We start from the raw sequence: 55,219 nt of genomic DNA, 5'->3' as shown, positions 1-55,219 counted from the left end.
TTGGCAAGCCGCTGTTCCTGCATCAGCGCGACGCGCATGAGGATTTCCTCGCCTTGCTGCGCCGCTATCGCGACCGGGTACCGGCGGCGGTGGTGCACTGCTTCACCGACACCGGTGCGGCGCTGCGCGATTACCTGGCGCTGGACTGCCATATCGGCATCACCGGCTGGATCTGCGACGAACGCCGCGGCACTCATCTGCGCGAGCTGGTGAAGGAAATTCCCGCCGACCGCCTGATGATCGAGACGGATGCGCCGTATCTATTGCCGCGCACGGTCAAGCCGCAGCCCAGCCATCGGCGCAACGAGCCGATGTACCTGCGGCATATCTGCTATGAGATCGCGCGGGATCGTGGGGAGCCGGTGGAGGTCACCGCGGCGAACAGCACGGCGACGGCCGAGAAATTCTTCGGCCTGTAGAAAATGCTGGCGTAGGTTGGGGTGAGCCGAAGGCGAACCCCAACCTACGCCGGACATCTCGCGGTTATGCGCTCGCCGCATCCAGCTGCGCGATCTCCGTCGCGCTCAACTGCAGCCGCGCCGCGCCGATCAAGTCATTGAGCTGCTCCGCACTCGTCGCACTGGCGATCGGCGCCGTGATGCTCGGCCGCGCCATCAGCCAGGCCAGCGCCACCTGCGAAGGCGTGGCGCGGTGCGTTTTCGCCACATCGTCCAGCGCCGCCAGCACACCCATGCCGCGCGGATTGAGGAACTTCCGCACCGCCGCCGCGCGCGCCGCGCTCTTGCCCAGGTCCGTCTCGCTGCGGTACTTGCCGCTCAGGAAGCCGCTGGCCAGCGCGTAGTAATTGATCACGCCGACCTGCTCCTTCGTCACCAGCGGCTCCAGGTACTTCTCGTAGTCGCCGCGCACCATCAGGTTGTATTCCGGCTGCAGGCTCTCGTAGCGGGGCAGGTTGTGACGGGCGGAGACGTCCAGCGCCTCGGCGAAACGGTCCGCGCCGTAGTTGGACGCGCCGATCACCCGCACCTTGCCCTGCTCGATCAGCCGCGCGAATGCGCCGAGGGTCTCGTGCAGCGGCACGCTCGCATCGTCTTCGTGCGCCTGGTACAGGTCGATATGATCGGTCTGCAGGCGCTTGAGCGAGCCCTCCACCGCCTGCTGGATGTTCAGCGGCGCCAGGCCCTTGTGCTCCACCCACTTGGCTACCTTGGTGGCGATCAGCACGCGGTCGCGCTTGCCGCTTTGTTTCAACCACTTGCCGATGATGGTTTCCGACTCGCCGCCGCGGTTGCCCGGTGCCCAGGCGGAGTACACGTCGGCGGTATCGATCAGGTTGAAGCCGGCGTCGACGAACTGGTCCAGCAGCTCGAACGAGCGCTTTTCGTCGACGCTCCAGCCGAACACATTGCCGCCGAAGGCCAGCGGGGCGATGGACAGGTCAGAACGGCCGAGGCGGCGGTGTTGCATGGCGGCGTTTCCTTGGCTTGGGATGGGGAAGCGCCGGCGTTGCCGGCGACTTGTCCAGGAAACGTGCCGCTACCTGCGCGCCAATTCAAGTCGACGCCTCAGGTCGGACTGCACGCCCCGCCGCCGCACGGGGGGATCCGCGAGGCTTCCAGACGCGCCGGGCGCGCCGCTTCCTGCTTGTGCAGCGAACGTCGCTCCGGCTTGCTCCCAAGCTCGGGCTCGGCGGCCAGGCGCCGCGCCAGCGTCACGTCGGCGACGTGGCCGTGCAGGAACAGCAGGTCGGTCCAGATCGAGCGCATGAGAGGCCTCCCGGGTGCGCCGCCATCTAGCGGCCCGCTCAAGATAGACAGCCGCCATGGCCCGACAAAGCGATATATTCGCAAGCCAGCCTTGAGGGATATTCAAGATGCCTCGAATCTCGCTCGACCTTCTGCAGCAGTTCGTCAGCGCCGCGCGGCTGGGCAATCTGTCGCGTGCCGCGGAGCAGGCCAACCTCACCGTCAGCGCGCTCAGCCACCAGATCCGCCAGCTGGAACAGCGCCTGGAGCGGCGCCTGTTCGATCGCGGCCCGCGCGGCGTGCAACTGACCGCCGAAGGCCGCCGCCTGCTGGAAGCGGTGGGGCATCACTTCGAAGGCCTCGACCGGGCGATGACCACGTATCGCTGCCGCCGCGAGGAAGCGCTCACGCTCAGCGCCAGCCCCGGCGTGATGAGCAGCTGGCTGGTGCCGCGCCTGGCGCGGCTGGTGGCGGCGCACCCGGAGCTGGAGCTCAACCTGCAATCGAGCGCGCTGCTGGTGGATTTCGAGCGCGATGCGGTCGACGCCGCGGTGCGCTACGGCCGCGGCGTATGGGACGGCGTCGAGAGCGAGCATCTGTTCGGCGAATGGATCGCGCCGGTCGCTTCCACTGCCCTGCTGGAACGCATGCGCGGCACCGATCCGGACGACCTTGGCGCCTGGCCCCTGCTGGGCGATCCGGGCAATCGCTGGCGCGACTGGTTCGAACAGTTCGGCGGCACGCCGCCGCGCCGCTACGTGGCGCAGTTCGACACCACCGACGCCTTGCAGCGCGGCGCGCTGGAAGGCATGGGCGTGGCGCTGGGCCGCATGGTCACCGCGCGGCCGCTGGTCGAAGCCGGCCTGCTGCACGTGCTGGGCGAGCGCTACATGCCGATCACCGAGGCGTATTACCTGGTCTATCCGCCGCGCTCGCTGGAGCACGAGGGCCTGCGCATCTTCCGCGACTGGATCCGCTGCGAAGCCGAGGCTTATGCGCGCGGCCTGGCCGACGCCGCCGGCCGGCGCGCCGTCGCCGGATGAAGCCGCGCCGCAGCTTGCCTTAGAATGCACGCGCCGGCCGCTAGGGGCCGGCGTTTTTTTTGAGCGTCCCCGCACCCCCGGATTCAAGGATTTCCCATGCCCAGCACCGCCATCCTCGTCGACGGCGCGTTCTTTCTTGCGCGCTACCGCAAAGTGTGGGGCGAGCGCGACGCCAATGACGCACGCACCGTGGCCAAGACCGTGTTCGGCATGGCGCTGGAGCACCTCAAGGCGCTGGACCGTCCGCGCGAGGCGCTGTACCGCATCTTCTTCTACGACTGCCCGCCGCTGGAAAAGAGCTTCGTGCGCCCGATCAGCGGCGACAGCTACGACTTCTCGCGCACCGGCGCGGCCGCGTTCCGCCGCGACCTGCACGACCAGTTGCGCCGCCAGCGCAAGATGGCGCTGCGCCTGGGCCGGCTGGCCGAGCGCGGCGAGTGGAAGCTCAAGCACCAGGCCTACCAGCAGCTGCGCGACGGCGCCCTGCACTGGGACGAGCTGGGCGACGAGCATTTCGAGCCGGATATGCGCCAGACCCAGGTCGACATGAAGATCGGCATCGACATCGCCGCACTCACCTACAAGAAGCTGGTGGACCAGATCGTGCTGGTCGCGGGCGACGCCGACTTCATCCCGGCCGCCAAGCTGGCGCGCTACGAGGGCATCGACTTCATCCTCGACCCGATGTGGCAGGGCATCGCGCCGGACCTGCACGAGCACATCGACGGGCTGCAGTCGGTATGCCCGCGGCCGTTCTGAATCGGCCGCTTTTGAAACCCGCCTAGCTACACATCGCACTCACTGTCCATCGACCAAACGTATACATGGCCGGCACGAAAACGCGTGCTAGCCTCCAACAGGCACCATACGGAAACGCCCCCATGCCGACGATCCGCCATTTCGCTCCCGTGCTCGCCGTCGCCCTGCTCGCGGCCTGCACCGGCAATTCCATGCCCGCCGCCGCCCTGGACGCGCAGCAGGACCAGCCGGCCGGCGGCCTGGTGCCGCCCACCAGCGCCAACGACTTCACCGCATCCCAGCTGGACAACGTGCTGGCCGGCAGCTGGCGCTCGGAGAAGAACCGGGCACGCGATATCTACCGCCATCCCAAGGGCACGCTGCAGTTCTTCGGCGTCCGCCCGGACCTGAAGGTGATCGAGATCACCCCCGGCGGCGGCTGGTACACCGAGATCCTCGCACCGCTGCTGAAGGACAACGGCAGCTACACCGCCGCGGTGAAGAAATCCGGCAACGAAGCCGGCGACGGCGGCCTGCGCGCGAAGTTTGCGGCCGACCCGGAGCACTACGGCAAGGCGCAGATCGTCGAGTACGACCCCAAGGCGCCGTCGTTCGGCCCGGCCGGCCAGACAGACATGGTGCTGACCTTCCGCAACGTGCATAACTGGGTGGAGGACAACAGCGCCCCGGCCATGTTCAAGGCCTTCTATACGGCGCTGCGCCCCGGCGGCGTGCTCGGCGTGGTCGATCATCGGGCCGCCGATGGCGCCAAGCTGGAAGACATCAAGGAAAGCGGTTACCTGCCCACCGCTTTCGTGATCAAGCTGGCCACCGACGCCGGCTTCAGGCTCGAAGCGCAGAGCGAGGTCAACGCCAACCCGAAGGACACCAAGGACTATCCCAAGGGCGTGTGGACGCTGCCGCCGACGCTCACGCTCGGCGAACAGGACAAGGCCAGGTACCTGGCGATCGGCGAGTCCGACCGCATGACGCTGCGCTTCGTCAAACCGGACGCCCCGGCGCAGACCGCCGCGCATTGAGCGCGGCGCATGCTGCTGGCGCTCAACAAGCCGTTCAATGTGCTGTGCCAGTTCAGTCCCGAGGGGGACAAGCGGACGCTGGCCGAGTTCGTGCGCCAGAAAGAGGTGTATCCGGCGGGGCGGCTCGACTACGACAGCGAAGGCTTGTTGCTGCTCACCGATGACGGCAGGCTTGCGCACCAGCTGACCGATCCGCGACACAAGCAGCCGAAGACGTACCTGGTGCAGGTGGATGGGGCGATCACCGACGAGGCAGTGGCACAGCTGCGGCGAGGCGTGGCACTCAACGATGGGCCGACCTTGCCGGCCGGTGTCGAGCATGCGGTCGAGCCGCAGTGGCTGTGGCCGCGCGACCCGCCGGTGCGCTTCCGCAAGAACATCCCGACCAGCTGGATCACGGTGACCCTGCGCGAAGGGCGCAACCGGCAGGTGCGGCGGATGACCGCAGCGGCGGGGTTTCCGACGTTGCGGTTGATACGGGTGAGTGTGGGGGGTTATGCGCTGGATGGGTTGGCGCCGGGGGAGACGCGAGTCATTGCGTAGGCTGGGGTGAGCCGCAGGCGAACCCCAACCTGCGCGGGCCTAAGGTGTCGACTCTTCCTCATCCGGCGCCGTAACGGTATAGCCGCGGGCTTTCAACTTCGCCAGCAACCCCTTCGGCGACAACACCTCCTCCATCGGCAACAACGCAAAGGTCTGCGCATTCGCGCCCACCGCGCGATCCACCGCCGCCATCCAGGTCGCCTCGACCTTCCCCGGCACGTCCTTCAAGCCGAGCTTCTCCGCAAACCCCGCACCGGTGATCGCCTCGATGCAGGCCTCGCGCTGATCGTTCATCGGCAAGCCGCGCAGGGCCTCGATGTCGCCGACCGCCCAGGCATTCGCTCGTGCGGTGACGTTGCCCAATCCGTGCTCCACCGTGTCCAGCGTCTGGCTGAAGCACTGCTGGTCCTCCATCGAGGAGGTCTTGAAGATCTTCAGCGCCGCGCGCGGCTCCTCGATCACCATCTCGTAGCGCGTCGCGCTGACCTTCACACCATGCTTCCTGGCCAGCTCGCGGACCATGTCCTTGACGCCGCCGGAGGCATTGAGGCCGCTGCGCTTGACCGCCTTCTCGTACAGCTCGACCGCTGCGAAGATCGGGCGCCAGCTTTCGATGCTGCGATCGTTGCCGATGTACTTCTGCTTGAGCACCATCCAGCGTGCGTACTGGTCCGCCGGCACTGCCTGCTGCAGGGTGACGCCATCCGGGTTCTTGCGCGCGCCGATCAGCGAAGGCAGCAGGAATAGTTTTCCGAAAAAGCTCGCCTTCGGCTTGATCGATACCGAGGGGGAAGACAGCACTTCTTGCGAGGCGGCGATCACGCCTTCCACCTCGTCGGTCTTCCATTGCATGTGTTCCGGCAGCGGCGACAAGGTGCCGAGCACGTACATCACGTGATCGCCCTTGCTCACCTTCCACAGGCCGGGTCCGGGCACCACCCCGCTGACCACCACCGATTCCAGGTTGGTCACCGAGGCGGCAGGCGCCGGTGCGGGCGGTGCTTCCTGTGCGAAGGCGGGGGCGGCGGCGCACAGCGCCAGGCAAAGGGCAAGCGAGACCAGGCGCATACGTTCGAAGCTCCGGGGGAGGGGCGGGCGGCCTTCCAGGCCGGGACCGGGGACGGTGGTCGGACTCCGGCGTGGCGCGAAAGTTTCCACGAAATTTTACGCGTTCTATACGCCCCGCCCGCGATTCGCTACCCCTTTCTTATACCCGGGTTCCGACAATGCGCACCGTTGCATTGCCGGTACTTCGTTCGCCATGGACGCTCTCTATCTGCTGTTCTCGTTCGTGCTGTTCGCCGTCACGATCGGCTTCCTGCTGATCTGCGATCGGCTCGGTCGACGCCCCTGACCGCCGCGGTTTCCGCGGCTCCTCCCGACGCGCCTTAGCGGGATTTTCCCCATGACTTTCTTCTACGCCGTGGCCGCCGTGATCGCGGTAGCCCTGCTCGGCTACCTGTGCGTGGCCCTGCTCAAGCCGGAGTGGTTCGAATGACCACCAATGACTTTATCCAGGTCGCCGTTTTCCTGGTCGTGCTGTTGCTGCTGATCAAGCCGGTCGGCAGCTACATGGCCCAGGTCTTCGCCGACGCGCCCAACCGGGTGACGCGCTTCGGCGCGCCGGTCGAGCGCCTGCTGTATCGCCTCTGCGGCATCCGCGCCGACGAGGACATGGGCTGGCGCCGCTACGCCATCGCCATGCTGGTGTTCAACATGCTCGGCCTGCTGGCCGTGTATCTGCTGCAGCGCGTGCAGCAGTGGCTGCCGCTCAATCCGCAGCATTTCGGCGCGGTGACGCCGGACTCGGCGATCAACACCGCGATCAGCTTCGCCAGCAACACCAACTGGCAGGGCTACGGCGGCGAAAGCACGATGAGCTACCTGACCCAGATGCTGGGCCTGGCGGTGCAGAACTTTCTCTCGGCGGCCACCGGCATCGCGGTGCTGGTGGCGGTGGTGCGCGGCTTCTCGCGGCGCAGCTCGCTGTCGATCGGCAACTTCTGGGTCGACCTGACGCGCAGCACGCTGTACATCCTGCTGCCGTTCTCGCTGATCCTCAGCCTGCTGCTGGTCTCGCAGGGCGTGGTGCAGAACCTCAAGCCCTATGTCGACGTGCCGCTGACCCAGCACATCACCCAGGTCGAGCAGCTGAAAGACGCCGACGGCAATCCGCTGAAGGATGCCAAGGGCAATCCGCTGACCAAGGAGTCGCCGGCGACGGTGCAGACCCTGCCGATGGGCCCGGCCGCCTCGCAGATCGCGATCAAGCAACTGGGCACCAACGGCGGCGGCTTCTTCAATGCCAACTCGGCGCACCCGTACGAGAACCCGACGCCGTTTGCCAACTTCCTGGAGATGCTGGCGATCTTCCTGATCCCCGGCGGCCTCTGCTACAGCTTCGGCGTGCTGGTCGGCGACCGCCGCCAGGGCTGGGCGATCCTCGCCACCATGCTGTTGATCTTCGTGCCGCTGGCGATCGGCGCGGTCGCCGCCGAGCAGGCCGGCAACCCGGCGCTGCACGGCTTAGGCGTCGACCAGCAGGCCAGCGCACTGCAGTCCGGCGGCAATATGGAAGGCAAGGAAACCCGCTTCGGCATCGCCGCCAGCGGCCTGTTCACCGCCATCACCACGGCCGCCTCCTGCGGCGCGGTGAACAACGCGCACGACTCGCTCACCCCGCTGGGCGGCCTGGTGCCGATGTGGCTGATGCAGCTGGGCGAGGTGATCTTCGGCGGCGTCGGCTCAGGCCTGTACGGCATGCTCGCCTTCGCGGTGGTGGCGGTGTTCATCGCCGGCCTGATGGTGGGCCGCACGCCGGAATACCTGGGCAAGAAGATCGAAGCGCACGAGATGAAGATGGCCAGCCTGGCCGTGCTGATTCCCTGCGCGCTGGTGGTGGTGGGCACGGCGGTCGCGGTGATGGCGCCGGCCGGCGTGGCGGGCGTGGCCAACCCGGGCGCGCATGGCTTCAGCGAGATCCTGTACGCGGTGACCTCCGCCTCGAACAACAACGGCAGCGCGTTCGGCGGTCTCTCCGCCAACACCCCGTTCTGGAACGTGCTGACCGGCCTGTGCATGTTCATCGCCCGCTTCCCGCTGGCCATCGCGATGCTGGCCATGGCCGGCTCGCTGGCCGCCAAGCGCCACGTGCCGCCCTCGGCGGGCACCCTGCCCACGCATACGCCGCTGTTCGTCACGCTGCTGGCCTGCGTGGTGATCGTGGTGGGCGCACTGACCTTCCTGCCCGCGCTCGCGCTCGGCCCGATCGCCGAATTCCTGATCTCGGCCCACTGAATTCCAGGGACTTTCGTTCCATGACCTCGCATACGCACGCGGTACGCAGCTTCGACCGCAACCTGATCCTCAAGGCCATCGCGGACTCGTTCCGCAAACTGTCGCCGCGCCAGCAGTTCCGCAACCCGGTGATGTTCGTGGTGTTCGTGTGCAGCGTGCTGACCACCCTGTTGTGGGGCCAGGCGCTGTCCGGGCACGGCGAGGCGCCGACCGGCTTCATCTTCTGGGTGACGGTGTGGCTGTGGTTCACCCTGCTGTTCGCCAACTTCGCCGAGGCGCTGGCCGAAGGCCGCGGCAAGGCGCAGGCCGCCGCGCTGCGCGGCACGCGCAAGGACGTGATCGCCAAGAAGCTGGCCGCGCCGCAGCGCGACGCGGCGGTGAGCTTCGTCCCCTCCAGCGAGCTGCGCACCGGCGACCACGTGCTGGTCGACGCCGGCGAGCAGCTGCCCGGCGACGGCGAAGTGGTCGTCGGCGCCGCCAGCGTCGACGAGAGCGCGATCACCGGCGAATCCGCGCCGGTGATCCGCGAATCCGGCGGCGACCGCAGCGCGGTCACCGGCGGTACCCGCGTGCTGTCGGACTGGCTGGTGGTGCGCATCACCGCCAACCCGGGCGAGAGCTTCCTGGACCGCATGATCGCGATGGTGGAAGGCGCCGCGCGGCGCAAGACGCCGAACGAGATCGCGCTGACCATCATGCTGGCCAAGTTCACCCTGATCTTCCTGCTGGCCTGCGCCACCCTGCTGCCGTATTCGATCTACAGCGTGCAGGCCAGCGGCCACGGCAACCCGATCACGCTCACCGTGCTGATCGCCCTGCTGGTATGCCTGATCCCGACCACCATCGGCGCCCTGCTCTCGGCCATCGGCATCGCCGGCATGGACCGCATGATCCGCGCCAACGTGATCGCCACCTCCGGCCGCGCGGTGGAAGCGGCCGGCGACGTCGACGTGCTGCTGCTGGACAAGACCGGCACCATCACCCTGGGCAACCGCCAGGCGGTGGCCTTCATGCCGGCGCCGGGCGTGGAGGAAGCGATCCTGGCCGACGCCGCGCAGCTCGCCTCGCTGGCCGACGAAACGCCGGAGGGCCGCAGCGTGGTGGTGCTGGCCAAGGAGCGCTTCGGCCTGCGCGAGCGTCACATCGAAGATACGCACGCGGTGTTCGTACCGTTCACCGCGCAGACCCGCATGAGCGGTGTCGACGTCGGCGAGCGCCGCATCCGCAAGGGTGCGCTCGATGCGGTCGAGCGCTATCTCGACGCCGCCGGCAGCCACCTGCCGCCGCTGGTCAAGCGCATGGCGGAAGACGTCGCGCGCCGCGGCGCCACCCCGCTGATCGTGGTCGAGGGCAGCACCGCGCTCGGCGTGATCGAGCTGAAGGACATCGTCAAGGGCGGCATCCGCGAGCGCTTCGCCGAAATGCGCCGGATGGGCATCAAGACCATCATGATCACCGGCGACAATCCGCTCACCGCCGCCGCCATCGCGGCCGAAGCCGGCGTCGATGACTTCCTCGCCGAGGCCACGCCGGAAGCGAAGCTGAAGCTGATCCGCAAGATCCAGGCCGAGAACCGCCTGGTGGCGATGTGCGGCGACGGCACCAACGATGCGCCGGCGCTGGCCCAGGCCGACGTGGCGGTGGCGATGAACACCGGCACGCAGGCGGCGAAAGAAGCCGGCAACATGGTCGACCTCGATTCCAACCCGACCAAGCTGATCGAGGTGGTGGAGATCGGCAAGCAGATGCTGATCACGCGCGGCGCGCTGACCACGTTCTCGATCGCCAACGACATCGCCAAGTATTTCGCGATTATCCCGGCCGCGTTCGCCACCACCTACCCCGCGCTCAATGCGCTGAACGTGATGAAGCTGGCCACGCCGCAGAGCGCGATCCTGTCGGCGGTGATCTTCAACGCGCTGATCATCGTGTTCCTGATTCCGCTGGCGCTGAAGGGCGTGAAGTATCGCGCGCTGGGCGCGGGCGCGCTGCTGCGCCGCAACCTGCTGGTGTACGGGCTGGGCGGTATCGCGGTGCCGTTCCTGGGCATCAAGCTGATCGACCTGATTCTGGTGCTGCTCGGCCTGGCCTGAGCACACCGCCTCCGAGGTGACATCCATGCAGACCCTGAAACTCTCCGTGTCTCTTCCCGATACCGATCACGATGGCGTCGAACTGCGCTTGTCGGCCGATGACGCCGCCTGCGATGTGGTGATCGCCCTGCCGGCCCGCACACGCGTGCGCGGCAGCGACGAGGCCGCAACACCCGAACAGAACGATTACGTGCTCGGCGGCTACGCCGGCATCTGAGCTCCAACTCTCTCTCCAACCAAGACAAGGCGGTCCTCGCGGACCGGTTCTCACAGGACTTTATGCAACACAAGAAGGCACTCGCGTTCGCGGTTCTGCTCGCGCTGGCACCGGCTGGCGAAGCCATGGCCGACCAGGCCGTCGCCTCGGACCTGGGGCCCGCGCCGGGCGCTCCCGTCGTCTCCAGCGAGGACTGCTCCGCCGGCTTCTTCAGCCGCCTGGCCGCGGCCTATCGCGAAGACGCGCAGCCGGCCGACCCGAATGCGCCGGCGCCGGCGCGCCGCGCAATGGCATCGCCGTTCGACGCGCCGCCGTTTCCCTCGGCCGAATGGCAGCTTGGCGGCGTGGCGTATCCGATCGGCGTGCCCAACCTCAACAGCCAGTATCCACTGGAAAAGGCTTTGTCCTGCACCAAGCTCGGCCACTGGATGAAAGACAACCGCCTCGAGGTGTACGGCTGGATCAACCCGTCGGTCAACATCAGCTCGTCCAGCCACACCAACTATCCGTTGTCGTATGCCACGCGTCCGAACCGGGTGGAGTTCAACCAGTTCCTGTTCCGCATCGAGCGCGTGCCGGACACCGTGCAGACCGACCATGTCGACTGGGGCGTGCACCTGGACCTGCTGTACGGCTACGACTACCACTACACGACCATGAAGGGCGTCTTCAGCAACCAGCTGCTGAACAACCCGCGCGCCGACCAGCCGCTGCCAGGCAAGACCTACGGCGTCGATCCGATGCTGTTCTACGTGGACGTGTATTTCCCGTCGGTGGCGCAGGGCATGAACGTGCGCGTCGGCCGTTACCTGTCGCTGCCGGATATCGAGGCGCAGTTCTCGCCGAACAACTACCTGCTGACCCATTCCATCCTGTACACGGTCGACCCCTATACGCAGATGGGCGTGATGACCACCACCAAGCTCAGCGATCAGTGGACGGTGCAGGTGGGTGTCAATGGCGGCAATGACGTAGCGGTGTGGAACCACTCCGCGCGTCCCTCGCTGCAGGCCTGCGTGCGCTGGGTATCGGCCGACAACAACGACATGCTCTACCCCTGCATCAACAACTGGAACAAGTCGGACTACAACTACAACAACATCCAGATGTACGTGACCACCTGGGGCCATCGCTTCAGCAAGGACGTGCACATGTTGACCGAGGCCTACCGCATCTATGGCCGCAATATTCCCGGCTACGGCCAGGACGGCATTCCCGGCGTGCCGGGCTCGGCCACCACGCCCGGCCAGGCCGGCGCGTACGGCATCGTCAACTATCTCAACTTCGAGCTCGACCCGAAGAACATGCTCTCGTTCCGCAACGAGTACTACCGCGACCTGCAAGGCCAGCGCACCGGCTTCGCCACGCGCTATTCCAGCCATACGCTGGGACTGACGCACTGGGTGTCGCAGGACCTGGAGCTGCGCCCGGAAATCCGCTACGAGCGCTCGTACGACCAGCCCATCTACGACCGCGGCCGCCGCAACTACCAGATGACCGCGTTGATGGACGCGATCCTGCACTACTGAGGCAAAGCGCATGAAACGGCTGATACTCAATTCCCTCGCCATGCTGGTGCTGATGACGGCGATCCTGGGCCTGCTGTATCCGCTGGCCACGACGGGGCTTGCCCAGCTGCTGTTCCCGGCGCAGGCCAACGGCAGCCTGGTGAGCCGGGACGGCAAGGCGGTCGGCTCCCGCCTGATCGGCCAGTCCTTCACCGAGCCGAAGTACTTCTGGGGACGGCCGTCGGCGACCGCGCCGATGGCCAACAACGGCGCCTCGTCGACGCCGTCCAACCAGGGGCCGACCAATCCGGCGCTGACCGACGCGGCCAGGCAGCGCATCGACGCGCTGCGTGCGGCCGATCCCGGCAATGCCGCGCCGGTGCCGGTGGAGCTGGTGACGGCGTCGGGCAGCGGCCTGGACCCGGAAATCAGCCCGGCCGCGGCGCAGTACCAGCTGGCGCGCGTGGCCAAGGCGCGCGGGCTGGAGCCGGCCAAGGTGCAGCAGCTGGTGGCGCGCTTCACCAGCGGGCGGCAGTTCGGCGTGCTGGGCGAGCCGCGAGTCAATGTGCTGCAGCTCAACCTGGCGCTGGACGCGTTGGCGAAGCAGTAACCACGCGAGGAATGAGCCCCTCTCCCTCCGGGAGAGGGGTGGGGGTGAGGGTACGGGCGGAGTGGTGAGTTGCACTCCGCCCGTACCCTCATCCGGCTGCCGCCACCTTCTCCCGGAGGGAGAAGGATTCCTGCTCGTAAGTCGTCATTAACTGCGTGCGTAAAGCTTTTCCCGCTCCACCCGCATTACATTACGCACCATCCAGCAGGGATCACTGCCTCCATGTCCGACCTCTCCCGCGACCTGCGCGCCGACGCGCTGCTCGACAGCGTGCAGGAGGAGCGTCACCGCCGCCTGAAGATCTTCCTCGGTGCCGCGCCTGGCGTAGGCAAGACCTTCGCCATGCTGTCCGCCGCGCGCGAGCTGAAGCGCCAGGGCGTGGACGTGGTGATCGGGCTGGTGGAAACGCATGGCCGCGCCGAGACCGAGGCGCTGGTCGACGGCCTGGAAGTGCTGCCGCGCCGCCAGGTCGAATATCGCGGCCGCGACTTCACCGAGTTCGACCTGGACGCCGCGCTGGCGCGCAAGCCGGCGGTGCTCCTGGTCGACGAACTGGCCCATCGCAACCTGCCCGGCGGGCGGCACGAGCGGCGCTGGCAGGACATCGCCGAGCTGCTCGATGCCGGCATCGAGGTGTACAGCGCGCTCAATGTGCAGCACCTGGAAAGCCTCAACGACCAGGTGCGGCGCATCACCAACGTCACCGTGCGCGAGACCGTGCCGGACGCCTTCCTCGACCGCGCGCGCGACATCGTGCTGGTCGACCTGCCGCCGCGCGAGCTGATCCAGCGCCTGAAGCAGGGCAAGGTCTACGTGCCGGAGACGGCGGCGGCCGCATTGGACGCGTTCTTCTCGCCGACCAACCTCGCCGCGCTGCGCGAGCTGGCGGTGGATACCGTCGCCGGCCACGTCGACAGCGACCTGCGCGGCCACATGCTGGCGCGCGGCGGCGCCATGCCGGTGCGGCGGCGCGTGCTGGCCGCGATCGACGGGCATGGGCAGAGCGAATACCTGGTGCGCGTGGCGCGCCGCATCGCCGAGCGCCGCGGCGCGCCGTGGAGCGTGGCCTTCGTCGATACCGGCGCCGGTCTGGACGACAAGCGCCGCGAGCAGCTGGATGCGGCGATGCGCCTGGCGCGCCGCCTGGGCGGCGACGCCATCGTGCTGCGCGGCCACGCCGTCGCCGACGAGATCCTTGCCCATGCCGATCGCGAAGGCGTCGGCCAGATCCTGCTCGGCCGCACGCGCGAGCGCCCGCTGGTGCGCATGCTCGGCCGCTCGCTGACCCAGCAGTTGCTGCGCCGCGGCGCGCACCTGGAACTGACCATCATCGCCACGCCGACGGAACGTGCGCAGTCGCGCCTGCGGCTGCGCATGCCGGGCGGACGCGGGCGGCGCGGCGAATATCTCTACGCCACCCTCGCCGCGCTGGTGGCCTTCGTGCTGGCCTTCATCGCCGACCGCTACCTGTCGGTCGCCAACCTGGCGCTGATCTTCCTCACCGCCGTGCTGGTCGTGGCGGTGCGCACGCGCATGGCGGTGGCGGTATATACGGCGACGCTGTGCTTCGTCGGCTACAACTTCTTCTTCGCGCCGCCGCGCTACACCTTGATGATCGCCAACGTCGACGACGTGCTGGCGGTGTGCCTGTTCTTCGTCGCCGCGCTGGTATGCAGCCGGCTGGCCACGCGGCTGTCCAGCCAGGTGGAGTCGATGCGCGCGGCGCACGCGCAGGCGCGCGCCCTGCTGGCGCTGGGCCAGCGCCTCACCGCCAGCACCGACGCCAGCGGCATCCGCGACGTCGGCGCCGCCGCGCTGGCGCGCGCGCTGCGCTGCGATGCGGCGATCCTGATGCGCGATCCGGGCCGCGTGTTGCAGGTGGCGTCGGTGTCGCCGCGCGATTTCCGCCTGGCCGCGCAGGACCTCGGCGCCGCCGACTGGAGCGAGAAGCACGCCGAGCCGGCGGGACGCTATACCGACACGCTCAACGCCGCGCCATGCTGGGTACTGCCGCTGGGCAGCGAGAGCCGGCCGCTGGGTGTCGCCGCGATGCGTTTCGCGCCGGAGCAGCGCGATCTCTCGCCGGACCAGCGCAGCCTGGCCATGGCCATGGTGCAGGACATCGGCCAGGCGCTGGAGCGCGCACGCCTCGCCGACGAGCTGGAAGGCGCGCGCGTGCAGGGCGAGACCGAGCGGCTGCGCAATGCCCTGCTCTCCTCCGTCTCGCACGATCTGCGCTCGCCGCTGGCCTCGATGATCGGTTCTGCCGGCACGCTGTCCAGCTACGGCGAGCAGCTGCCGTCGCAGGAACGCCAGGAACTGCTCGACGCCATCCTCGGCGAGGGCCAGCGCCTGGACCGCTATATCCAGAACCTGCTGGACATGACGCGGCTGGGCCACGGCACGCTCAAGCTCAACCGCGACTGGACCGACGTGGCGGAGATCGTCGCCGCCGCGGTGACGCGGCTGCACAAGCTGTTCCCCGAGCTGAAGGTGGACACCATGCTGCCGACCGGCACCCTGCTGCTGTACGTGCACCCGGCACTGATCGAGCAGGCCCTGTTCAATATCCTGGAGAACGCCGCGCGCTTCTCGCCGCCGGGCGAGGCGGTGCGCGTGCTGGTGCGCACCGAGGGCGACCGGCTGGTGCTCGACGTGGTCGATCGCGGCCCCGGCATTCCCGAGGACGAGCGCGCGCGTATCTTCGACATGTTCTATTCGGTCTCCCGCGGCGACCGCGCGCCGCAGGGCACCGGCCTGGGCCTGGCGATCTGCCGCGGCATGATCGGTGCGCACGGCGGTTCGGTGGAGGCCTTGCCCGGCGACGGCGGCGGCACCACCATTCGCATCACCCTGCCGCTGCCGACGCCACCTTGATGACCGCCGCCGCACCCTGCGTGCTCGTGATCGACGACGAGGCGCAGATCCGCAAATTCCTCGACATCGGCCTCCGCGCCGAAGGCTACGAGGTGGTGCTTGCCGCCAACGCCGAGGAAGGCCTGGCCAAGGCGGCCACGCGCTCGCCCGACCTGGTGATCCTGGACATCGGCCTGCCCGACCGCGAAGGGCACGAGGTGCTGAAGGAACTGCGGCAGTGGACCCAGGTGCCGGTACTGATGCTGTCCGTGCGCGATGCCGAGAGCGAAAAGGTGCGCGCGCTCGATGCGGGCGCCAACGACTACGTGACGAAGCCGTTCGGCATCCAGGAGCTGATGGCACGCCTGCGCGCGCTGTTGCGCAACCGTCCGGGCGAACCGGAGCCCGCGGCGCAACGCTACGACGACGGCCGCCTGGCCATCGACCTGGCGCGGCGCGAAGTGCATCTGGACGGCGAGGCGCTCCCGCTCACGCGAAAAGAATACGCGGTGCTCGCCATGCTGCTGCGGCATGCCGGCCGCGTGGTCACGCAGCAGCAATTGCTGCGTGAGATCTGGGGACCGACCCACGTGCAGGACACGCACTACCTGCGCATCGTGCTGGGCAAGCTGCGCCAGAAGCTCGGCGACGACCCCGCCGAGCCGCGCTGGCTGAAGACCGAACCCGGCGTCGGCTACCGCTTCCTCGCCGGCTGACGCGCCGGCTCATCGCGGTTGCGAATCGTCGCGGCCGATCGCGGCCGATCGCGGCGATCCTTCGCGATGCCACATCGTTTCGACACGCTCGCCGCACGGCGCGGTTGCGCTATCGGACGCCTGGACACCGCAGCCGAAGCAACAGGCGATGGAGCATCGAGCGGTCGGGCACAAGAATCATTCATACCCCGCCGTCGACCCGCAACGTCCATCGCGACCGCGGGCCGAGAGGAACCATGCAGCCATCCGTTCCACGCAAGCCTTAGCGCTCGCCCGATCCATCGTCACTCATTCGCCGCAAGCACGACGCGCCTTCGACTTCGCGCATGGTCGGGGATGGCTGGCGCGTCGCCAGAGGAGACACGCCATGAGCATGTTCTGCACGGCCACTTCGTGCGCCGGACCGAAGCCGATCCACTGCGCGCGTCGGCTGACTACCGCCGACATCTTCGATCCACGTAACGACAGCGATTCGCCGACCTGGCCTGGTCATTCGCTTCGACGCGGGCCTGGCGTTCGGCCGAACCCCCCGTGCACCACGCAGCCGCTACACGTTCTTCGCCCGCAACGGGCGCGCAACGTCCGCCATTTTTCCCGTAAGGACGCGTATCCGGCTACGAAGATTCGCCTCATGCGCATTAGGAAATTTGCGCAGCAACTATTAGGACAATTCTCAAATAGCTCGCCTTTAGCGGCAGCGTGAAATGCGCCTGATACGCTCCAGCTACGAACGCGCACCAAGCAAACCTCCATAAGGAGATTCGCACTCCAGATCATTCGTACCTTGCAAGTGATTGGGAGTTCGAACTGCCGAAGAAGCCTGGCGGGATGCATCGCATGGCAGCGATCCGATGCACGCAGAGAGCGCGACCGGCCTTCCCGCACGCTTCGATGGATTTTTGTGCGCGCAAGCCAGGCATGCGGCACGACTGCATGCTCCGAAAAGTCCGCTGCGTGGCGGGGCCGCTCCCGCGCCATGCGCGTGGCGCCCCGAGGCTGATACCCAGCGTTCGACGGGACTTCTCAGCCAGGCCTCTGCCGTCGCTGCTCCGTCCGGGGCGGCAAGCGCATGAACGAACCTCTCGCAGCGCCACATCGACGTAGCAAAGGGGAACATCCGTATGTATACCGAGCTGAAAACCGCCCTCGTCAAGCGAAGCCATCGGGATGACCTCATCCGTTCGCTCGAGACCCTGCTCGATCTTTCGCTGGTCCACGTCGACATCCAGGGCACCGATGCGGACGAACAGCAGTCACCGTCGCGGCAGTATTGCGGCATGTTCCACCTGGCCGGCGCGCACGCCTGCCAGGTGCATGGCTCGTCGATCGGCGCACCGGTCCGGCTGGAGCCGGGCGATCTGTTGATTGCCTCGTTCGACGGCAATGGCGACCTGAAGGCGATCGACCTGCAGATCAACGGCCCCAGCCTGATCCGCGGCCGCCTGTATTTCACCGGCGGCTGGCACCGGCAGTTCCACGAAGTGTTGCCGCCATGGTTCGTGATCCGGCCCGGCGATGCCGGCGATGTCTACCGGCGCTTGTCGAACGCGATGATCGAAGTCTCGCATTCCAACATCACCGGCCGCGGCGTGATCCTCAACAAGCTGGCCGAGATCCTCTTCACCATTGCCATCTGCCACTACGCCAAGCGCTCGGATGCCAACCTCGGCCTGTTCACCGCGTTCTCGGACCGGCGCATTTCCAAGGTGCTCAACGCCATTCACGAGGACCCGAGCCGCGGCTGGAACGTGCAGACCATGGCCGCGCTCGCCTGCATGTCGCGTTCGTCGTTCACCCAGCGCTTCACCCAGCTGATGAAGATGCCGCCGGGCCAGTACATCACCTACTGGCGCATGCACCTGGCCGAACGGCTGCTGCAGGATCCGCGGCTATCGGTGGCGGACGTGGCCGAGCAGGTCGGCTATGCCAGCAAGGCGGCGTTCTATCGCCTGTTCAAGCGTATCCAGGGCATGTGTCCCGGCGAGATGCGCGCGATCCGGGCCACCACGGCGCCGAACCAGGAACGACTATGAAGCGAACACGCAGGCGGGACAGGGTGCGACACTGTGCACCCCACCCGCCGGAGTCCCGCCATGCACCGCCCGCGCAGCAGCACCGCCTTCCTGTTCGACCTCGACGGCACCCTGGTCGACAGCGTCTACCAGCATGTGCTGGCGTGGAAGGAAGCGCTCGACGCCGAGGGCGTGGAACTGTCGGTATGGCGCATCCATCGCAAGATCGGCATGAGCGGCGGCCTGTTCACCAATATCCTGTTGCGCGAAACAGGGCTGGAGATCACCGAGGAGCGCCTGGCGCGGCTGCACCAGCGCCACGTCGAGGCCTTCAACCGCCAGCACAGCCAGGGCCTGGTGCGGCCGCTGCCCGGCGCGCGCGAGCTGCTGGCCTATCTCACCGAGCAGGGTTATCCCTGGGCCATCGCCACCAGCGGGCGCATGGCCACCGCCGCGCACAACATCGAGGCGCTCGGCGTCGATCCGTCCAAGGTGCCGGTGATCACGCGCGACCAGGTGCGCCATGCCAAGCCGGATCCGGACCTGTTCCTTGCCGCGGCGGAAAAGCTCGGCGTGGACATCGAGCAGTCGCTGGTGATCGGCGACAGCATCTGGGACATGCTCGCCGCGCAGCGCGCCCGCGCGCTCGGCGTCGGCCTGCTCTCGGGCGGCTATGGCGAGGACGAGCTGGCGCGCTCCGGCGCCTTTCGCGTGTACGACGATCCGGCAGACCTGCTCAAGCACATCGACGAAGTGGCGGCGCGGCAGTGAGCGCAGAACATCCCGCCATGACGGCTGCGAACGAACTGGACGAAGTGCGCGCGGCGCTGCGCCGGCGCGAACCGATCTTCCACCAGGAGGAGTTCGGCCATGCGCGCGCGGACTTCGAGCGCATGACCGCTGCCGGCTTCCGCGAAGTCGGCGCCTCGGGCCGGCGCTACAGCCGCGACTACGTGCTTGCGATGCTGGAGGAACGCCATCGCAACGGCTGGCTGGACGAGCCGCTGCAGCTGGAGGATTTCCACTGCGCGCCGATCGACGGGCGGGCTTATCTGGTCACCTACACCTTGCACCAGGGCGAGCGCGTCACGCGCCGCGCGACGATCTGGCGGCGCGACGGCGAGGACTGGAAGATCCTTTACCACCAGGGCACGGTGGCGCTCGAAGGCGACTGAACAGCCAGGCGTGTCAGGCGCGATTCACCGCCATGGCGGCGACGGGGGTTAGGCTTGGCTCTCTGAGTTAACGGGGTAGATGTCATGCGTCGACTCGCTTTCCTGCCGCTGGCCGTGCTGCTGGCCGCCTGTTCCGCGCCGCAGGCGCCGCAGAACGACAAGCCGCCCAAGCCCCAGGCATCCGCCTCCGCGGCCGCACCGGTCAACGCCATGCTCGGCTCGCACGAGTGGTATCAGTGGGTGGACCGGCGCCTGGCCATCAACGACGGCGACGGACACGGCCCGGATGGCGGTTCCGACGAATGGAACGACGCCGTGCAGCGCAAGCTGGGGCAGGAGGCGCCGCAGGCGCAGCCCGGTTCGCCGGAATGGCAGCAGGCTGTCGATGCGCTGCTGCGCACGCGGGCGCAGTGAGATACCCGCAAACCCATTACGACGCGCCACGGGATTTCGTCATCCCGGCGCAGGCCGGGATGACGAGCTGTCAGCGCAGGCGCCGCATCCGTATCCAGGTGAAGTGCTGCTCCGCGCCACCCGGCGTGCGATGCGTTTCGCGCGTGCTTTCCAGCAATTCGTAGTCCGCGCCGAACACGGCGTGCAGCTCGGCAGCGCGATAGCGCGCCACCGGCAGGCCGCTGCAACGCTCCGGGCCATCTTCGGCGAAGGTCGCCACGACCACCTGCGTGCCCGCCTGCGATGCGCGCCGCAGCGCGTCGAGATAGCGCCGGCGTTCGCCCGCGTCGACAAGGAAATGGAAGACCGCGCGGTCGTGCCATAGCGCGTATCTTTTCGTCGGCGCGAAGGCGAGCACGTCGCCGGCGATCCAGTCGACCTGGCCGGCGGCGTCGCCCAGGCGCTCGCGCGAGGTGGCCAGCGCACCGTCCGACAGATCCAGCACGGCCAGGTCCGCATGGCCTTCGCGCAGCAGATGGTCGACCAGCGACGAGGCGCCGCCGCCGACGTCGATGAGCGGCGCACCCTTGGGCACGCCGGCATGCCCGATCAGCGCAAGCGACATCGTCGGCCGGGCCTGGTACCAGCTCACCGTATCGACGCTCCTGCTCCGATACACCTCGTCCCAACGTGATTCGCGATTGCTCATGGCGCCCCCGCATCCCTGACGGTGTTCGATCAACCCGGCGCGAGCAGCGCGTCGAGATCTTCCTCGTCGAAGCTCAGCCGCTCGCGCGTGCCGCCGCCTTCCAGCACCGCCTCGGCCAGTTCGGCCTTGCGCGCCTTCAGCTCCTCGATGCGTTCTTCGACCGTGCCGGAAGTGATCAGGCGGAACACGAACACCGGCTTGTCCTGGCCGATGCGGTGCGCGCGGTCGCTGGCCTGCGCCTCGGCCGCCGGGTTCCACCACGGGTCGTAGTGGATCACGGTGTCGGCGGCGGTGAGGTTGAGGCCCACGCCGCCGGCCTTGAGCGAGAGCAGGAACAGCGGCACGTCGCCCTCCTGGAACTGCCGCACCGGCTCGGCGCGGTCGCGCGTCTCGCCGGTGAGCACCACGTAGGGCACGCGGTGGCGGTCCAGCTCATGCGCGATCAGCCGCAGCATTTCGGTGAACTGCGAGAACAGCAGCACCTTGCGCCCTTCGGCCAGCAGCGCCGGCAGCATGTCCATCAGCAGGTCGAACTTGGCCGAGTCGCGCACGCCGCGCGCGGCTTCCAGTTTCACCAGGCGCGGATCGCAGCACACCTGGCGCAGCTTGAGCAGCGCATCGAGCACCACGATGCCGCTGTGCTGGATGCCGCGCTGCGCGATCACCTCGCGCAGTTCCTCCGCCAGCGACAGGCGCAGGCTTTCGTACAGCTCGCGCTGGCGGCCTTCCAGCACCACGCGGCGGGTGATCTCGGTCTTCGGCGGCAGCTCCGAGGCCACCTGCGACTTGGTCCGGCGCAGGATGAACGGCGCCAGGCGGCGGTTGAGGCGATCCTGGCACTCGGTGTCGTGCTGCTTCTCGATCGGCACGCGGTAGTGGCGGCGGAACGCGCCTTCGTCGCCGAGCAGGCCGGGCACCGCCAGGTCCACCTGCGACCACAGCTCGCCCAGGTGATTTTCCAGCGGCGTGCCGGTCAGGCAGATACAGCGCGGCGCGCGCAGGCTGAGCACGGCGCGGCGCGCCTGCGTGCGCGGGTTCTTCACCTGCTGCGCTTCGTCCAGCACGATCAGCTCGAACGGCTGCTTGCGCAGCGCCACCACGTCACGCGGCAGCAGCGCATAGCTGGTCAGCACGATGTCCTGCGCGCCCAGCTGCGCGAACTCGCCGCCGCGCTGTGGGCCGTGCAGCGCCAGTACTTTCAGCGCGGGTGCGAAGCGCGCGATCTCGGCCTGCCAGTTCGGGATCAGGCTGGTCGGCACCACGATCAGCGCCGGCTGGGTCAGCGCGCCGCGTTCTTTCAGCGCGAGCAGGTGGGTGACCAGCTGCAGAGTCTTGCCCAGGCCCATGTCGTCGGCCAGCACGCCGCCGACGCCGGCCTCGGCCAATGCGTTGAGCCAGCGCAGGCCTTCGCGCTGGTAGGGGCGCAGTTCCACCGTGAGGCCTTCCGGCACCGCGTCGCTGGCGCGCTCGGCGGCGTCGCGCAGGCGTGCGGTGAAGCCGCGCAGCTGTTCGGGCGCTTCCAGCGCGGCGCCGGACGGCAGCGCCTCGACGATTTCCTCCAGGCGGCCGGCCTGCACGCGCGGCAGGTGCAGCTTCTTGCGCGGCTTTTCCAGGTATTCGGCCAGCGGCGCCAGCAGGCCGCGCAGTTCCTTCAGGCGCACCGGCACGCGACGGCGTTCGTCCACCGGCGCGTACCACACGGCGTCTTCGGGTTCGTTCGGCGCGGGGCTGAGATTGAGCGTGTGCTCGGCCAGCGCCTGCGCCACCGCGGGCAGCAGGTTGTGGCGCTTGCCTTCCAGCTCGATGCCGATTTCCAGGTCGAAGGCGTGGTCGTCGGCGTCTTCCACCGCATTGCCGTACCACTGCACCGGGCCTTCCAGCACCTCGAACGGGAAGCTCGGCGCGTATTCGAGCAGGAAGCCCTCGGCTTCGAGCTTGGGCCGCAGTGCCAGCCAGCGCGCGGGCGTGTTCACTTCCAGCGCGCCGGCATAGCCCTTGCCGGGGAACAGCCAGGCATCTTCCGGCAGCGTGTCGGCGAGATCCCAGGGCAGGCCCTCGGTATCCACGCCCGGCGTGAGGCCGGCGCGTTCGAGCTGCTCCATCGCGGTGAGTTCTTCCGCGCGGCGGCGGGTGATCTCCACCAGCGTGCCCTGGCGCACGCGGCGTACCAGCGGCTCGCCGCCGCGGCCGGGCAGGCGCTCGCCGGCATAGTCGAACGCCAGCCGCGCGTAAGCCAGCGGTGGCGTGCCGGCGGCGAGGCGGGCGTGGCGGGTGAGCGCGTGCAGGATCAGCACCGGGCGCGGCGACTGCTCGGAGCGGCGCAGCTCGTCGAACACCTGCGGCGCCGGGATGCGATGGGCCAGGCGGCTGCCCGGCAGCGCATCGCGCAGGGTCGCGCTGTCTTCGTGCTTCAGCGGCGGCAGGTCCAGCCACTGGGTTTCCTCGGGCGGCGCTTCCAGGTGACCCAGCTCGGCGCGTTCGGCATCGAGGTACCAGAGCCCGTCGATGCGCACCAGGCGCTGGTTGGCCGGCAGCGCGGGCAGCAGCTTCTGGCTGCCGTCCTTCTCCAGGTGCCAGTGCCAGTTGAGCAGGTGCCCCTTGCCGCGCGACAGGCGCAACCCGGCGAGGCCGCCGAGGAAGCACGGCGCGGTGTCGAGCACTTCGGCCAGCAGGGTGTCGCCGACGTGGCCGGCCAGGCGCGCATAGCTGCGGCTCTTGCGCACGGTCTGCGGCAGGCCCAGCACGGTAGCGGCCAGGCGCTGCTCCGGCGGATCCAGCGGCAGATGGGCGAGATGGCGGCTGTCCAGCGGCGTGGGACGCGCGAAGCGGCCCTGCTCGGCTACCGCCAGCAGTACCGGCGCGAGCTCCAGGCGCACGTAGGGCGTGCCTTCTTCCGGAATCGCGTCGATGAAGAAACCCAGCACACCGCGCTCGGCGACGACCGCGGCGGCACCGTCGTCCAGCAGGCGGCGCCATACGGACGGCAGCGCTTCCGCGTTCTCCTCGTGATGCGGCGGAGCGGCTTCGGCGTAGCGTTTCTCGTCGGGTTGCTGCATGCGCGTGCGATCCGCCGGGAAGACCAAAAGACCGAGCTTAGAGCCTGCTTAGGGTCTCTGAATAGCCCGCGCCGGGAGCTGTTTGCTCGCATGGCAAGGAAGAATGAAGGAGTGTACGTCCGTACACGACTGAGTGATGACGCCGCCATGCGGGCAAACAGACCCGGCCCTTCGGGTTGTCGTTGAGTAGCCTCCAGGCGGCGGCGCGCGGCTTGACCTGGCGGCCAGCCAGGCCGGCGCCACGCACCGCCGCCTGGAGGCTACTCAACGACAACGCGGGCTATTCAGAGACCCTAAGCAGGCTCCAAGGCCGATGTATAGATGCGCGCTTCCGCGCCCGTTTTTTTCGACGGGCGTGAAAGCGGTGCATCGGGATACTCAGGCGGTGCCGAACAGGCCTTGCGGATACTCCGGCTTCTGCTCGCGCGACATCAGCGCGCGCAGGCCTTCCACCGGCGTCACTTCGCCGTGCAGCACGGCGCGCACGCCGCCGCTGATCGGCAGGTCCAGGCCATGCTTGGCCGCCAGGCGGGCCACTTCGTCGGCAGTGACCACGCTTTCCACCACCTGGCCGATCTGGCGCACGGCCTCGTCGATGGCGATGCCGCGGCCCAGGGCCAGGCCCAGGCGGCGATTGCGCGAGAGATCGCCGGTGCAGGTCAGCACCAGGTCGCCCAGGCCGGACAGGCCCATCAGGGTTTCCGGGCGGGCGCCGAGCGCGACGCCCAGGCGCAGCATTTCGTTCATGCCGCGGGTGATCAGGCCGGCGCGGGCATTGAGCCCAAGGTCCATGCCGTCGGCGACGCCGGTGGCTACGGCCAGCACGTTCTTCATCGCGCCGCCCAGCTCGGCGCCGAGCACGTCGCCGCCCGAATAGGCGCGGAAGTTCGGCGCATGCAGCATCGAGGCGAGCTGCTGGGCGAAGGCTTCGTCGTCGGAATGCACGGTGACCGCACTGGGCAGGCCCAGCGCGACTTCCTTGGCGAAGGACGGGCCGGTGACCACCGCCGCGGCGCGACCGGGCAGTTTCTCGTCGACCAGTTCGTGCAGGAAGCGGCCGGTGCCGGGCTCGAAGCCCTTGGTGGCCCAGGCCACGCCCGCGCCTGGATCGAGCAGCGGCGCCACTTCGTCCAGCATGGCCGCGAAGGCATGGCTGGGCACCACGATCAACACGATCCCGGCGCCGCGCACGGCGGCGGCCAGGTCGCTTTCGAAGCGCAGCCCGGACGGCAGCTGGATCTCCGGCAGGTAGCGCCGGTTCTGGCCGGCCTCGGCCATCGCCGCCAGCGCCGCGGCGTCCCGGCCCCACAAGCGGGTCGGCACGCCGTTGCGCGTGGTGAGGGCGGCGAGCGCCGTCCCCCACGAGCCGGCTCCCAAAACCGCCAGGGTCGGACGTTCAGCCATGGAGGAAACTCAGCTATTGAGGGCCGGGGTCTCGTCGCCGCCCGCGACGCGGCGCTGCTGCTCGGCGTAGAGCGCGTCGAAGTTGATCGGCTGCAGCAGGAACGGCGGGAAGCCGCCCTCCATCACCAGCGAGGAAATCACCTGGCGGGCGTAGGGGAACAGCAGGTTCGGGCAGTAGCTGCCGATGATGCCGGCATGGTCGGCCTCGCCGAAGCCGGCCACGCCGAACACGCCGGCCTGCTTCACTTCGGCCAGGTAGGCGGTGCGGTCGCCCAGGGTGCAGGTCAGGGTGAGGCTGAGCACCACTTCGTACAGGTCGTTGCCCAGCTCGGTGGCCTGCTGGCCGAGGTTGAGCTGGACCTGCGGCTGCTGGTCGGTCTCGCCGATCTCCTGGAAGATGTGCGGAGCGTTGGGCGCCTCGAACGACACGTCCTTCACATAGATCTTCTGCAGCACCAGCTGCGGCTGGCCGGCCTGGCCGTTGGCGTTGACGTCTGCCATCTGTGAAACCCCTCGATCTGGATTGCGGAAACGGACAAAGAGGCCGATTGTTCCATACATCCCGGCAGGCCGCCATGCGATCCGCCCGGGCTTTCGGAGTGCCCCCAAGCTCCCGGCCTGCTTAAAGATTGCGCAAGCGCCCGGGTTTCTGAGAGAATGCGCGGCTCGGCCATGCCGGCCCGGCCTTACGGGCACGTCCGCGACGCGATGCGGACCTCACGGCAGCCCCCGAAAGCAGCAACCTCCAGCATCGCGTGGCGCCTGGCGCCGCTGGGCCGATGTCGCCCTGGCCAACGGGCGGTCTACGAATCTACGGAGGTCATCATGGCCCGTGTATGCCAAGTCACCGGAAAGGGTGTGCAGACTGGTAACAACGTCTCGCATGCCAACAACAAGACCCGTCGCCGCTGGTTGCCCAACCTGCACGAGCGCCGCTTCTGGGTCGCCAGCGAGAATCGCTGGGTGAAACTGCGCGTCTCCAACCAGGCGCTGCGCACCATCGACAAGAAGGGCATCGAGGCCGTGATCGCCGACCTGCGTGCCCGCGGCGAGAAGATCTAAGGAGCCCTGAGCCATGTCCAAGAGCAAGAGCGACAAGATCCGCCTGATCTCCTCGGCCGGCACCGGCCACTTCTACACCACGCAGAAGAACAAGAAGAACACGCCGGACAAATTCGAGTTCAAGAAGTACGATCCGGTGGTCCGCAAGCATGTGATCTACAAGGAAGGCAAGATCAAGTAATTGATCTGCATTCCGTGAAAAACCCGCCCATGTGGCGGGTTTTTTTTGGCCTTGCGCAGGCTCCTTTTGTCTGAATCCTGGCCGCGAAGCTGGCTTGAGGTGAGGCTTGGCGACTAACCTCGGCAGGCCATAGGGAATCAAGAAAGTCATTGCCATAGGTGTCGGGACAGGTCCGAGTTGGCTGCTTTGTTGCGGCTTTAGGACATGCCCTAAACTCGACTTGTGCAATAATCTGCACAAGTCAAGCAAGGCATCAGCGCCACCGGCAAGACAGGAGAACCCTATGCGAGTCGTCAGTTTTTCCGACGCCCGTAACAACCTCAAAGAGGTGCTGGATACTGTGGCAAGCGACTGCTCCATCACCATCATCCATCGCCGCGATCACGAAGACGCCGTAGTCATGTCCCTGGCGGACTACAACTCGATGGCAGACACCGTGCACCTGCTCAGCAACAGGGAAAACCGCGATCACCTCGCCAAGTCCATCGCTCAGTTCAAGGCCGGCAAGGCCAAGAAGCGGACGCTGATCGAGGAGTAGGAAAAGGAGGGCGCTCGATGGCGCGAAGCATCAAGTTCACGGACGAAGCCTGGAAGGACTACCAGGATTGGGCCGAAGACAAGAAGACCCTGAAGAAAATTCATGCCCTCATCAAGGATGCGCAGCGGGCTCCCAACGACGGCCTGGGCGATCCTCACGAGTTGAGCGGCGATCTGGCCGGCTTCTGGTCCAGATCCGTCAACAAGAAGGACCGCCTGATCTACGCCTTCGATGATGAGTGCATCTCCATCATCAGTTGCAAGTTCCACTACGGCGATCACTGAAATCAGGGCGGGGGATACGCGCTCTTTCAAGCATGGCGGCATGATGCCGGCGCGGACGCAACGTCCGCGCCGGTGCCCACTTCAGGGCGCGGCTTTGCCCTGCTCTTTCGCCGCAGCCTTCGGCGCGGCGTTCTTCACGTACTTGTCGAACCAGCTCAGCATCTCGTACACCTCCTGCTCGTTCGACTCCATCGCGGTGTACCAGTGCGGCTCGTGCGGCAGCATCACCAGCCGCGTGGTGCCGCCCAGGCCGCGGATCGCCTGGAACAGCTTGGGCGACTGGATCGGCTCGGTGCCCGGATTGGCGTCGTCCATGCCGTGCATGATCAGCAGCGGCGCCTTGATGCGGTCGGCATGGAAGAAGGCCGAGGCCTGCTCGTACACCTTCGGCGCCTGCCACAGCGAGCGGCGCTCGTTCTGGAAACCGAACGGCGTCAGGTCCTTGTTGTAGCCGCCGCTGGTGGCCACGCCGGCGCGGAACAGCCCGGTGTGCGCTAGCAGGTTGGCGGTCATCAGCGCGCCGTGGCTGTGACCGGTCACGCCGACGCGGTCAGGATCGACCACGCCCAGCTCCGCCGCCTTGTCCACGGCAGCCTGCGCGTCCATCACCAACTGCTCGACATAGGTGTCGTACGCGGTGCGCGGATCGCCGACGATCGGAAAGGACGCGTTGTCGATGATGGCGTAGCCCGACAACAGCAGCAGGCGATAGCCGCGCAGCAGGTCGAACTTCTGCTGCGACCCGCTCACCTGCCCCGCCTTGCCCGGGTCGGCGAAATCCTGCGGATAGGCGTACAGCACGGCCGGCAGGCGCGTACCTTCCTTGTAGCCCGGCGGCGTGTACAGGGTGAACGACAGCTCCACGCCGTCCTTGCGCTTGTAGGTGACCAGCCGCTTGGCGATGCCGCGCACCTGCGGGGTGGGATCGGCGATATGCGTGATCGCCTCGCTGCTGGAGGCGAACGCCGCTTCGCCGGGCTTGGCATCGCTCACCGGCGCGCCGAGCGCATGCAGGAACAGGTTCGCCGGCTCGGCCGGCGACTGCCGCGCGGTGATGAAGCGCTCGCCGCCCGGCAGCACCGCCAGGGCGGTTTCGTAGTGGTCCGCACCGTCGCCGCGGAACAGGCGCTCGGTGCGTCCGCTCGACAGCGCATAGCGATCGAGGAAAGGCCGGTCGCCTTGCGGCGTGCCGCCGGCGCCGGCCAGATAGACGTAGTCGCCTTCCTGCCGGACCACGCGCGCGCCGTCGGGCTGCTGCTGCATCAGCAGCGTGCCGGGCTGCTTGTAGTTCTCGTCCATCGAGTAATCCCACACCGTGCGCGCGGGCTTGGCCGGATGGGCGACGTCGACGCGGCTGATGCGGATCCAGCGCTTGTTGGCGTCGTACTCGTAGACGAAGGGCTCGTCGCCCTGCGCCAGCCAGCGCATGCCGCTGTAGCGCTGGACGGTGCGCGCCACTTCCTGCGGCTTGCCGCTGAACGGCGCGCTCCACAGCATGACCTTGTCGCGCTGCGGGACGTTGACCTTCCAGTCGCCCTGGTCCAGCGCCTCCGGCCACACCAGGGTGGCCGGCGCATTGGCGCGCCAGTCGAAATCGCGCGGGCCCACCGGCACGCCGCGCACCGGCACGCGGTCGGCCACCGGCAGCGAGGCGATCGTGGTGGACTGTCCGCTGCGCACGTCGAGCACGCTGACGTCGCGCGCGAAACGCTCATAGGTGGTGACGTAGGAGTACGGCTTCTTCAGCGTCTCCACCAGCACATGCTCGCCGTCGGGCGCGCCGGACACACCGGCCAGCACGCCCGGCTTGCCCACCGCCTTGACCTTGCCGCTGGCCGCATCGACCACCGCCAGCTGCGCCGTGCCGTAGTACTCGAACAGGGCTTCGTCTTCGGGACTGCCCAGCGTGTCGCGGGCTTCGTAGGTGCTGCTCTCGCCCTTGCCGCCGATCGATTCCTTGATCTCCGGCCCGGAGGTCTCGCTTACCTTGGGCGCAGCGCCGAGATTGGCCGGCACCTGCTTCACCAGCAGCGAATCGCTGCCGTGCAGCCATTGCACGTCGTCTTCCATCACCGGGTTGAGCCACACGCCGTCGACGCGGCGCACCTGGCCGGTCAGCGCATCGCCCAGCCACAGCTCGGTGCGCTCCTTCGTGGTATTGGCGAAGGCGAAGCGGCGGCCGTCGGGCGACCACTGCGGCACGCTCGGACAGGCATCAGCCGGCAGCGTCACCGGCAACTGCTTGTGGCTGGCAACTTCTTCCACCGTGAAGCTCTTCAGGCAGGTGCGGATGCCGTAGCCGCTCGAGGCATCGTGCCGCGCATGATTGGCCGGCTCGATGCGCAGGCCGCCGAGCTTCAGATACGGCTCGGCCACGCGCGCGATCGGCGGATACTGCGACTGCTCGACCAGCAGCATGCGCTGGCGGGTGGGATCGAGCACCGGGGTCGCCGGCAGCGGCGCATGCATCACGCCGAGCAGCGGCTCCGGCGGCTTGTCGTAGCCGGCCAGCACGGCGGCGGGCAGGCAGGCGAGCAAGGCGGCGGCGAGGGAAAGTCCCTTGGGGCGGACGGACGGCATCGTGCGGTCTCCTGGAGGGCGCCCGGGATGGCGGGCGCGACCGTAGGAAGTTACACCGCGCGTGAAGGGAGGTGCGCCCTGCTGTTAGTCATGTAGGGGGCTGCGACGTTGTCGCTTCGCCGAACCCTCATCCGCCTGCCGGCACCTTCCTCGCTCCTCAGAGCCGCGCACATCCATGTGCGCTCCCCGCGTGCTCCCGGAGGGAGAAGGATTCCACCTTGAAGCGGTGAGTAATGATGAGGCGTTTCTGGCTATCGCAGCGCAAGCCCCTCTCCCTCCGGGAGAGGGGTTGGGGTGAGGGTTCGGACGAAGCGCGAGGATGATGCTTGAAACAGACCTCTCTAACTGCCCGGCGAAAGCTCGAACTCGATCCAGGCCGGATGCTCCTGCGTCTGCCCTTCGATCGCCTTGACCGTCAAGGTGGCGCCGCCGACCTGCAGCCGGTCGCCGACCTTCACCGCCTGCTGCCTGATCTGCTGCGGCGGCAGGCTTTCGCGCGGGAAGGCGGCGCTCAGCCACTCCAGCGTGGCGCTCTGCGGCGCGTGCTTGTCCGGCGTCCAGGCCAGCACACGCAGGTCGTAGGCGGCTTTCACTTCGGGGCCGCCGATGCGCAGCCGCCCGTCATCGCTGACGAATACATCGCGCGGCGAACCCGCGCGCGCCGCTTCGGCATCGATCGCCACATGGCCTTGCCGGTCGGTCTCGCTCGGCGTGGCGAGCTTGCTGACGCGATGCAGGCCGTCGGCCAGCGGCAGCAGCATCTTCTCGCTGACCACCAGGGTGCTTTCCAGATGCATCGGCGCGTCGCGCATTTCGATCAGCGTGGCGCGCGCGCCGGGCAGCGCGCCCTGGAACGGCGGCGGCGTGGCGACGATAGCCGACACGCCGACCCGCGAACGGCCGACCACGCCGGCGCGGCCGCGGAGGATCTCGACTTCGGCCGGAGCGGCCTGTTGCTGATCGCTGGAGCTGGACATGGATTTCCCTGCCTGCGTCGACCATGCGGAAGTGCCGGCCGAAAGTAGCAGCAGCGCCGCGCATACGCCAAGGCGCCCCGGATGGAGGCGCCTTGGCATGGACTGCTGGCCTGCGTTATCGATGGATGCCATCGGTCGACCTTGCCACGCGTTTTGTCGATGGCGCATGAGCGCCGTCACAAAGCCACGCGTGCGGCTCAGGCGTTGCCGATCTCCACTTCCGCGATCGAACCGTCGTTGACCTGGTCCAGCGGGATGTTCTGCGGATGGTCGAAGCCCCAGGGATTGCGCAGCTCCAGATACTTCTTGCCATCGGGGCCGGTGCACACGCCGGTGACGGTATAAGCGTGGCCGCCCACCAGGCCGTGCGGATTCTTGCCGGCTTCCATGCCGGCCTGGTCGCCGTCGGATTCGGGCGTGGAGATCGTCACCAGCTTGCCGTCCTTCAGCGCCTGCTCGATCTTGCCGGCGCCGTCCTTGGGCGAGTAGTAGTCGGCGCCCTTGCCGGTCAGCGCGGCCATCGCATCGGTGGGATTGCCGCCGTTGCCAATCGCGTCATAGCCGCCGCGCAGCTTGGCATAGGCCGCTTCCATCACTTCCGGCCACTTGGCGGTGCCGTCGCTGGAACTGGTGCCGTTGGACGGCAGGTCCTTGTCGCTCACCGTGATCTTCACGTCGTGGTAGTCGTCGCCGAACAAGCCCCACAGATTGCCGGCGCCGTTGTCCTTCTGGTGCGGAAACGTCACGGTAAACGTGCCATTGCCGTTGTCGTGGATCATGTTCTTGAGCTGATCCGGATGCTGCTGCGCCAGCGCGGCCAGGGTCGAATCGAAATAGCAGTCGCCGTAGCCTTCCTGCTTGACGTCGTCGGGGCTGGGCTGGCTGTTGTTACTGAAGTCCGGCTGCCCGGCACCGTTGTTGTACAGCGAGCGGTTCGGCGCGCTGTTGTCGGGGCCGATCTTCGGATCCAGCACCGGATTGTGTTCGGCCAGGCCGAGATAGCGCTGGATATCGACACCGGCGAACGCGACGTTGACGCTGGACATGGGGCGGGCTCCGAACGGGGCAGGACAGGAAGTACCGTGCGATGAAACCCGATGGCCGCCTGCAGGGCCTAGCTAGGTCGATCCCTACCTAGGGCCGGCCCTAGGTCGCGCGCCGGTTCTGTTCTAATGCGCCTTTCGCGGGTGGATTGGAGTTCCAGGGATGGCTTTGCGGGTCGTGGTGATCGGCGCCAACGGTGTGTTCGGTTCGCGCGTGGCGCGGCGTCTGGCGCGGGATGCGCGCTTCGAGTTGATCCTGGCGGGACGGCGGATCGATGCCCTGGAAGCGCAGCGCGCTTCTTTCGATGATCCGTCGGTGCGGGTCGCCGCGCTCGACACCGGCGATGCGGGTTTCGCCGGGGCGCTCGCCGCGTTGCAGCCGCAACTGGTGATCCACGCCGCCGGGCCGTTCCAGGGCCAGGACTATCGCGTGGCCGAAGCCTGCCTCGACGCCGGCAGCGACTATATCGACCTGGCCGACGGCCGCGGCTTCGTCACCGGCATCGGGCGCTTGCACGAACGCGCGCTGGCCGCGGGGCGACTGCTGGTCGCCGGCGCGTCCAGCGTGCCGGCGCTGAGCTCGGCGGCGGTCGATGCATTGCTGCCGCGCTTCGCGCAGCTGGACGCCATCGAGCACACCATCAATCCCGGCAACCGCACGCCGCGCGGCGATGCGACGGTGGCGTCGATCCTCGGCTATTGCGGCCGGCCGATCCGCGTGTGGCGCAATGGGCGCTGGCAGGTGGCGCATGGCTGGATGGACAGCCGGCTGCAGTCGTTTCCATTCGGACGGCGCCGCGTCGGCGTGTGCGAGATTCCCGATCTCGATCTGTTTCCGGCTCGCTATCCGCAGGTGCGCACGGTGATGTTCCGCGCGGGTCTCGAACTGCCGCTGTTGCAGGGCGGCACCTGGTGCGCGGCGGCGCTGGTGCGGCTGGGGCTGATCCGCAACCTCGCCGCGTATGCGCCCGCGCTGCGGCGCTTCAGCGAGCTGTTCATCCGCTTCGGTTCCGACGTCGGCGGCATGACGGTGGAACTCAGCGGCACCGGCAAGGACGGACAGCCGCTGCGGCTGCGCTGGTGGCTTAGCGCGGATGCCGGCGACGGCCCGCAGGTGCCAGTGACGCCTGCGGTGGTGCTGGCACGCTGCATGGCGGACGGGATGATCGCTGCCAAGGGCGCGATGCCTTGCGTGGGGCTGCTCACGCTGGAGCAGATCGAGGCGGGTTTCGACGGTTACGCTTTGCGCACCGGTGTCGAGGCGTTCGAGTAATTCAATCGATCTCCAGCCAGCCGCGATAGGCGATCAGCTGGCCGAGCAGCGGCAGGCGCGTGTCGATATGGAATACGTAGCGCCCTTCTTCCGCGAGGCTGCGCGAAAGCACGCTGCCGAATATCGCGCGCGGCAGCGGCAAGCCGAGCAGGCGGCCTTCGCGCAGTTGCCAGTCGATGGCGTCGCCATCGCGGCGCAGTTCGAAGTACAGCGAGACGGGTCCGAGGCGTTCGCGCAGGCGCACGCCGTCCGCGGCGCGTTCCAGCGTGGAGCGCATGCGCCCGTTGGCAAAGCCGCGGGTCCAGGTCTCGCGTCCGCCATCGCGCTCGATGCTGAGCGCGATGACCTGGCCGGCGCCCGGCTCCGGCAGGCCGAGCACGCGCCGCAGCAGCCGCGCGAACGGATGGCGTGCACCGTCCACCTGGGCGACGCCATGCGCATGCAGCGATGCCGCGCCGCCGTGCATGCGCTGCACCGGCATGGCCAGCAGCGGCCAGTCGGTTGGGCCGATCAGGGCGGGAAACAGGACGTCGGACATCGCGCGATGATGCGTGGCGCATCCGAGGCGGACAAGCGCCAAAGAAAAAGCCCGCCAGGTGGCGGGCCTTTCTTGGCTGCGATCGGAAGAGGGCTCAGTGCGCGCCGCTGACCGCGTAGCCCTTCAGGCGCTGCGCGAAGTCCTGCAGTACGCGGATGCCGCTCTGCTCGGCTTCGGCGATCCACTGCTGCAGGCCCTTCAGGCTCTGCTCGGCGCCGCGCTGTTCCATCAGGTCGGCCAGGCGGGTGCGGAAGTCGCACACCGTGCGCAGGGTCGGGCGCTTGGCCAGGGCGGCCTGCAGGCGCTCGCGGCCTTCGTGGTCCAGCCAGCGGCCGCCGTCGGCCAGCGCGCGGCGCATGCGGCGCGGCATCGCCTTGAGGCTTTCGCCGGCGTGCTGCGCTTCGTCGCGCAGGGTCGGCACGATCACGCCGCGGTAGTAGTCGGTCATCGCCTGGAAGCGGTGGGTGAGCACGGCCTTCAGGGTCTCGGCATCGGGCAGGTGCACGTTCGGGCGGATGTCCAGGGTCGGCGCCACGCGCATCACCTTGGCCAGGCCCACCGCGCGCAGGCCGCAGATCACCGCCCAGCCGATGTCGAACTCCCACTTGCGCAGGGCGAACTTGGCCGAGCTCGGGAAAGCGTGGTGGTTGTTGTGCAGCTCTTCGCCGCCGATCCACACGCCCCACGGCGACAGATTGGTCGCGGTGTCCGCGCTCTCGAAGTTGCGGTAGCCCCACCAGTGGCCGATGCCGTTGACGAAGCCGGCGGCCCAGAACGGGATCCAGATCATCTGCACGGCCCAGATGGCCGCGCCGATCACGCCGAACAGCGCCAGGTCGATCAGCAGCATCAGGGTCGGGCCCCAGTACGGGTGGCCGCCGAAGAGCTTGCGCTCGATCCAGTCGTCCGGGGTGCCGCGGCCGTACTTCTCGAGGTCGGACTTGATGTAGCTGGCGTCGCGGTACAGCGACACGCCGTCCCAGAACACCTTCTTGATGCCGTAGATCTGCGGGCTATGCGGATCTTCCTCGGTCTCCACCTTGGCGTGGTGCTTGCGGTGCACGGCCACCCACTCCTTCACCACCATGCCGGTGGTCAGCCAGCCCCAGAAGCGGAAGAAGTTGGCCAGCGCGGGATGGAAGTCCACGCCGCGATGGGTCTGGCTGCGGTGCAGATACAGCGTCACCGTGAAGATGGTGAGCTGCGTCATGACCAGCACGTAGACCAGCATGGCGACCCAGCCGGCCCCGGAGAGGCCGTTGGACAGGAAGTTCAGCACTGCGTCGAGCATGGGAAACACTCAGTAGGGTGAAAAGTCAGTCTAATCGAGGGCTTCCGTACCCACCAGCATGGGAAATCATGCCTGCGCAACGGTGCCGCAGAACGTGTTTCAGCGCGCAAGAACGCCCCCGCCGTCTGTTCAAACGGTGGGGGCGCCGTGACAATCATGCAATGACTCTGCCACACCCCCTGTTAAAGCTTGATCAGGTCCGGCGCCATCGCGCCGGGCGGCCGGCCGTCGAGCGTCTCAGCCTGACACTGGACAGGGGCCAGATCCTTGGCCTGCTGGGCGTCAACGGGGCCGGCAAGTCCACCACGCTGGCCATGATCGCCGGTGCGCTGAAGCCCGACGAAGGGCGCATCGAGCTGGACGGCCAGGACTTCGCCACGCACCCGGCACTGGCCCGTGGCCTGCTCGGCTGGCTGCCCGAACGTGCCCCGCATTGGCCGGAACTGACCGTTTTGGAACATCTGCAGGCCCATGCGCGCCTGCGCGGACTGCGCGCCGGCGGACTGAAGCAGGCCTGCGAGTCCACCATCGAACGCCTGGAACTGGCCCCGCTGCTGCGCCGTCTCGCCGGCGTGCTGTCGCAAGGCCAGCGCCAGCGCCTGGGGCTGGCCTGCGCGCTGCTGCACAAGCCCAGGCTGCTGGTGCTGGACGAGCCGGCCAATGCGCTCGACCCGGTGCAGGTCGCCGCGCTGCGCAAGGTGATCCGCGAGGAAGCCGCCGCGGGCGCCGCGGTGATCCTGTCCACCCATCTGCTGGCCGAGACCACCGCCGTGTGCGACCGCGTGGCGATCCTGCACGAAGGCCGCCTGCGTCACGATGCCGCGCTGGACGGCGACCATGCGGCGCTCGAGCACACCTTTTTCGAGATCGCGATGAACGGCAAGGATCAGGCGGCATGAGTTCGATGGGGTCCGTCGCACGCCTGGAACTGCGCCGCCTGCTGGTCCGCCCGCTGGCCTGGGTGCTGGCGGCGCTCACCCTGGCCCAGCTCGCCTGGCGCTTCGTGCTGCTGCTGGGCAATTTCCTCGACAACCAGGTCAAGCTGGCCGGCACACCGGGTGCACCCGGCTATACCGACCTGGTCGGCATCCCGCTGCTGGGCAGCACGCTGACCATGGGCATCCTGCCGTTCGGGCTGACCGAGCTGGCGCTGCTGGTGGTGCCGCTGCTGACCATGTCGACCCTGGCCGGCGACCGCGCCAACGGCACGCTGCCGCTGCTCGCCTCCAGCGGCACCTCGCCCGCCGCCATCGTGCTGGGCAAGTACTTCGCGGTGCTGCTGTGGCTGCTGGGCTGGCTGGCGCTGACCGTGGCCATGCCGCTGAGCCTGGCCCATGGCACGCACATGGACAGCGGCAAGCTTGCCGCCACCGTGCTCGGCCTGGCGCTGACCCTGGCCGCCCTGGGCGCGATCGGCGTGGCCTGCTCGGCCTTCGCCTCGCTGCCCGCCGTCGCGGCCACCGCCAGCCTGACCCTGGGCCTGGCGCTGTTCACCGCCAACCTGGCCGCGCAGAAGGCCGGCGTCGGCAACGGCGTATGGAACTGGCTGTCGCTGAGCACGCACCTGGAAGCCCTGCTGCGCGGCCTGGTGTCGAGCGCCGACCTGGTGTGGTTCGCGCTGGTCATCGTCATCGCGCTGGCCCTGGCGATACGCCGGGTCGCCACCGACAAGGAGCGCGGCTGATGCGCGGGTTCAGTCGTCTGGACGGCTGGCTGTTCGCGCTGGCGCTGTTCGCCGCGGCCGGTGCCATCGGCTATCTCAGCTATCGCCACGACCATGTCGCCGACTGGAGCCACGACGCCCGCTCCAGCCTGTCGACCGAAAGCCGCGCGGTGCTCGACGCGCTGAAAGGCCCGGTGGAGATCACCAGCTACGCCAATCCGCAGGGCGACCTGCGGCAGACGGTGAGCGGCTTCGTCGAGCGCTACCGGCGCTTCAAGCACGATCTCACGCTGCGCTTCGTCGACCCGCAGCAGGACCCGGCGAAGATGCGCGAGCTCGGCATCACCGTCGATGGCGCGCTGATCCTGCGCTACGGCCAGCGCCAGGAGCGCCTGGACGAGCTGTCCGAGCGCAGCCTCACCAATGCGCTGGAACGCCTGGCGCGCGGCGGCGAGCGCATCGTCGCCTTCGTCACCGGCGACGGCGAGCGTCGCGCGGACGGCAAGGCCAATGCGGACTTAGGGCTGTTCATGACCCAGCTGGAAGGCCGCGGCATGCGCGCGGTGCCGCTGAATTTCTCGCAGGTGAACGCGGTGCCGCAGCACACCGACCTGGTGGTGCTGGCCGGCCCCACGCTGGCGCTGCCGCCGGGCGCGGTGAAGGCGCTGACCGACTACGTCGCCGGTGGCGGCAACCTGCTGTGGCTGACCGAGCCGGCCAACGACGACCTCGGCCTGCAGCCGCTGGCCGACGCGCTGGGCGTGCACATCCTGCCGGGCGTGCTGGTGGACGGCCAGGGATCGGCGCTGGGCCTGCAGGATCCGCGCATGATCACCGTGGGCAGCTATCCGCTGCATGCGATCACCCGCGGCCTGACCCTGACCACGCTGTTCCCGCAGGTCTCCGCGCTGGCGCTGGCGCGCCGCGGCGAATGGGAAGTGCAGCCGTTCCTGCGCTCCGGGCCGCAGAGCTGGACCGAGTTCCAGCCGATCGACAACGCTGCCAGCTCCAGCATCCGCTACGACGCCGACGCCGGCGAGCTGAAAGGCCCGCTCGACTTCGGCCTCACCTTCGCCCGCCTCTCGCCCAGCCCCGACAAGAGCGAGCAGCGCGTGGCGATCGTCGGCGACGGCGATTTCCTGTCCAACACCTTCCTCGGCAACGGCGGCAACCGCGCGCTGGGCGAGCGCATGTTCGACTGGCTGCTGGGCGACGACGCCCTGGTCGACCTGCCGCCGCGCGGCGCGCCGGATCGCGCGATGCAGTTGAGCCAGGGCCAGCTCAACGCGGTCACCTTCGGCTTCCTGCTGGCGCTGCCGCTGGCCCTGCTGCTGCTCGGCGGGCTGATCGCATGGCGGCGCCGCCGCGCATGAAGGTCGGCCGCCTCGCCTTCTTCGCCCTGACCGCGGCGCTGCTGGGCGCCGCCGGCTGGCAATGGCGCAGCGACCGCGAACAGGCGCCCGGCACCTTGCTCGGCATCGATCCCGCGGGCGTGCAGCGCATCGATCTGGCCTGGCACGGCGGCGTCACCGAGCACTACGCCCGGCGCGATGGCCATTGGCAGGCGGTCGACGGCACCAGCTTGCCGGTGGACGAGGGCCGCCTGGCCGATCTCGCCGCCACTGCGGCCGCGCCCGTGCAAAGCTGGCGAGCGCTGGCCGAATTCGATCCGGCCAGGATCGGCCTGGCGCCGGCCCCCGTCGTGTTGACGCTGGACGGGCAGGCGTTGAGCTTCGGAGAAATCGCGGTGACTGGTCCGCTGCGCTATGTGCGCGCCGGCGATCGCGTGGCCCTGGTCCCGGTGCGCTTCACGCCGCGCCCGGCCAAGGCGAACACCACCAGGGCGCCCTGAGCGGCGCCGAGGCTGCGTATGATGCCGAGCACCTTGCATGCCCCGGCGTCCTCCCCATATCCGAGGCATTCCCGCTATCCCTGCCACGGAGCATCCGCATGAATCGTTCGGTCGAGCAACCCGTCATCGGCGTCGTCGGCATGGCCGTGATGGGCCGCAACCTCGCGCTCAATATCGAAAGCCGCGGCCACACCGTCGCCATCTACAACCGCAGCCGCGAGAAGACCGACGAGGTCGTGGCCGAACATCCGGACAAGCGGCTCGCGCCGACCTACACGCTGCAGGAGTTCGTCGACGCGCTGCAGAAGCCGCGCCGCATCCTGCTGATGGTCAAGGCCGGCGAAGCCACCGACGCCACCATCGCGGAACTGAAGCCGCTGCTGGACCAGGGCGACGTGCTGATCGACGGCGGCAACACTTTCTTCCAGGACACCATCCGCCGCGAGCGCGAATTGAACGCGGCCGGCCTGCATTTCATCGGTACCGGCGTGTCCGGCGGCGAGGAAGGCGCGCTGCACGGCCCGTCGATCATGCCGGGCGGCCCGCGCGATGCGTATGACCTGGTGGCGCCGGTGCTGACCGAGATCGCCGCGCGCGCGCCGGACGGCGAGCCCTGCGTGGCCTACATGGGCCCGAACGGCGCCGGCCATTACGTGAAGATGGTGCACAACGGCATCGAGTACGGCGATATGCAGCTCATCGCCGAGAGCTACGCCGTGCTGAAACAGGTGCTGGGCCTGTCCAACGAAGAGTTGGGCAAGGTCTACGCCGAGTGGAACCAGGGCGAGCTCGACAGCTACCTGATCGCGATCACCGCCGACATCTTCGGCAAGCAGGATCCGGACACCGGCAAGGCGATGGTCGACATCATCCTCGACCGCGCCGCACAGAAGGGCACCGGCAAGTGGACCAGCCAGAGCGCGCTGGACCTGGCCGTGCCGCTGCCGCTGATCACCGAATCGGTGTTCGCACGCCTGCTGTCGGCGCTGAAGGACGAGCGCGTCGCGGCCAGCAAAGTGCTGAAGGGGCCGCAGGCGCAGCCGTTCGCCGGCGATCGCGCGGCCTTCATCGAATCGGTGCGCCGCGCGCTGTACCTGAGCAAGATCGTCTCCTACGCGCAGGGCTTCGCGCAGCTGCGCGCCGCTTCCGACGAGTACAAGTGGAACCTGCCCTACGGCACCATCGCCAAGATCTTCCGCGCCGGCTGCATCATCCGCGCACGCTTCCTGCAGAAGATCACCGACGCCTATGCGCACGACGCGGCGCTGGCCAACCTGCTGCTGGATCCGTACTTCCGCGACATTGCCGCGCAATACCAGCAGGCGCTGCGCGACGTGGTCTCCGCGGCGGTGCAGGCCGGCGTGGCGGTGCCCGGATTCGCCTCGGCAATCGCCTATTACGACAGCTACCGCGCCGAGCGGCTGCCGGCAAACCTGGTGCAGGCGCAGCGCGATTATTTCGGCGCGCATACCTTCGAGCGCATCGACCGCCCCGGCAGCTTCCACGCCGACTGGACCTGAGCCCGCCCGGCCGTGCCTGAACTGCCCGAAGTCGAAACCACCCGCCGCGGCATCGCCCCGCATCTGATCGGACGGCGCATCACTTCCGTGGTGCTGCGCCGTCCCGATCTGCGCTGGCCGATTCCGCCGGAAGTCGGTGCGCTGCTGCCCGGGCAGCGCATCGAGGAGGTGGAGCGCCGCGCGAAATACCTGCTGCTGCACACGCAGGTGGGCAGTGCGCTGCTGCACCTGGGCATGACCGGCGTGCTGCGCGTGCTGCCGCCGGATGCGCCAGTGGGCAAGCACGATCATGTCGATATCGCGCTGGAAGCGACGACGGTGGGCGCGCGCATCCTGCGCTTCACCGACGCGCGGCGCTTCGGCTGCCTGCTGTGGCAACCGCCGGGAACGACGCACGAACTGCTCGAGAACCTCGGACCGGAACCGCTCACCGATGCCTTCGACGGCGACCTGCTGTGGCATCTGTCGCGCGGCCGCACGGCGGCGGTGAAACTGTTCCTGATGGACAACGCCGTGGTGGTAGGCGTGGGCAATATCTATGCGAGCGAAGCGCTGTTCGCCGCCGGCATCGATCCGCGCCGCGCGGCCGGCTCGGTGTCGCGTGCACGCTATGCGCGGCTGGCCGCCGAGGTGAAACGCATCCTGGCCTGGGCGATCGAGCGCGGCGGCACCACGCTGCGCGATTTCATCAATCCGGACGGCATGCCCGGCTATTTCGTGCGCGAGCTGCAGGTGTACGGACGCGAGGGGGAGCCGTGCCGGACCTGCGGCACGGCGATTCGCCAAGTGGTGCTGGGGCAGCGTTCGACGTTCTGGTGCCCGCGCTGCCAGAAATAACGTTCGGCGTAGGTCGGGGCGAGCCGCAGGCGAACCCCAACAGGTCTTGCAGGTTGTCGCAACGTTGGGGTTCGCCTGTGGCTCACCCCAACCTACACCGGCCAGCGGAACTCGACGTAGGTGTTGTAGAACGGCGCGTCGACCGCGCTGCCGCCGAGCTTCGCCACGAAACCCTGCATGCCGTCGGCTTCCAGCGACTGCCCGTCGACGAAACTCGCACCCAGCGCCTGCATCTCGGCCAGCCGCTCGCACAGCATGCCGGCGCGATCGGTATCGCCCGCCGGCACATGGCGCAGGCTGATGTCCGGACGGCCGAACTTACGCATGCCGCGGGTGCGTACCCACGAACCGTCGCCGTCTTCCTCGTCGTCGCGCAGGATCAGCAGGTGGTTGCGGATCGGCGCACCGTCGCGCACCAGGTAATGCTCGCGCCAGGTGTCGGCGCCGAACAGCGTGACGATCTGCGGATCGAGCACCGCCACGCCGCCGATATCGAGCAGGCCCGCGACCACGCCGAGCGTATCGCGCAGATAGCCCACATCGCCCTGGTCCGGCAGCGTGCCGCGCACGACCATCACCTGCGGCGCATCCAGCGCGGCGCGGTAAGCCTCCGGCGACTCGTCCTTGAACAGACGGCCCAGCTCGCCCTTGAGCGGATAGCCTTCCCACGCGCGCAGGCCGGCATGGTGATGGTTGGTGGCCTCGATGCCGTGCGGCAGGCCGTCGCTGCCGTAGGGCGCGGAAGGCACGCGCACGTTCTGGAAATTCCCGAACACGTAGTAGTGCAGGTAGATCTCCTCGCCGCCGGGATGCCAATGCGGGCGTTGCCAGGCGGGGATGCGGATCGGTGCGTTCATGCGGGGATTCCTTGTGATGGGCGGCAAGGCCGCGCCCTGGGTCAATGTTCGCCCAGCGGCAACACGGGCTGCTGCAATTCGATACGGCCGCGGCCTTCGGTGATCTTCTTGAACTCCGCGCGGCTGACCGAGACATAGCGGTCGTTGCCGCCGATCTCAACCTGCGGGCCCTCGGTGACGGCGCGGCCGCGCTCATCCACGCGCACCACCATGGTGGCCTTGCGGCCGGTGTGGCAGATGGTCTTGATCTCTTCCAGGTTGTCGGCCCAGGCCAGCAGGTAGCGGCTGCCTTCGAACAGTTCGCCGCGGAAATCCGTGCGCAGGCCGTAGGCCAGCACCGGGATGTTGAGCTTGTCCACCACGTCGCTGGCCTGCCACACCTGCGCCTTGGTGAGGAACTGCGCCTCGTCAATGAACACGCAGTGCAGCGGGCCGCGCTCGGCGATGTCAGCCTCGACCAGGGCCAGCAGGTTCTCGTCGGTGCGGAAGCGCCGCCCGTTCGCCTTCAGGCCGATGCGCGAGGCCACCACGCCGTCGCCGTAGCGGTTGTCCAGCGCCGGCGTGAGGATCACCGTGCGCATGCCACGCTCGTGATAGTTGTACGCGCTCTGCAGCAGCGTGGTGGTCTTACCGGCATTCATCGCCGAGTAGTAGAAATAGAGCTTGGCCATGGCGCGTCGCTACCAAAGAAGGCCCGCATGGTAGCGCGTGCCAACTGACGGTTGGCGCAAGCAGCGGAAAAGCGCCGTTGGCGGCGCTTTTCCGGCGATACCGCTCAGTCGCCGGCGGGCCTACTGCCTGGCCGCCTGCGCCGGCACGCCGTGATTGAGCGCCAGGCCCTTGAGCACGTTCAGCGCCTGCGACAGCGCGTAGTCCTGGGTGGCCAGCTTGGCGTTCTCGGCGCTGCCGTCGTTGTCCAGATCCTTGCGGTCCTTGCTGTTGCCGTCCTCGTTGGCGAGGTGGTTGCGCAGGTCCGCTTCCGAACCGATCAGGGTGGCGGCGCTGTCGGCCTTGTTCACCGCCAGGTCGGCCAGCGCGATGTCCGGCTTGATGCCTTCGGCCTGGATCGAGGTGCCGCTGGGCGTGTAATAGCGCGCGGTGGTGATCTTCACCGCGTGCTCGGCGTCCAGCGGCAGCACGGTCTGCACCACGCCCTTGCCGAAAGTGCGGCGGCCGATGATCAGCGCGCGGTGGTTGTCCTTCAGCGCGCCGGAGACGATCTCCGCCGCCGACGCCGTGCCGTTGTCCACCAGCACCACCATCGGCGAGCCGTTCAGCAGGTCGCCCGGATGCGCGGCGAAGCTGAGGTTGGCGTCCTGCAGGCGGCCGCGCGTGGTGACGATGGTGCCGCTGTCGAGGAAGGCGTCGCTGACGCCCACGGCCGCGGTGAGCAGGCCGCCCGGGTTGGAGCGCAGGTCCAGGATTGCGCCGCGCTGCGGGCCGTTCTTCTTGACCAGCTCGCCGAGCTTCTTTTCCAGGTCCGACGCGGTGTCGTCCTGGAACTGGCTGAGCCGCACGTAGGCATAGCCGGGTTCGAGTTCGCGCACCTTCACGCTGGTGACCGAGATGCGCTCGCGCACCAGGCTCATGTCCACCGGCTTGTCGCTCTTCTCGTGCAGGACCGACAACACGATCTTGCTGCCCGGGTCGCCGCGCAGCTTCTTGAACATCTCGTCGATGTTCTCCGAATCCACCGGCGTGCCGTCCACCTTCACGATGGTGTCGCCCGGCTTGATGCCGGCGCGCGAGGCGGGCGTGTCGTCGATCGGCGCGATGATGCGCAGCGTGCCGTCCACCTGCAGCACCTCGATGCCGAGGCCGCCATACTGGCCGGTGGTGTCTTCGCTGAGCTCGGCCAGGCCGTCCTTGTCCAGGTATTCGCTGTGCGGGTCCAGGCCGGTGAGCATGCCGCTGATGGCAGCCTTCATCAGGGTCTTGTTGTCGACCTTCTCGACATAGGCCTGCCGCACCATCTCGTAGACGCGGCTGAAGTTGCGGATGTCGTCCATGTCGACCGCGTCAGGCGCAGCGGTGGAGGCGGCCTTGGCCGGCTCGGCCGCCGGCTTGGCGCCCTTCGCGGGCAGGGCCTGCAGCGGCAGCGCGGGGACCGCCAGCAGCAGCGCGACAAGGGGCAGGGAGGGAAACCGCATGAACTTGCTCCGGGGAAACTTGGGGGTGCACTGCGGGGGTAGGACCGCAGGGGGACACCGGAATTCAACGCAGGCTAGCCTGCGGCGGCGCACACGCCACGTCAACGCTGGCGTCCCAGCCAGCTGCGCGGGTCCACCGGCTTGTTGTTCTGGCGCAGCTCGAAATACACGCCGGTGTTGACGCCGGTGGGCGCCGCCGCGGTGCCCACCGCCTGGCCGGTGTCGACCTCGTCGCCCACCCCGTGCAGCAGGGTCTCGTTGTTGCCGTACATGCTCAGCCAGCCGTTGCCGTGGTTGAGGATAAGCAGCATGCCGTAGCCGCGCAGGAAGGCCGCGTAGACCACCCGGCCGCGTGCCACCGCGCGCACCTCGCTGCCGCCGTTGGCCTTGATCAGCACGCCGTTGCCGTAGGTGTTGACCACGCCATTGGCCGGCCACGGCAGGTTGCCGCGGATATTGGCGCTGCCCTTGCCCGGCGACACGCTGGGTGCGGCCGGATTGGCCTTGGCGGCCTTGGCCGCCTCGCGCGCGGCGTCGTCGATGGCCTTCTGCAGCTTGTCGACCAGGCTGTTGAGCGACTGGGCGTTCTGCTTGAGCTGGGCCAGGCGCTCGCCCTGGTCCTTGTACTGGGCATCGGTCTGGGCGGCCAGCCTGGCCTGTTCGGCGCGCTGCTGTTCCAGTGTCTTGGCCTGTTCCTGGCGCTGTGCCTTGGTCGCCTGCAGGGCCTGCTGCTCGGTGGCGATGCGCGCTTCCAGGTCCTGCAGCCGGGCCAGGTCGCCCATCAGCTTCTGCACTTTCTGGACGCGGTCTTCCTGGAAGTACTTCGAATAGGCCAGCGCGCGCGCCACCCGCGCGACGTCGTCGTCGCCCAGCAGCAGGCGCAGGTCCGAGCCGCGGCCCAGGGTGTAGGTCGCACGCAGCAGGTCGGCGATGGCGGCGCGCTGGCCGTCCAGGTTCTTCTGCAGGGCGGCGCGGTCCTGCTGCAGTTTTTCCAGCTCGCGCTGCTTGCCGGAGAGCTCGGCGTCGGTCTGGCGCACCGCCTTGGCGGCGCCGGCCACGGCGTTGGCGCGCTTGGCCAGTTCCGCGTTGGCCGAGTCGCGCCTGGCCGCGGTCTCGGCCTGTTCCTTGGCCAGCGCCTCCATCTTGCTGCGCACTTCGGCGAGCTTTTTCTGCGCCTCGGCCTGTTCGGTCCTGGTCTTTTCCTGCGCGAACGCGGGGGCCGCCGCGAGCGCGGCCAACAGCAGGACGACGGCACCGATCGGACGGACGCAGCAGCGAAGATTTGGCATCGCGCGATTATGCGGGGGCCGACTGAACGTGGCGAGAGGCGGACGCCCGCCACTGATCCGTCCGCGCGCATCCCGTAGCATCACCGGTTCCCCACCCTCTTCGGAGCAGCGATGCGCGGCAGCGGCAAGTCGATGGTCACCAGCGCGCTGCTGCTGTGCCTGGCCGGCGCGGCGCACGCGGCCGACACCACCGAGCTGCCGCCGGTGCGGGTCAATGCCACGCGGCTGGACATCCCGCCGCTGGACCTGCCCGCCTCGCTGAGCGTGGTCACGCTGGCGCCGGGCGACAGCGGCAAGCCCGGCGTCAATCTGTCCGAGGCGCTGGTCGGCGTGCCCGGCCTGCTCGCCCGCGACCGGCAGAACTACGCGCAGGACGAGCAGATCTCGCTGCGCGGCTATGGCGCGCGCTCTACTTTCGGCGTGCGCGGGGTGCGGCTGTATGCGGACGGCATTCCCGCCACCATGCCGGACGGCCAGGGCCAGGTCTCGCATTTCAGCCTGGACGCGGCCGATCGGGTGGAAGTGCTGCGCGGGCCGTTCTCCGCGCTGTACGGCAATGCCTCCGGCGGCGTGGTGCAGCTGTGGAGCGCGGAAGGCGGCGATCCGGCGGTGACGCGGGTGGGTTTGTTCGGCGGCAGCAACGCCACGATGCGGCTGGGGCTGTCCACCCGCGGCAAGGACGGCGGCTTCGACTACAACCTGGCGCTGTCGCACTTCCAGACCGCCGGCTATCGCGAGCACAGCCGCGCGCAGCGCGAGTCGGGCAATGCGCGGCTCGGTTTCGACCTGGGCGCCGCCGGCCATCTCACGGTGGTGCTCAACACGGTGGCGCTACCGCAGGCGCAGGACCCGCTGGGGCTGACCCGCGCGCAGGCCATGGCCGATCCACGCCAGGCGATCGCCGCGGCCGACCAGTTCGACACGCGCAAGAGCGTGCACCAGGCCCAGGGCGGCGCCGTCTACGAGCTGTCGCCCGATGCCGATACGCAATGGCGCCTGATGGCCTACTACGGCGAGCGTGGCGTGCAGCAGGTGCTGTCGGTGCCGGTGGCGGCGCAGCGCAATCCGCTCAGCGCCGGCGGCGTGGTGGACCTGGACACCAGCTACGGCGGCCTGGATGCGCGCTGGACGCGCCGCGCCGAACTGGCCGGCCGGCCGCTGGAAGCCGTGCTGGGCCTGGCCTATGACGACCAGCACCAGCGCCGCCGCGGCTACGAGAACTTCGCCGGCGACGTGCTCGGTGTTGCCGGCCGGCTGCGCCGCGACGAAGACGATCGCGTGTGGAATCTCGATCCCTATGCGCAGCTGTATTGGCGCTTCGCCGAGCGATGGTCGCTGCTGGTCGGCGTGCGCCACAGCGAAGTGCGTTTTCGCGCGCGCGATCACTACATCGCGCCAGGCAACCCGGACGACAGCGGTGGCGTCAGCTACGGCGCGACTACGCCGGTGCTCGGCCTGCAATACCGGCCCGGCGAACGCCTGCGCTTCTACGCCAGCTACGGCGAAGGCTTCGAGACGCCGACCTTCGCCGAGCTGGGCTATCGCGCCGACGGCGGCGCCGGCCTGGCCTTCGACCTGCAACCGTCGCGCAGCCGCCAGGGCGAGCTGGGCATGAAGTGGCGGGCCGCGGCGGACTGGCAGCTGGAAGCGGCGCTGTTCCGTGCCGATACGCGCCACGAACTGGCGGTGGCCAGCAACAGCGGCGGGCGTTCGAGCTATCGCAATATCGGGCGCAGCCGCCGCCAGGGCGCCGAGCTGTCGCTGCGCGGCGAACTCGGCGACGGCTGGCGGCTGGCGCTCGGCGCCACGCATCTGCAGGCGCGTTTTCGCGATGCCTTCCCGAGCGGCACGCCGGCCGTGCGCATTCCCGCCGGCACGCGGATTCCCGGCGTGCCGGACAACTACGGCTCGCTGCGCATCGAGCGCGGCGGCGCGCTGGGCTGGCGCGTGGGCATGGAATGGCAAGGTGTCGGCGCGGTGACGGTCGACGATCGCGGCCGCGAACGCGCGCCGGGCCATGTGCTGACCGGCGTCGATGTCGGCTACGGCCTGGCGCTGGGCGTGGCGAAGCTGCACCTGAGCGCGCGCGTCGACAACCTGTTCGATCGCCGCGTGATCGGCTCGGTGATCGTCAACGAGAGCAATGGCCGCTATTACGAGCCCGCGCCGGGACGCACCGTCATGCTGGGCGCGCAGTTGGAATTCTGAGTCCGGCGTAGGTTGGGGTGAGCGCCAGCGAACCCCAACAATGCGATGCGTTGAGACGTGCGGATGTTGGGGTTCGCCTGCGGCTCACCCCAACCTACGCCAGGTGTTGTCGCAGCGTGGTGGCGAACGGCTCGTCGGTAAGCAGGCGAAAGCCGCCGAACTCGAATGCCGGCGCCACCATGCAGGTCACCAGCGTGTACGCACCCAGCGGCCGCGAGGCCTGCCAGGCCTGCGCCGGCACCACCTGCGCCGGTTTCGCGCCCTGCTCCAGCGGGCCCAGGCGATGGCGTTCCAGGCGCCGCTCGGCGGGGTGATAGATCAGCAGTTCCAGCGGATCGCCTTCCACGTAGTGCCAGGCTTCCTCGGCATCGATCGCATGCCAGGCGCCGACTTCGCCGGCGGCGATCAGGTAGTGGATCGCACTGAGCGCGGGCCGCTCGCCATGCGCCGCGGCGGCGGTGTGGAAGCGGCGGTAGTGGCCGCCTTCGATATGCGGTTCCAGGCGCAGTTCGGCGATCAGCGCCGCCGCGCGCCCGGAGCCGCTCATGGCGCCGCGGCTTCCGTCGCCGGCTTCACCAGCCAGCGCACGGCCAGCAGGCCGACCTCGTAGAGGAAGCACATCGGCACGGCCAGCATGATCATCGAGGTGATGTCCGGCGGCGTGATGAAGGCGGCGATGGTGAAGGCGCCGACGATGGCGTAGCGCCGTCCGTCGCGCAGCTGCTGCAGGTTCACCACGCCGATCGCGGCGAGGATCACCACCGCCACCGGCACCTCGAAGCACAGGCCGAAGGCGAAGAACATCAGCATCACGAAATCGAGGTAGTGAGTGATGTCCGTCATCATCTCCACCCCTTCCGGCGTCACCGCGGTAAGAAAGCGGAACGCCGCCGGCAGCACCAGGAAGTAGGCGAACGCGCAGCCGGTGTAGAACAGCACCAGCGCCGCCGCCAGCAGCGGGCGCGCCAGGCGCTTCTCGTGCTTGTACAGGCCGGGGCTGACGAAGGCCCACAGCTGGTACAGGATCATCGGCATGCTGATGAACAGCGCCGCGTAGAAGGCCAGCTTCAGCGGCGTGACGAACGGACTGGCCACTTCGGTGGCGATCAGGTGCGCGCCCTGCGGCAGGCGCGCCACCAGCGGCGCGGCCAGCTCCGCATACAGCCGGTTGGCGATCGGGATCAGCGCCAGCAGCACCAGCGCGATGGTGACGATCGCGCGCATCAGCCGCGAGCGCAGCTCGATCAGGTGGGAGAACAGGCCTTCTTCGAGCGCCCCGTCCTCGGTGTGGGGTTCCTGCTCAGGCGCCGCCATGCGGGGAGTCCTTCGGATCCTTAGGGGGCGGCTCGGAGCCGAGGGCCGGCTCCTCCTTCGCGGTGGCGGTCTCGCTGGGAGCCGGCGTGACGGTGGCGGGCCCGACTGTCTCGGCGCCCGCGTCGCGCACCTTGCGCAGCGTGGCGTCGAGTTCGGACTGGGCCGCATTGGCGCGGTCCGCCGCCTCGCGCGCCTGGCGCTTGATCTCTTCCAGCTGCAGCTCGCGCTCGACCTCGGCCCGCACGCTGTCCCAGCCCAGGCGCACGCGGCGCAGCAGGGCGCCGGCGGTGCGCGCGGCGTGGGGCAGCTTTTCCGGGCCGAGCACGATCAGCGCGACGAGCGCCAGCAGCACCAGCTTGCCGAAGCTGATCTCGATCATGCCGTGAGGATCCGCCGCGGCTTACTTGGTTTCGCTGTGGTCGTGCTGCGACTGGTTCTGGCTGCTGGCCGCCGGCGGCGGGTCGGCCTGCAGGCGCTCGTCCTTGGGCTTGCCGCCGGCGCCTTCTTCGCCGCCGTCCAGGCCCTTCTTGAAGTCGCGCACGGCGCCGCCGAGATCCGAACCGATATTGCGCAGCTTCTTGGTGCCGAAGATCAGCACCACGACAACCAGCAGGATAAGAAGATGGGTCATGCTCATGGGGATGGCCTCAATGCGGAAATGGACCGGAAAACGATCGCACGCTGGTGCGCCGGCCTTTCCGAATCATCGCTGAGTGTACTCCTCCAGGCGGTCGCGGAAGTCGACGACCTGGGACGGCACATTGCCGACGCCGCCCTCGAAGATGCGGCGCGGGGTGATGCCCTTGCCGTAGACCGCTTCGTTGGCGTCGTAGTCGATGCGCAGAGCAGAGCCATCCAGGGCCACGCCGGCGAACAGGCCGCGCGAGCGCGAGTAGGAATAGATCTCGGCCTTGAACTGCGAATCGGTGGAAGCGGTGGCGGTGCGGCCGACCGGGCCGGCGGCGGCGGCGGCATCGGCGCCCAGGGTGAACTTGCCGTTGACGATGGAATCCACGCCGCGCTGGGTGCGGAACACCAGGATCACATCGGTGGACGAGACGCCGGCCTGAAAGCCGACGCTGCCGCCGGTGAGCGAGATGAAGCTGGGATTGGACCAGGTGCCGTCCGGACTCTTCACCGAGATCAGGCCCTCGCCGCGGCGGCCGCCGAAGATGAAGCCGGCCTTGACCATGTCCGGGATCACCGCGATCGCATGGGCTTCCCTCAGCAGGTCGGTCGGGATCGACTTGTCCGGCGCCTCCATGATCTCCTTCAGCACGCGCACCGAATTCTCGGCGCGCACCAGCGGCGGATCCTCGGCGTGGACGGCCGTGGCCGGCAGCAGGACCAGGGCGGCGAGCAGCAGACGGCGCAGCGATGCTTTGAACATGGGTGACTCCTGTTGCGGGGTTCGCGTGGCGCCCCGCGACCGCGGGTCACAGGGGGGCGCCGCTTGGCTTGTGGCAGACTTCGGGGCCGCCTTCGCCACCTCGCCACCATGCCTCTCAGCCACTATACCGGCCTGACCGGGCTTTCCGATGACCTGCCGGTTAAGGCCGGATTGCTGCTGGTCAACCTGGGCACGCCCGAAGCACCCACCGCGCGGGCATTGCGTCCCTATCTGGCCGAGTTCCTCGGCGATCCGCGCGTGATCGAGTACCCGCGCTGGCTGTGGCGGCTGATCCTGCACGGGGTGATCCTGCGCATCCGCCCGCCGCGCTCGGCGCATGCCTACCAGCGCATCTGGACTGCGCAGGGCTCGCCGCTGCGCGTGGGCAGCGAGGCGCTGGCCGCGGCGCTGCAGGAGACGCTGTCGCGCCGCCTGCCGGGTCCGGTCAAGGTCGCCCTGGCCATGCGCTACGGGCAGCCCTCGGTGGCGGCGCAGATCGAACGGCTGCTGCGCGACGGCGTGCGCCGGCTGCTGGTGCTGCCGCTGTATCCGCAGTATTCGGCCACCTCCACCGGCTCGGTGCTGGACGCGGTGGCGGACAGCTTCAAGACGCTGCGCTGGCCGCCGGAGCTGCGCGTGGTCAACGACTATCATGACGATCCCGGCCATATCGACGCGCTGGCGCGCAACATCGAGGACTGGTGGCGCGTCCACGGCCGCGGCGACCGGCTGCTGCTGTCCTTCCACGGTATTCCCGAGCGCTACACCAAGGCGGGCGATCCGTATTTCCTGCAATGCCAGAAGACCGCGCGCCTGCTGCGCGAGCGGCTCGGCCTGGATCCCGCGCAGCTGGTGGTCAGTTTCCAGTCCCGCGTCGGCCGCGAGCCGTGGCTGCAGCCGTATACCGACGCCACCGTGCGCGAACTGGCGGCGCAGGGCGTCAAGCGCCTCGACGTGGCCTGCCCCGGCTTCGCGGTGGACTGTCTGGAGACGCTGGAAGAGATCGCCATGCAGAACCGCGATTTCTTCGTCGAAGCCGGCGGCCAGGAACTGCGCTACATCCCCGCGCTCAACGACAGCCAGGCCCAGGTCGACAGCCTGGCGGAGCTGGCCCTGCGCCACATGCAGGGCTGGCCCGAGCGCGGCGCATGAGCGCACCGGTCGAGCGGGCGCTCGAAGGACCGGCGCCGGCGCTGCGCGCGCTGGTGTGGGGCGACGACGGCCTGCCGCCGCTGCTGGCCCTGCACGGCTGGCTCGACAACGCCGGCAGCTACGCGCGCCTGGCGCCGCTGCTGGCAGCGCGGCGCCAGGTGATCGCGCTGGAACTGCCCGGCCACGGCCACTCCGAGCACCTGCCGCCGGGCCTGCACTATCACTTCGTCGACTACGTGCGCAGCGTGCTGGCCGCGGCCGACGCGCTGGGCCTGGAACGCTTCGACCTGCTCGGCCACTCGCTGGGCGCCGGCATCGCCGCGCTGCTGGCGGCCGCGGCGCCAGGGCGCATCCGCAAGCTGCTGCTGATCGAAGGGCTCGGCCCGCTGGGCGACGACGGCACGCATACCCTGCAGCGCTTCCGCGACGGCATCGCCGCCGCGCCGAACGGCAAGGGACTGCGCGTGTTCCGCGATGTCGAGCAGGCCATCGCGGCCCGCGCCATCGCCGGCGGCCTGCGCGCCGAGCTGGCGCGGCCGATCGTCGAGCGCGGCCTGGCCGAAGTGGCCGACGGCTGGTGCTGGCGCAGCGATCCGCGGCTCACCCGCACCTCGCCGCTGCGCATCGCCGAAACCCAGGTGCATGCGCTGCTGCGCGGCATCGAGGCGCCCACCGCCCTGCTGCTGGCCGAACCGGCCACCTCGTACCTGCCCAGCGCTCCGATGATGCGCCGCGCCGACGGCGTGGCCGACATTGCGGTGAGCCATCTGCACGGCGGCCATCACCTGCACCTGGAACACCCGCAAGCCGTGGCGGCCTGGGCGCTGGCCCACCTCGCCCCCTGACCAACGGCACGCGGCGACGCGGCACGGGTCCGTACACTGGCGGCATGCAGCATCTAGGCCGCGCCAACTTCGGATCCCCGCAGCACCATCTGTCGATCGGCGGCATGCTGGTCACCGCCACCACCTATGCGGGCGAAGGCGTGCTGCCGCTGCACGAGCATGACGACGCTTACCTGTGCCTGGTCGCCGACGGCGCCTATACGCAGCAAGTTTCCGGCGCGGAAACCGATTGCGCGCCCGGCCTGCTGCTGACGCACCCGCAAGGGCATCGCCATGCCAACCGCTTCTCCGCGCGCGGCGCGCGCTGCCTCAGCATCTTTCCCGCCCGCGAGCTGGCCGACGACAGCGGACTGAAGCGACTGCTCGGCGACTACCGCGCATTGCGCCTGCCCGACGCCGCGCGCCTGCTGGCGCGCATCGAGTGCGAGCTGGCGGCCGATGACGATGCCGCGCCGCTGGCGCTGCAGTCGGCGGTGTTCGAACTGGTCGCGCTGGCCTGCCGCAGCGAGAGCGACGACAGGCATCCCGCCTGGCTGGCGAAAGTGCTGCAGCGCCTGCACGACGATCCGCTGTCCGAACTGTCGCTGCCCGAACTGGGCCGGCTGGCCGGCGTGCATCCGGCGCATCTGGCGCGGCGTTTCCAGCAGGCGCAAGGCATGTCGGTCGGCGACTACCGCCGCGCGCTGCGCATCCGCCAGGCCTGCCGCGAACTGGCCGGCGGCCTGCGCCCGATCGCCGAGATCGCCGCGGACGCCGGCTTCGCCGACCAGAGCCACTTCGCCCGCGTGTTCAAGCGCGTCACCGGCCAGACCCCGCGTGACTACCGGCACAAAACGCAACACGCGTCCTGAAACCTCAGCTTCGTCCTAGTCGGCACCGCGCATGCCCGGCAGCATGCGTTGCGTACGCCAAGGAGACGAACGCCATGCTGAAACCATCCCTGCCCCGCCTGCTCATGCTCGCCGGCCTGCTGCTGCCCGCGCTGGCCTGCGCCGACGATGCCGACACCCTGCTGCGCCAGCTGCGCGAAGCACACGGCGCCGAGGCCTGGCGCCGCCATGGCGCGCTCGTCGCGGAGGGTCGCCAGGAAGCCGAAGGCCTGAGCGGCGAGTGGCGCATGACGGTGGACCTGCGCAACGGCCACTACACCGAACATGCGCGCACGCCGATGTTCACCCGCGCCGATGGCCAGGATGCGCAGGGGCGCTGGCACCAGGACATCACCGGCCTGTCGCATCCCTACGATTCGACCGAGGCGCTGGTGGTCGCGACCAGCGAGAACTGGCTGCGCCGCTTCGGTTTCCTCGCCGCGGACGACGGCACGCGCTATCGCCAGCTGCCGCAGGCCACGGCCAACGGCCATCGCTACGCGCGCCTGGAAGCCACGCCCGCCGGCGGCCGCGCCATCACGCTGTGGATCGACCCGTCCACGCACCGGCTCGACCATGCGACCTATGCCAGCTCCTTCCTGCTGGCCACCGAAGCCTTCGCCGACTACCGCGATGTCGATGGCGTGCAGCTGCCGTTCCGCCTCACCGCCAGCGCGGTCACCGCCGGCGGCGGCGAGGACAACGGCAGCACCGACATCGTGCAGAGCTATCGCTGGCTCGAACGCGCACCGGCCGGCGCGCTGGCACGCCCCGACAACGCCGTGCGCGACGTGACGATGAAGGACGATGCGCGCCGGACCACCGTGCCGATGCATCTGGAAGGCGGCTTCCTGCTGGTCGACGCCAGCATCGACGGCAAGGGCCCGATGCCCTTCATCCTCGACACCGGCGGCCACGCCATCCTCACTGCCGACGCGGCGAAGAAGCTGGGCATCGCCACCCAGGGCGCGGGCGTGAGCACCGGCTCCGGCCCGGGCTCGATGGAGACGGCGTATGCGCGGGTCGCGCATTTAGGCATGGGCGGTGCGGATATCCGCGACATCGCCTTCCTGGTGATGCCCTACCCGCACGAGTTCTACGAGCGCGGCGAAGGGCGCGAGCCGATCGCCGGCATCCTGGGGCTGGAGATCTTCGAGCGCTTCGCGGTCACTTTCGACTACGACAAGAACCAGCTTGTGCTGCAGTCCTACGACCATGGCGAAGCGCCCACGGCGGAGCGCGGCGAGCGGCTGCCGCTGACATTCACCTACGACATGCCGCTGGTCGACGCCAGCCTCGACGGCAAGCACGGCGTGTTCGGCATCGACACCGGCAACGGCGGCCTGACCCTGCTGTTCCCGCAGTGGGCCGCGAAGAACGGCATCGCCGCGCGCTACGAGCACGGCGCGCCCGCACCCACCGGCGGCGTGGGCGGCCTGTTCACCGCGCACTTCGCGCACGCGCAGGGCATGCAGCTCGGCGGCCAGCGGCTGGATAACGTGGTGGCGATGCTGACCCGCGCCGATGCGGGCGCCACCGGCAATCCCACCGAGGCGGGCAATATCGGGCAGGACATCCTGTCGCGCTTCAACGTGCACTTCGACTACCGCCGCGCGGAGCTGGTGCTGCTGCCGCGCCAGCCCGCCGTGCCGGCGCAATACGCGATGGCCGGCTTCCGCGCCGGCAAGTCGGCGGCGCAGCCGGATCGCTACAAGGTGAGCTGGGTGCTGCCCGGGAGCCCGGCGGCGGAAGCCGGCCTGAAGGCGGGGGATTTCATCGTCGCGGTGAACGGCAAGTCGGCAAAGGCGCTGGGCCTTGGCGAATTGCGCGATGCCATTTCGAGCCGTCCGGAAGGCACGCCGCTGAAGTTGACGCTGGATGGCGGCAAGGTGCTGGAGATGCGGCTGCGCGACATGGCCCCGCATTGAACAGTAGGTTGGGGTGAGCGAGAGCGAACCCCAACAGACGTTTCAGGCGTAGCGCCATGTTGGGGTTCGCTGGCGCTCACCCCAACCTACGCGGGCTACGCCGGCGTCGCGGCGCTCAATCCGTCTCGCGCCCGTCGGCGCGCGGTTGCACCTCGATCGTCGCGGTCATGCCCGCGGCGATCAGCACCTCTGGCGGCAGGTGCCCGGTGTCGATGGCGATGCGCACCGGCACGCGCTGGGCCAGACGCACCCAGTTGAAGGTGGGATTGACGTCGGCCAGCAGGTCGCTGCCGGTGGGGTTGTCGCGGTCGGTGATGCCGCGCGCGATGCCGATGATCTGGCCCTTCAAGTGCGCGCCGCCGGCCATCAGGCGGATGTTCACCGGATCGCCGACGCGCAGGTGCGGCAGCTTGGTTTCCTCGAAGTAGCCGTAGATGTAGTAGCTGTGGCTGTCGATCAGCG

Annotated in this window: 55 protein-coding genes (2 of these 55 only partly in view); 33 read left to right on the top strand and 22 right to left on the bottom strand. The window is 68.7% G+C overall.

What is annotated here, in order from left to right:
* Positions 1–419: the 3' portion of a TatD family hydrolase gene (locus BM172_RS10315; protein ID WP_026635458.1), read on the top strand. 367 nt of this gene lie to the left of the window's left edge; 419 of the gene's 786 nt are visible here — the last part of the coding sequence; the start codon falls outside the window, past its left edge; it ends in the stop codon at positions 417–419.
* A gap of 64 nt (positions 420–483) precedes the next feature.
* On the opposite strand, the gene BM172_RS10310 is transcribed toward BM172_RS10315, so the two are convergent.
* The gene (locus BM172_RS10310; RefSeq protein WP_026635457.1) at positions 484–1,428 is read right to left on the bottom strand and encodes an aldo/keto reductase; all 945 of its coding nucleotides are present in this window, start codon (positions 1,426–1,428) and stop codon (positions 484–486) included.
* 98 nt (positions 1,429–1,526) lie between these two features.
* Positions 1,527–1,727 carry a hypothetical protein gene (locus BM172_RS10305; RefSeq protein WP_026635456.1) on the bottom strand — a complete coding sequence of 67 codons (201 nt, stop codon included), beginning with the start codon at positions 1,725–1,727 and terminating at the stop codon, positions 1,527–1,529.
* Positions 1,728–1,834: 107 nt separating this feature from the next.
* Here BM172_RS10305 and BM172_RS10300 point away from each other — a divergent pair, with 107 nt between their 5' ends.
* The 4 genes from BM172_RS10300 (at position 1,835) to BM172_RS10285 (ending at position 5,070) form a co-directional block, all read left to right on the top strand.
* Complete coding sequence (locus BM172_RS10300; RefSeq protein ID WP_026635455.1) at positions 1,835–2,749, top strand: LysR substrate-binding domain-containing protein; 915 nt, start codon at positions 1,835–1,837, stop codon at positions 2,747–2,749.
* A 96-nt stretch (positions 2,750–2,845) separates the two neighbouring features.
* Complete coding sequence (locus tag BM172_RS10295; protein WP_026635454.1) at positions 2,846–3,508, top strand: NYN domain-containing protein; 663 nt, start codon at positions 2,846–2,848, stop codon at positions 3,506–3,508.
* A gap of 122 nt (positions 3,509–3,630) precedes the next feature.
* Positions 3,631–4,527: a class I SAM-dependent methyltransferase gene (locus tag BM172_RS10290; protein ID WP_026635453.1), complete on the top strand. Its 897-nt coding sequence runs from the start codon at positions 3,631–3,633 to the stop codon at positions 4,525–4,527.
* Between the two features lie 9 nt (positions 4,528–4,536).
* Complete coding sequence (locus BM172_RS10285) at positions 4,537–5,070, top strand: pseudouridine synthase (RefSeq protein ID WP_026635452.1); 534 nt, start codon at positions 4,537–4,539, stop codon at positions 5,068–5,070.
* A gap of 39 nt (positions 5,071–5,109) precedes the next feature.
* Here BM172_RS10285 and BM172_RS10280 read toward each other — a convergent pair whose 3' ends face one another.
* Positions 5,110–6,138 (bottom strand): TraB/GumN family protein, encoded by a 1,029-nt coding sequence (locus BM172_RS10280; protein ID WP_026635451.1) that lies wholly within the window; start codon positions 6,136–6,138, stop codon positions 5,110–5,112.
* 337 nt (positions 6,139–6,475) lie between these two features.
* Here BM172_RS10280 and kdpF point away from each other — a divergent pair, with 337 nt between their 5' ends.
* The 12 genes from kdpF (at position 6,476) to BM172_RS10220 (ending at position 19,968) form a co-directional block, all read left to right on the top strand.
* Positions 6,476–6,568, top strand: coding sequence for a K(+)-transporting ATPase subunit F (kdpF, locus tag BM172_RS10275; RefSeq protein ID WP_081805176.1), 93 nt, complete (start codon positions 6,476–6,478; stop codon positions 6,566–6,568).
* Positions 6,565–8,367, top strand: coding sequence for a potassium-transporting ATPase subunit KdpA (gene kdpA / locus BM172_RS10270; RefSeq protein ID WP_026635450.1), 1,803 nt, complete (start codon positions 6,565–6,567; stop codon positions 8,365–8,367). Before kdpF ends, kdpA begins: the two co-directional genes overlap by 4 nt.
* A gap of 20 nt (positions 8,368–8,387) precedes the next feature.
* Positions 8,388–10,460 carry a potassium-transporting ATPase subunit KdpB gene (gene kdpB, locus BM172_RS10265; RefSeq protein ID WP_026635449.1) on the top strand — a complete coding sequence of 691 codons (2,073 nt, stop codon included), beginning with the start codon at positions 8,388–8,390 and terminating at the stop codon, positions 10,458–10,460.
* Positions 10,461–10,485: 25 nt separating this feature from the next.
* Entirely contained in the window at positions 10,486–10,677 is a 192-nt protein-coding gene (locus tag BM172_RS10260; protein WP_026635448.1) for a hypothetical protein, read from the top strand.
* A 62-nt stretch (positions 10,678–10,739) separates the two neighbouring features.
* Complete coding sequence (locus tag BM172_RS10255; RefSeq protein ID WP_026635447.1) at positions 10,740–12,206, top strand: outer membrane beta-barrel protein; 1,467 nt, start codon at positions 10,740–10,742, stop codon at positions 12,204–12,206.
* Positions 12,207–12,216: 10 nt separating this feature from the next.
* Complete coding sequence (kdpC, locus tag BM172_RS10250; protein ID WP_026635446.1) at positions 12,217–12,795, top strand: potassium-transporting ATPase subunit KdpC; 579 nt, start codon at positions 12,217–12,219, stop codon at positions 12,793–12,795.
* 222 nt (positions 12,796–13,017) lie between these two features.
* On the top strand, positions 13,018–15,672 hold the full coding sequence (locus BM172_RS10245; protein ID WP_026635445.1) for a sensor histidine kinase: 2,655 nt from the start codon (positions 13,018–13,020) through the stop codon (positions 15,670–15,672).
* Entirely contained in the window at positions 15,672–16,367 is a 696-nt protein-coding gene (locus BM172_RS10240; RefSeq protein ID WP_026635444.1) for a response regulator, read from the top strand. Before BM172_RS10245 ends, BM172_RS10240 begins: the two co-directional genes overlap by 1 nt.
* Before the next feature lie 1,121 nt (positions 16,368–17,488).
* A complete protein-coding gene (locus BM172_RS10235) occupies positions 17,489–18,400 on the top strand; it encodes a helix-turn-helix transcriptional regulator (RefSeq protein ID WP_051548712.1) in 912 nt (303 codons plus the stop codon).
* A gap of 60 nt (positions 18,401–18,460) precedes the next feature.
* Positions 18,461–19,150, top strand: coding sequence for an HAD family hydrolase (locus BM172_RS10230; RefSeq protein WP_026635443.1), 690 nt, complete (start codon positions 18,461–18,463; stop codon positions 19,148–19,150).
* A 17-nt stretch (positions 19,151–19,167) separates the two neighbouring features.
* Positions 19,168–19,554, top strand: coding sequence for a nuclear transport factor 2 family protein (locus BM172_RS10225; protein ID WP_026635442.1), 387 nt, complete (start codon positions 19,168–19,170; stop codon positions 19,552–19,554).
* 84 nt (positions 19,555–19,638) lie between these two features.
* Positions 19,639–19,968: a hypothetical protein gene (locus tag BM172_RS10220; RefSeq protein ID WP_026635441.1), complete on the top strand. Its 330-nt coding sequence runs from the start codon at positions 19,639–19,641 to the stop codon at positions 19,966–19,968.
* A gap of 70 nt (positions 19,969–20,038) precedes the next feature.
* On the opposite strand, the gene BM172_RS10215 is transcribed toward BM172_RS10220, so the two are convergent.
* The 4 genes from BM172_RS10215 to secB all read right to left on the bottom strand — a co-directional run bounded on the left by BM172_RS10215 (position 20,039) and on the right by secB (position 25,617).
* Positions 20,039–20,656, bottom strand: coding sequence for a class I SAM-dependent methyltransferase (locus tag BM172_RS10215; RefSeq protein ID WP_026635440.1), 618 nt, complete (start codon positions 20,654–20,656; stop codon positions 20,039–20,041).
* A gap of 29 nt (positions 20,657–20,685) precedes the next feature.
* Entirely contained in the window at positions 20,686–23,712 is a 3,027-nt protein-coding gene (locus tag BM172_RS10210) for a DEAD/DEAH box helicase (RefSeq protein WP_026635439.1), read from the bottom strand.
* A 378-nt stretch (positions 23,713–24,090) separates the two neighbouring features.
* The gene (locus tag BM172_RS10205) at positions 24,091–25,116 is read right to left on the bottom strand and encodes an NAD(P)H-dependent glycerol-3-phosphate dehydrogenase (RefSeq protein ID WP_026635438.1); all 1,026 of its coding nucleotides are present in this window, start codon (positions 25,114–25,116) and stop codon (positions 24,091–24,093) included.
* A gap of 9 nt (positions 25,117–25,125) precedes the next feature.
* Complete coding sequence (gene secB, locus BM172_RS10200) at positions 25,126–25,617, bottom strand: protein-export chaperone SecB (RefSeq protein ID WP_026635437.1); 492 nt, start codon at positions 25,615–25,617, stop codon at positions 25,126–25,128.
* A gap of 324 nt (positions 25,618–25,941) precedes the next feature.
* Between secB and rpmB the strand changes: the two genes are divergently transcribed.
* From rpmB to BM172_RS10180, 4 genes are all read left to right on the top strand, one after another.
* Positions 25,942–26,178: a 50S ribosomal protein L28 gene (gene rpmB / locus BM172_RS10195; protein WP_026635436.1), complete on the top strand. Its 237-nt coding sequence runs from the start codon at positions 25,942–25,944 to the stop codon at positions 26,176–26,178.
* A 13-nt stretch (positions 26,179–26,191) separates the two neighbouring features.
* Positions 26,192–26,359, top strand: a complete 168-nt coding sequence (gene rpmG / locus BM172_RS10190) for a 50S ribosomal protein L33 (protein WP_026635435.1) — start codon at positions 26,192–26,194, stop codon at positions 26,357–26,359.
* 283 nt (positions 26,360–26,642) lie between these two features.
* Complete coding sequence (locus BM172_RS10185; RefSeq protein WP_026635434.1) at positions 26,643–26,897, top strand: type II toxin-antitoxin system Phd/YefM family antitoxin; 255 nt, start codon at positions 26,643–26,645, stop codon at positions 26,895–26,897.
* Positions 26,898–26,914: 17 nt separating this feature from the next.
* The gene (locus BM172_RS10180; RefSeq protein WP_026635433.1) at positions 26,915–27,181 is read left to right on the top strand and encodes a Txe/YoeB family addiction module toxin; all 267 of its coding nucleotides are present in this window, start codon (positions 26,915–26,917) and stop codon (positions 27,179–27,181) included.
* Positions 27,182–27,262: 81 nt separating this feature from the next.
* Here the strand turns inward: BM172_RS10180 and BM172_RS10175 are convergent, their stop codons facing one another.
* The 3 genes from BM172_RS10175 to BM172_RS10165 all read right to left on the bottom strand — a co-directional run bounded on the left by BM172_RS10175 (position 27,263) and on the right by BM172_RS10165 (position 31,784).
* On the bottom strand, positions 27,263–29,761 hold the full coding sequence (locus BM172_RS10175; protein WP_026635432.1) for a S9 family peptidase: 2,499 nt from the start codon (positions 29,759–29,761) through the stop codon (positions 27,263–27,265).
* A gap of 341 nt (positions 29,762–30,102) precedes the next feature.
* Positions 30,103–30,738 (bottom strand): hypothetical protein, encoded by a 636-nt coding sequence (locus tag BM172_RS22510; protein ID WP_026635431.1) that lies wholly within the window; start codon positions 30,736–30,738, stop codon positions 30,103–30,105.
* 197 nt (positions 30,739–30,935) lie between these two features.
* Positions 30,936–31,784, bottom strand: coding sequence for a C2 family cysteine protease (locus BM172_RS10165; protein WP_026635430.1), 849 nt, complete (start codon positions 31,782–31,784; stop codon positions 30,936–30,938).
* A 160-nt stretch (positions 31,785–31,944) separates the two neighbouring features.
* On the opposite strand from BM172_RS10165, the gene BM172_RS10160 reads away from it, so the two are divergent.
* Positions 31,945–33,054 carry a saccharopine dehydrogenase family protein gene (locus BM172_RS10160; protein WP_026635429.1) on the top strand — a complete coding sequence of 370 codons (1,110 nt, stop codon included), beginning with the start codon at positions 31,945–31,947 and terminating at the stop codon, positions 33,052–33,054.
* Between the two features lies 1 nt (position 33,055).
* Here BM172_RS10160 and BM172_RS10155 read toward each other — a convergent pair whose 3' ends face one another.
* Positions 33,056–33,592: a DUF4166 domain-containing protein gene (locus BM172_RS10155; protein ID WP_026635428.1), complete on the bottom strand. Its 537-nt coding sequence runs from the start codon at positions 33,590–33,592 to the stop codon at positions 33,056–33,058.
* 94 nt (positions 33,593–33,686) lie between these two features.
* Complete coding sequence (locus BM172_RS10150; RefSeq protein WP_026635427.1) at positions 33,687–34,883, bottom strand: DesA family fatty acid desaturase; 1,197 nt, start codon at positions 34,881–34,883, stop codon at positions 33,687–33,689.
* Between the two features lie 161 nt (positions 34,884–35,044).
* On the opposite strand from BM172_RS10150, the gene BM172_RS10145 reads away from it, so the two are divergent.
* The 6 genes from BM172_RS10145 to mutM all read left to right on the top strand — a co-directional run bounded on the left by BM172_RS10145 (position 35,045) and on the right by mutM (position 40,755).
* On the top strand, positions 35,045–35,782 hold the full coding sequence (locus BM172_RS10145; RefSeq protein ID WP_026635426.1) for an ABC transporter ATP-binding protein: 738 nt from the start codon (positions 35,045–35,047) through the stop codon (positions 35,780–35,782).
* Entirely contained in the window at positions 35,779–36,567 is a 789-nt protein-coding gene (locus tag BM172_RS10140; RefSeq protein WP_026635425.1) for an ABC transporter permease, read from the top strand. Before BM172_RS10145 ends, BM172_RS10140 begins: the two co-directional genes overlap by 4 nt.
* Positions 36,567–37,919, top strand: coding sequence for a GldG family protein (locus BM172_RS10135; protein ID WP_026635424.1), 1,353 nt, complete (start codon positions 36,567–36,569; stop codon positions 37,917–37,919). The genes BM172_RS10140 and BM172_RS10135 overlap by 1 nt, the downstream gene beginning before the upstream one ends.
* Positions 37,898–38,398, top strand: a complete 501-nt coding sequence (locus BM172_RS10130) for a hypothetical protein (RefSeq protein ID WP_026635423.1) — start codon at positions 37,898–37,900, stop codon at positions 38,396–38,398. The genes BM172_RS10135 and BM172_RS10130 overlap by 22 nt, the downstream gene beginning before the upstream one ends.
* A gap of 98 nt (positions 38,399–38,496) precedes the next feature.
* Entirely contained in the window at positions 38,497–39,918 is a 1,422-nt protein-coding gene (gene gndA / locus BM172_RS10125) for an NADP-dependent phosphogluconate dehydrogenase (protein ID WP_035323398.1), read from the top strand.
* Between the two features lie 12 nt (positions 39,919–39,930).
* Positions 39,931–40,755 (top strand): bifunctional DNA-formamidopyrimidine glycosylase/DNA-(apurinic or apyrimidinic site) lyase, encoded by an 825-nt coding sequence (gene mutM, locus BM172_RS10120; RefSeq protein WP_026635421.1) that lies wholly within the window; start codon positions 39,931–39,933, stop codon positions 40,753–40,755.
* A gap of 92 nt (positions 40,756–40,847) precedes the next feature.
* On the opposite strand, the gene BM172_RS10115 is transcribed toward mutM, so the two are convergent.
* The 4 genes from BM172_RS10115 to BM172_RS10100 form a co-directional block, all read right to left on the bottom strand.
* Positions 40,848–41,612 carry a hypothetical protein gene (locus BM172_RS10115; protein WP_026635420.1) on the bottom strand — a complete coding sequence of 255 codons (765 nt, stop codon included), beginning with the start codon at positions 41,610–41,612 and terminating at the stop codon, positions 40,848–40,850.
* A gap of 41 nt (positions 41,613–41,653) precedes the next feature.
* Entirely contained in the window at positions 41,654–42,283 is a 630-nt protein-coding gene (locus BM172_RS10110; protein WP_026635419.1) for a thymidine kinase, read from the bottom strand.
* Between the two features lie 120 nt (positions 42,284–42,403).
* Positions 42,404–43,762 carry a S41 family peptidase gene (locus BM172_RS10105; RefSeq protein ID WP_026635418.1) on the bottom strand — a complete coding sequence of 453 codons (1,359 nt, stop codon included), beginning with the start codon at positions 43,760–43,762 and terminating at the stop codon, positions 42,404–42,406.
* A gap of 101 nt (positions 43,763–43,863) precedes the next feature.
* Positions 43,864–45,051 (bottom strand): murein hydrolase activator EnvC family protein, encoded by a 1,188-nt coding sequence (locus BM172_RS10100; RefSeq protein WP_026635417.1) that lies wholly within the window; start codon positions 45,049–45,051, stop codon positions 43,864–43,866.
* Between the two features lie 111 nt (positions 45,052–45,162).
* Here BM172_RS10100 and BM172_RS10095 point away from each other — a divergent pair, with 111 nt between their 5' ends.
* Positions 45,163–47,259, top strand: a complete 2,097-nt coding sequence (locus BM172_RS10095; protein WP_081805175.1) for a TonB-dependent receptor — start codon at positions 45,163–45,165, stop codon at positions 47,257–47,259.
* A gap of 94 nt (positions 47,260–47,353) precedes the next feature.
* On the opposite strand, the gene BM172_RS10090 is transcribed toward BM172_RS10095, so the two are convergent.
* The 5 genes from BM172_RS10090 to BM172_RS10070 form a co-directional block, all read right to left on the bottom strand.
* The gene (locus tag BM172_RS10090; protein ID WP_026635415.1) at positions 47,354–47,806 is read right to left on the bottom strand and encodes a cupin domain-containing protein; all 453 of its coding nucleotides are present in this window, start codon (positions 47,804–47,806) and stop codon (positions 47,354–47,356) included.
* Positions 47,803–48,573 (bottom strand): twin-arginine translocase subunit TatC, encoded by a 771-nt coding sequence (gene tatC / locus BM172_RS10085; RefSeq protein WP_026635414.1) that lies wholly within the window; start codon positions 48,571–48,573, stop codon positions 47,803–47,805. Before tatC ends, BM172_RS10090 begins: the two co-directional genes overlap by 4 nt.
* Entirely contained in the window at positions 48,560–48,952 is a 393-nt protein-coding gene (gene tatB, locus BM172_RS10080; RefSeq protein WP_026635413.1) for a Sec-independent protein translocase protein TatB, read from the bottom strand. Before tatB ends, tatC begins: the two co-directional genes overlap by 14 nt.
* 21 nt (positions 48,953–48,973) lie before the next feature.
* Positions 48,974–49,210 (bottom strand): Sec-independent protein translocase subunit TatA, encoded by a 237-nt coding sequence (gene tatA, locus BM172_RS10075; protein ID WP_026635412.1) that lies wholly within the window; start codon positions 49,208–49,210, stop codon positions 48,974–48,976.
* Between the two features lie 66 nt (positions 49,211–49,276).
* Complete coding sequence (locus BM172_RS10070) at positions 49,277–49,963, bottom strand: lipid-binding SYLF domain-containing protein (RefSeq protein ID WP_026635411.1); 687 nt, start codon at positions 49,961–49,963, stop codon at positions 49,277–49,279.
* 108 nt (positions 49,964–50,071) lie between these two features.
* Here BM172_RS10070 and hemH point away from each other — a divergent pair, with 108 nt between their 5' ends.
* The 4 genes from hemH (at position 50,072) to BM172_RS10050 (ending at position 54,757) form a co-directional block, all read left to right on the top strand.
* The gene (gene hemH / locus BM172_RS10065; protein ID WP_026635410.1) at positions 50,072–51,115 is read left to right on the top strand and encodes a ferrochelatase; all 1,044 of its coding nucleotides are present in this window, start codon (positions 50,072–50,074) and stop codon (positions 51,113–51,115) included.
* Positions 51,112–51,960, top strand: coding sequence for an alpha/beta fold hydrolase (locus BM172_RS10060; protein WP_026635409.1), 849 nt, complete (start codon positions 51,112–51,114; stop codon positions 51,958–51,960). The genes hemH and BM172_RS10060 overlap by 4 nt, the downstream gene beginning before the upstream one ends.
* Before the next feature lie 44 nt (positions 51,961–52,004).
* On the top strand, positions 52,005–52,811 hold the full coding sequence (locus BM172_RS10055) for a helix-turn-helix domain-containing protein (protein ID WP_026635408.1): 807 nt from the start codon (positions 52,005–52,007) through the stop codon (positions 52,809–52,811).
* A gap of 74 nt (positions 52,812–52,885) precedes the next feature.
* A complete protein-coding gene (locus BM172_RS10050; RefSeq protein ID WP_026635407.1) occupies positions 52,886–54,757 on the top strand; it encodes an aspartyl protease family protein in 1,872 nt (623 codons plus the stop codon).
* A 115-nt stretch (positions 54,758–54,872) separates the two neighbouring features.
* Here BM172_RS10050 and BM172_RS10045 read toward each other — a convergent pair whose 3' ends face one another.
* Positions 54,873–55,219, bottom strand: partial view of an HlyD family secretion protein gene (locus BM172_RS10045; protein ID WP_026635406.1) — the 3' portion only. Its footprint extends 667 nt past the window's final position; the window shows 347 of its 1,014 coding nt (coding positions 668–1,014); the start codon falls outside the window, past its right edge — the gene reads right to left on this strand; it ends in the stop codon at positions 54,873–54,875.

It is taken from the genome of Dyella marensis, assembly GCF_900112865.1.
Classification (GTDB): Bacteria; Pseudomonadota; Gammaproteobacteria; order Xanthomonadales; family Rhodanobacteraceae; genus Dyella_D; species Dyella_D marensis_A.
The sequence above is the reverse complement of the archived record's forward strand: the minus strand, read 5'-3'. Positions and strand labels throughout refer to the sequence as shown.

Excerpts from the sequence above, each read along its gene's own strand:
- tatC (WP_026635414.1), bottom strand. The coding sequence starts at position 48,573 with ATGGCGGCGCCTGAGCAGGAACCCCACACCGAGGACGGGGCGCTCGAA.
- rpmG (WP_026635435.1), top strand. The coding sequence starts at position 26,192 with ATGTCCAAGAGCAAGAGCGACAAGATCCGCCTGATCTCCTCGGCCGGC.
- BM172_RS10145 (WP_026635426.1), top strand. The coding sequence starts at position 35,045 with ATGACTCTGCCACACCCCCTGTTAAAGCTTGATCAGGTCCGGCGCCAT.
- BM172_RS22510 (WP_026635431.1), bottom strand. The coding sequence starts at position 30,738 with ATGTCCAGCTCCAGCGATCAGCAACAGGCCGCTCCGGCCGAAGTCGAG.
- BM172_RS10090 (WP_026635415.1), bottom strand. The coding sequence starts at position 47,806 with ATGAGCGGCTCCGGGCGCGCGGCGGCGCTGATCGCCGAACTGCGCCTG.
- tatB (WP_026635413.1), bottom strand. The coding sequence starts at position 48,952 with ATGATCGAGATCAGCTTCGGCAAGCTGGTGCTGCTGGCGCTCGTCGCG.
- BM172_RS10115 (WP_026635420.1), bottom strand. The coding sequence starts at position 41,612 with ATGAACGCACCGATCCGCATCCCCGCCTGGCAACGCCCGCATTGGCAT.
- BM172_RS10240 (WP_026635444.1), top strand. The coding sequence starts at position 15,672 with ATGACCGCCGCCGCACCCTGCGTGCTCGTGATCGACGACGAGGCGCAG.
- BM172_RS10205 (WP_026635438.1), bottom strand. The coding sequence starts at position 25,116 with ATGGCTGAACGTCCGACCCTGGCGGTTTTGGGAGCCGGCTCGTGGGGG.
- BM172_RS10245 (WP_026635445.1), top strand. The coding sequence starts at position 13,018 with ATGTCCGACCTCTCCCGCGACCTGCGCGCCGACGCGCTGCTCGACAGC.
- BM172_RS10055 (WP_026635408.1), top strand. The coding sequence starts at position 52,005 with ATGCAGCATCTAGGCCGCGCCAACTTCGGATCCCCGCAGCACCATCTG.
- kdpA (WP_026635450.1), top strand. The coding sequence starts at position 6,565 with ATGACCACCAATGACTTTATCCAGGTCGCCGTTTTCCTGGTCGTGCTG.
- BM172_RS10050 (WP_026635407.1), top strand. The coding sequence starts at position 52,886 with ATGCTGAAACCATCCCTGCCCCGCCTGCTCATGCTCGCCGGCCTGCTG.
- BM172_RS10165 (WP_026635430.1), bottom strand. The coding sequence starts at position 31,784 with ATGTCCAGCGTCAACGTCGCGTTCGCCGGTGTCGATATCCAGCGCTAT.
- BM172_RS10235 (WP_051548712.1), top strand. The coding sequence starts at position 17,489 with ATGTATACCGAGCTGAAAACCGCCCTCGTCAAGCGAAGCCATCGGGAT.
- BM172_RS10155 (WP_026635428.1), bottom strand. The coding sequence starts at position 33,592 with ATGTCCGACGTCCTGTTTCCCGCCCTGATCGGCCCAACCGACTGGCCG.
- BM172_RS10215 (WP_026635440.1), bottom strand. The coding sequence starts at position 20,656 with ATGAGCAATCGCGAATCACGTTGGGACGAGGTGTATCGGAGCAGGAGC.
- BM172_RS10280 (WP_026635451.1), bottom strand. The coding sequence starts at position 6,138 with ATGCGCCTGGTCTCGCTTGCCCTTTGCCTGGCGCTGTGCGCCGCCGCC.
- BM172_RS10160 (WP_026635429.1), top strand. The coding sequence starts at position 31,945 with ATGGCTTTGCGGGTCGTGGTGATCGGCGCCAACGGTGTGTTCGGTTCG.
- BM172_RS10230 (WP_026635443.1), top strand. The coding sequence starts at position 18,461 with ATGCACCGCCCGCGCAGCAGCACCGCCTTCCTGTTCGACCTCGACGGC.
- BM172_RS10130 (WP_026635423.1), top strand. The coding sequence starts at position 37,898 with ATGGCGGCGCCGCCGCGCATGAAGGTCGGCCGCCTCGCCTTCTTCGCC.
- BM172_RS10175 (WP_026635432.1), bottom strand. The coding sequence starts at position 29,761 with ATGCCGTCCGTCCGCCCCAAGGGACTTTCCCTCGCCGCCGCCTTGCTC.
- BM172_RS10140 (WP_026635425.1), top strand. The coding sequence starts at position 35,779 with ATGAGTTCGATGGGGTCCGTCGCACGCCTGGAACTGCGCCGCCTGCTG.
- kdpC (WP_026635446.1), top strand. The coding sequence starts at position 12,217 with ATGAAACGGCTGATACTCAATTCCCTCGCCATGCTGGTGCTGATGACG.
- rpmB (WP_026635436.1), top strand. The coding sequence starts at position 25,942 with ATGGCCCGTGTATGCCAAGTCACCGGAAAGGGTGTGCAGACTGGTAAC.
- BM172_RS10105 (WP_026635418.1), bottom strand. The coding sequence starts at position 43,762 with ATGCGGTTTCCCTCCCTGCCCCTTGTCGCGCTGCTGCTGGCGGTCCCC.
- BM172_RS10185 (WP_026635434.1), top strand. The coding sequence starts at position 26,643 with ATGCGAGTCGTCAGTTTTTCCGACGCCCGTAACAACCTCAAAGAGGTG.
- kdpB (WP_026635449.1), top strand. The coding sequence starts at position 8,388 with ATGACCTCGCATACGCACGCGGTACGCAGCTTCGACCGCAACCTGATC.
- BM172_RS10305 (WP_026635456.1), bottom strand. The coding sequence starts at position 1,727 with ATGCGCTCGATCTGGACCGACCTGCTGTTCCTGCACGGCCACGTCGCC.
- gndA (WP_035323398.1), top strand. The coding sequence starts at position 38,497 with ATGAATCGTTCGGTCGAGCAACCCGTCATCGGCGTCGTCGGCATGGCC.
- BM172_RS10255 (WP_026635447.1), top strand. The coding sequence starts at position 10,740 with ATGCAACACAAGAAGGCACTCGCGTTCGCGGTTCTGCTCGCGCTGGCA.
- BM172_RS10295 (WP_026635454.1), top strand. The coding sequence starts at position 2,846 with ATGCCCAGCACCGCCATCCTCGTCGACGGCGCGTTCTTTCTTGCGCGC.
- BM172_RS10220 (WP_026635441.1), top strand. The coding sequence starts at position 19,639 with ATGCGTCGACTCGCTTTCCTGCCGCTGGCCGTGCTGCTGGCCGCCTGT.
- kdpF (WP_081805176.1), top strand. The coding sequence starts at position 6,476 with ATGACTTTCTTCTACGCCGTGGCCGCCGTGATCGCGGTAGCCCTGCTC.
- tatA (WP_026635412.1), bottom strand. The coding sequence starts at position 49,210 with ATGAGCATGACCCATCTTCTTATCCTGCTGGTTGTCGTGGTGCTGATC.
- BM172_RS10310 (WP_026635457.1), bottom strand. The coding sequence starts at position 1,428 with ATGCAACACCGCCGCCTCGGCCGTTCTGACCTGTCCATCGCCCCGCTG.
- BM172_RS10100 (WP_026635417.1), bottom strand. The coding sequence starts at position 45,051 with ATGCCAAATCTTCGCTGCTGCGTCCGTCCGATCGGTGCCGTCGTCCTG.
- BM172_RS10225 (WP_026635442.1), top strand. The coding sequence starts at position 19,168 with ATGACGGCTGCGAACGAACTGGACGAAGTGCGCGCGGCGCTGCGCCGG.
- hemH (WP_026635410.1), top strand. The coding sequence starts at position 50,072 with ATGCCTCTCAGCCACTATACCGGCCTGACCGGGCTTTCCGATGACCTG.
- BM172_RS10070 (WP_026635411.1), bottom strand. The coding sequence starts at position 49,963 with ATGTTCAAAGCATCGCTGCGCCGTCTGCTGCTCGCCGCCCTGGTCCTG.
- BM172_RS10210 (WP_026635439.1), bottom strand. The coding sequence starts at position 23,712 with ATGCAGCAACCCGACGAGAAACGCTACGCCGAAGCCGCTCCGCCGCAT.
- BM172_RS10095 (WP_081805175.1), top strand. The coding sequence starts at position 45,163 with ATGCGCGGCAGCGGCAAGTCGATGGTCACCAGCGCGCTGCTGCTGTGC.
- BM172_RS10300 (WP_026635455.1), top strand. The coding sequence starts at position 1,835 with ATGCCTCGAATCTCGCTCGACCTTCTGCAGCAGTTCGTCAGCGCCGCG.
- BM172_RS10135 (WP_026635424.1), top strand. The coding sequence starts at position 36,567 with ATGCGCGGGTTCAGTCGTCTGGACGGCTGGCTGTTCGCGCTGGCGCTG.
- BM172_RS10260 (WP_026635448.1), top strand. The coding sequence starts at position 10,486 with ATGCAGACCCTGAAACTCTCCGTGTCTCTTCCCGATACCGATCACGAT.
- BM172_RS10285 (WP_026635452.1), top strand. The coding sequence starts at position 4,537 with ATGCTGCTGGCGCTCAACAAGCCGTTCAATGTGCTGTGCCAGTTCAGT.
- BM172_RS10110 (WP_026635419.1), bottom strand. The coding sequence starts at position 42,283 with ATGGCCAAGCTCTATTTCTACTACTCGGCGATGAATGCCGGTAAGACC.
- BM172_RS10060 (WP_026635409.1), top strand. The coding sequence starts at position 51,112 with ATGAGCGCACCGGTCGAGCGGGCGCTCGAAGGACCGGCGCCGGCGCTG.
- BM172_RS10180 (WP_026635433.1), top strand. The coding sequence starts at position 26,915 with ATGGCGCGAAGCATCAAGTTCACGGACGAAGCCTGGAAGGACTACCAG.
- BM172_RS10150 (WP_026635427.1), bottom strand. The coding sequence starts at position 34,883 with ATGCTCGACGCAGTGCTGAACTTCCTGTCCAACGGCCTCTCCGGGGCC.
- secB (WP_026635437.1), bottom strand. The coding sequence starts at position 25,617 with ATGGCAGACGTCAACGCCAACGGCCAGGCCGGCCAGCCGCAGCTGGTG.
- BM172_RS10290 (WP_026635453.1), top strand. The coding sequence starts at position 3,631 with ATGCCGACGATCCGCCATTTCGCTCCCGTGCTCGCCGTCGCCCTGCTC.